51 protein-coding genes and 1 riboswitch (2 of these 52 only partly in view) are annotated in these 57,671 nt (G+C 66.8%); of the genes, 37 read left to right on the forward strand and 14 right to left on the reverse strand.

Features of this window, described 5'->3' with window-relative positions; all coding sequences use genetic code 11:
• The 4 genes from paaE to EV191_RS18430 form a co-directional block, all read left to right on the forward strand.
• Positions 1-820, forward strand: the 3' portion of a protein-coding gene (paaE, locus tag EV191_RS18415; RefSeq protein WP_132878340.1) for a 1,2-phenylacetyl-CoA epoxidase subunit PaaE. The gene continues 257 nt to the left of window position 1, outside the view; only the last 820 of its 1,077 coding nucleotides appear in the window; the start codon falls outside the window, past its left edge; the stop codon is at positions 818-820.
• 77 nt (positions 821-897) lie between these two features.
• Positions 898-1,611: a GntR family transcriptional regulator gene (locus EV191_RS18420; protein WP_132878341.1), complete on the forward strand. Its 714-nt coding sequence runs from the start codon at positions 898-900 to the stop codon at positions 1,609-1,611.
• A gap of 25 nt (positions 1,612-1,636) precedes the next feature.
• The gene (locus tag EV191_RS18425) at positions 1,637-2,527 is read left to right on the forward strand and encodes a fumarylacetoacetate hydrolase family protein (protein WP_132878342.1); all 891 of its coding nucleotides are present in this window, start codon (positions 1,637-1,639) and stop codon (positions 2,525-2,527) included.
• On the forward strand, positions 2,524-3,606 hold the full coding sequence (locus tag EV191_RS18430; protein ID WP_165913002.1) for an Ldh family oxidoreductase: 1,083 nt from the start codon (positions 2,524-2,526) through the stop codon (positions 3,604-3,606). Before EV191_RS18425 ends, EV191_RS18430 begins: the two co-directional genes overlap by 4 nt.
• A 53-nt stretch (positions 3,607-3,659) precedes the next feature.
• On the opposite strand, the gene EV191_RS18435 is transcribed toward EV191_RS18430, so the two are convergent.
• Positions 3,660-4,433 carry an SDR family oxidoreductase gene (locus EV191_RS18435; protein ID WP_132878344.1) on the reverse strand — a complete coding sequence of 258 codons (774 nt, stop codon included), beginning with the start codon at positions 4,431-4,433 and terminating at the stop codon, positions 3,660-3,662.
• Positions 4,434-4,601: 168 nt separating this feature from the next.
• Between EV191_RS18435 and EV191_RS18440 the strand changes: the two genes are divergently transcribed.
• Positions 4,602-5,285 (forward strand): GntR family transcriptional regulator, encoded by a 684-nt coding sequence (locus EV191_RS18440; protein ID WP_132878345.1) that lies wholly within the window; start codon positions 4,602-4,604, stop codon positions 5,283-5,285.
• Here the strand turns inward: EV191_RS18440 and EV191_RS18445 are convergent.
• Positions 5,282-6,127 carry an IclR family transcriptional regulator gene (locus tag EV191_RS18445; protein ID WP_132878346.1) on the reverse strand — a complete coding sequence of 282 codons (846 nt, stop codon included), beginning with the start codon at positions 6,125-6,127 and terminating at the stop codon, positions 5,282-5,284. The two genes, EV191_RS18440 and EV191_RS18445, sit on opposite strands and share 4 nt — an antisense overlap.
• Positions 6,128-6,258: 131 nt before the next feature.
• Between EV191_RS18445 and EV191_RS18450 the strand changes: the two genes are divergently transcribed.
• The 5 genes from EV191_RS18450 to EV191_RS18470 all read left to right on the forward strand — a co-directional run bounded on the left by EV191_RS18450 (position 6,259) and on the right by EV191_RS18470 (position 11,463).
• Positions 6,259-7,491 carry a CaiB/BaiF CoA transferase family protein gene (locus EV191_RS18450; protein ID WP_132878347.1) on the forward strand — a complete coding sequence of 411 codons (1,233 nt, stop codon included), beginning with the start codon at positions 6,259-6,261 and terminating at the stop codon, positions 7,489-7,491.
• 3 nt (positions 7,492-7,494) lie between these two features.
• A complete protein-coding gene (locus EV191_RS18455) occupies positions 7,495-8,277 on the forward strand; it encodes an enoyl-CoA hydratase/isomerase family protein (protein WP_132878348.1) in 783 nt (260 codons plus the stop codon).
• Positions 8,278-8,289: 12 nt separating this feature from the next.
• Positions 8,290-9,267, forward strand: coding sequence for a Bug family tripartite tricarboxylate transporter substrate binding protein (locus tag EV191_RS18460; RefSeq protein WP_207894575.1), 978 nt, complete (start codon positions 8,290-8,292; stop codon positions 9,265-9,267).
• A complete protein-coding gene (locus EV191_RS18465; protein WP_132878349.1) occupies positions 9,267-9,845 on the forward strand; it encodes a tripartite tricarboxylate transporter TctB family protein in 579 nt (192 codons plus the stop codon). Before EV191_RS18460 ends, EV191_RS18465 begins: the two co-directional genes overlap by 1 nt.
• A 73-nt stretch (positions 9,846-9,918) precedes the next feature.
• On the forward strand, positions 9,919-11,463 hold the full coding sequence (locus EV191_RS18470; RefSeq protein WP_132878350.1) for a tripartite tricarboxylate transporter permease: 1,545 nt from the start codon (positions 9,919-9,921) through the stop codon (positions 11,461-11,463).
• On the opposite strand, the gene EV191_RS18475 is transcribed toward EV191_RS18470, so the two are convergent.
• Positions 11,460-12,239 carry a VOC family protein gene (locus tag EV191_RS18475; RefSeq protein ID WP_132878351.1) on the reverse strand — a complete coding sequence of 260 codons (780 nt, stop codon included), beginning with the start codon at positions 12,237-12,239 and terminating at the stop codon, positions 11,460-11,462. The two genes, EV191_RS18470 and EV191_RS18475, sit on opposite strands and share 4 nt — an antisense overlap.
• A 228-nt stretch (positions 12,240-12,467) precedes the next feature.
• On the opposite strand from EV191_RS18475, the gene EV191_RS18480 reads away from it, so the two are divergent.
• From EV191_RS18480 to EV191_RS18490, 3 genes are all read left to right on the forward strand, one after another.
• Positions 12,468-13,703 (forward strand): amidohydrolase, encoded by a 1,236-nt coding sequence (locus EV191_RS18480; RefSeq protein ID WP_132878352.1) that lies wholly within the window; start codon positions 12,468-12,470, stop codon positions 13,701-13,703.
• 93 nt (positions 13,704-13,796) lie between these two features.
• A complete protein-coding gene (locus EV191_RS18485; RefSeq protein ID WP_132878353.1) occupies positions 13,797-15,089 on the forward strand; it encodes a M24 family metallopeptidase in 1,293 nt (430 codons plus the stop codon).
• A 59-nt stretch (positions 15,090-15,148) separates the two neighbouring features.
• Positions 15,149-15,709 (forward strand): hypothetical protein, encoded by a 561-nt coding sequence (locus EV191_RS18490; RefSeq protein WP_132878354.1) that lies wholly within the window; start codon positions 15,149-15,151, stop codon positions 15,707-15,709.
• On the opposite strand, the gene EV191_RS18495 is transcribed toward EV191_RS18490, so the two are convergent.
• Both EV191_RS18495 and EV191_RS18500 read right to left on the reverse strand, forming a co-directional pair.
• Positions 15,706-17,676, reverse strand: coding sequence for a hydantoinase B/oxoprolinase family protein (locus tag EV191_RS18495; RefSeq protein WP_132878355.1), 1,971 nt, complete (start codon positions 17,674-17,676; stop codon positions 15,706-15,708). The two genes, EV191_RS18490 and EV191_RS18495, sit on opposite strands and share 4 nt — an antisense overlap.
• A gap of 145 nt (positions 17,677-17,821) precedes the next feature.
• The gene (locus EV191_RS18500) at positions 17,822-19,867 is read right to left on the reverse strand and encodes a hydantoinase/oxoprolinase family protein (protein ID WP_132878356.1); all 2,046 of its coding nucleotides are present in this window, start codon (positions 19,865-19,867) and stop codon (positions 17,822-17,824) included.
• Positions 19,868-19,991: 124 nt separating this feature from the next.
• On the opposite strand from EV191_RS18500, the gene EV191_RS18505 reads away from it, so the two are divergent.
• Positions 19,992-21,653, forward strand: coding sequence for a PucR family transcriptional regulator (locus EV191_RS18505; RefSeq protein ID WP_132878357.1), 1,662 nt, complete (start codon positions 19,992-19,994; stop codon positions 21,651-21,653).
• On the opposite strand, the gene EV191_RS18510 is transcribed toward EV191_RS18505, so the two are convergent.
• A complete protein-coding gene (locus tag EV191_RS18510) occupies positions 21,584-22,171 on the reverse strand; it encodes a hypothetical protein (RefSeq protein ID WP_132878358.1) in 588 nt (195 codons plus the stop codon). The two genes, EV191_RS18505 and EV191_RS18510, sit on opposite strands and share 70 nt — an antisense overlap.
• 214 nt (positions 22,172-22,385) lie before the next feature.
• Between EV191_RS18510 and EV191_RS18515 the strand changes: the two genes are divergently transcribed.
• From EV191_RS18515 to EV191_RS18545, 8 genes are all read left to right on the forward strand, one after another.
• A complete protein-coding gene (locus EV191_RS18515) occupies positions 22,386-23,126 on the forward strand; it encodes a VOC family protein (protein ID WP_132878359.1) in 741 nt (246 codons plus the stop codon).
• Positions 23,123-23,278, forward strand: coding sequence for a hypothetical protein (locus EV191_RS30130; protein WP_165913003.1), 156 nt, complete (start codon positions 23,123-23,125; stop codon positions 23,276-23,278). Before EV191_RS18515 ends, EV191_RS30130 begins: the two co-directional genes overlap by 4 nt.
• On the forward strand, positions 23,275-24,012 hold the full coding sequence (locus EV191_RS18520) for a response regulator transcription factor (protein ID WP_132878360.1): 738 nt from the start codon (positions 23,275-23,277) through the stop codon (positions 24,010-24,012). Before EV191_RS30130 ends, EV191_RS18520 begins: the two co-directional genes overlap by 4 nt.
• 16 nt (positions 24,013-24,028) lie before the next feature.
• Entirely contained in the window at positions 24,029-25,468 is a 1,440-nt protein-coding gene (locus tag EV191_RS18525) for a sensor histidine kinase (RefSeq protein ID WP_424565481.1), read from the forward strand.
• Between the two features lie 70 nt (positions 25,469-25,538).
• Positions 25,539-27,395, forward strand: coding sequence for a glycosyltransferase family 39 protein (locus tag EV191_RS18530; RefSeq protein WP_132878362.1), 1,857 nt, complete (start codon positions 25,539-25,541; stop codon positions 27,393-27,395).
• Between the two features lie 71 nt (positions 27,396-27,466).
• Positions 27,467-28,738 (forward strand): bifunctional glycosyltransferase family 2/GtrA family protein, encoded by a 1,272-nt coding sequence (locus tag EV191_RS18535; RefSeq protein ID WP_132878363.1) that lies wholly within the window; start codon positions 27,467-27,469, stop codon positions 28,736-28,738.
• Between the two features lie 11 nt (positions 28,739-28,749).
• Complete coding sequence (locus tag EV191_RS18540; protein WP_132878474.1) at positions 28,750-30,576, forward strand: ArnT family glycosyltransferase; 1,827 nt, start codon at positions 28,750-28,752, stop codon at positions 30,574-30,576.
• A 33-nt stretch (positions 30,577-30,609) separates the two neighbouring features.
• Positions 30,610-31,077, forward strand: a complete 468-nt coding sequence (locus tag EV191_RS18545) for an NUDIX hydrolase (protein WP_132878364.1) — start codon at positions 30,610-30,612, stop codon at positions 31,075-31,077.
• On the opposite strand, the gene recQ is transcribed toward EV191_RS18545, so the two are convergent.
• The 5 genes from recQ to EV191_RS18570 all read right to left on the reverse strand — a co-directional run bounded on the left by recQ (position 31,074) and on the right by EV191_RS18570 (position 37,603).
• Positions 31,074-32,912, reverse strand: coding sequence for a DNA helicase RecQ (gene recQ / locus EV191_RS18550; protein ID WP_132878365.1), 1,839 nt, complete (start codon positions 32,910-32,912; stop codon positions 31,074-31,076). The genes EV191_RS18545 and recQ overlap by 4 nt on opposite strands.
• Before the next feature lie 83 nt (positions 32,913-32,995).
• Positions 32,996-34,270, reverse strand: a complete 1,275-nt coding sequence (gene glyA / locus EV191_RS18555; RefSeq protein WP_132878366.1) for a serine hydroxymethyltransferase — start codon at positions 34,268-34,270, stop codon at positions 32,996-32,998.
• A 2-nt stretch (positions 34,271-34,272) separates the two neighbouring features.
• Positions 34,273-34,644 (reverse strand): glycine cleavage system protein GcvH, encoded by a 372-nt coding sequence (gcvH, locus tag EV191_RS18560; RefSeq protein WP_132878367.1) that lies wholly within the window; start codon positions 34,642-34,644, stop codon positions 34,273-34,275.
• Positions 34,645-34,655: 11 nt separating this feature from the next.
• Positions 34,656-35,756 (reverse strand): glycine cleavage system aminomethyltransferase GcvT, encoded by a 1,101-nt coding sequence (gene gcvT / locus EV191_RS18565; protein ID WP_132878368.1) that lies wholly within the window; start codon positions 35,754-35,756, stop codon positions 34,656-34,658.
• 332 nt (positions 35,757-36,088) lie between these two features.
• Positions 36,089-36,182: riboswitch (glycine riboswitch) on the reverse strand.
• Positions 36,183-36,325: 143 nt separating this feature from the next.
• On the reverse strand, positions 36,326-37,603 hold the full coding sequence (locus tag EV191_RS18570) for an ArgE/DapE family deacylase (RefSeq protein WP_132878369.1): 1,278 nt from the start codon (positions 37,601-37,603) through the stop codon (positions 36,326-36,328).
• A 150-nt stretch (positions 37,604-37,753) separates the two neighbouring features.
• On the opposite strand from EV191_RS18570, the gene EV191_RS18575 reads away from it, so the two are divergent.
• Complete coding sequence (locus tag EV191_RS18575; protein ID WP_207894576.1) at positions 37,754-38,521, forward strand: crotonase/enoyl-CoA hydratase family protein; 768 nt, start codon at positions 37,754-37,756, stop codon at positions 38,519-38,521.
• A complete protein-coding gene (locus tag EV191_RS18580; protein ID WP_132878370.1) occupies positions 38,518-39,213 on the forward strand; it encodes a PaaI family thioesterase in 696 nt (231 codons plus the stop codon). Before EV191_RS18575 ends, EV191_RS18580 begins: the two co-directional genes overlap by 4 nt.
• A 7-nt stretch (positions 39,214-39,220) precedes the next feature.
• Here the strand turns inward: EV191_RS18580 and EV191_RS18585 are convergent, their stop codons facing one another.
• A complete protein-coding gene (locus EV191_RS18585; protein ID WP_165913005.1) occupies positions 39,221-40,816 on the reverse strand; it encodes a long-chain-fatty-acid--CoA ligase in 1,596 nt (531 codons plus the stop codon).
• 214 nt (positions 40,817-41,030) lie between these two features.
• Here EV191_RS18585 and EV191_RS18590 point away from each other — a divergent pair, with 214 nt between their 5' ends.
• Entirely contained in the window at positions 41,031-42,119 is a 1,089-nt protein-coding gene (locus EV191_RS18590; RefSeq protein ID WP_132878477.1) for a CaiB/BaiF CoA transferase family protein, read from the forward strand.
• Between the two features lie 74 nt (positions 42,120-42,193).
• Positions 42,194-42,955, forward strand: coding sequence for a 3-hydroxyacyl-CoA dehydrogenase (locus EV191_RS18595; RefSeq protein WP_132878371.1), 762 nt, complete (start codon positions 42,194-42,196; stop codon positions 42,953-42,955).
• Positions 42,956-43,087: 132 nt separating this feature from the next.
• On the opposite strand, the gene EV191_RS18600 is transcribed toward EV191_RS18595, so the two are convergent.
• Complete coding sequence (locus tag EV191_RS18600; protein ID WP_132878372.1) at positions 43,088-43,717, reverse strand: TetR/AcrR family transcriptional regulator; 630 nt, start codon at positions 43,715-43,717, stop codon at positions 43,088-43,090.
• Positions 43,718-43,835: 118 nt separating this feature from the next.
• Here EV191_RS18600 and EV191_RS18605 point away from each other — a divergent pair, with 118 nt between their 5' ends.
• Genes EV191_RS18605 through EV191_RS18615 form a run of 3 tightly spaced genes read left to right on the forward strand, consistent with a single transcriptional unit; the run spans position 43,836 to position 47,539 of the window.
• On the forward strand, positions 43,836-45,383 hold the full coding sequence (locus EV191_RS18605) for an acyl-CoA synthetase (RefSeq protein ID WP_132878373.1): 1,548 nt from the start codon (positions 43,836-43,838) through the stop codon (positions 45,381-45,383).
• Positions 45,384-45,434: 51 nt separating this feature from the next.
• Positions 45,435-46,580 (forward strand): thiolase family protein, encoded by a 1,146-nt coding sequence (locus EV191_RS18610; RefSeq protein WP_132878374.1) that lies wholly within the window; start codon positions 45,435-45,437, stop codon positions 46,578-46,580.
• Positions 46,577-47,539 carry an LLM class F420-dependent oxidoreductase gene (locus EV191_RS18615; RefSeq protein ID WP_132878375.1) on the forward strand — a complete coding sequence of 321 codons (963 nt, stop codon included), beginning with the start codon at positions 46,577-46,579 and terminating at the stop codon, positions 47,537-47,539. Before EV191_RS18610 ends, EV191_RS18615 begins: the two co-directional genes overlap by 4 nt.
• Positions 47,540-47,541: 2 nt before the next feature.
• Here the strand turns inward: EV191_RS18615 and EV191_RS18620 are convergent, their stop codons facing one another.
• Entirely contained in the window at positions 47,542-49,113 is a 1,572-nt protein-coding gene (locus EV191_RS18620) for an ABC transporter substrate-binding protein (protein ID WP_132878376.1), read from the reverse strand.
• Between the two features lie 377 nt (positions 49,114-49,490).
• Here EV191_RS18620 and EV191_RS18625 point away from each other — a divergent pair, with 377 nt between their 5' ends.
• From EV191_RS18625 to EV191_RS18660, 8 genes are all read left to right on the forward strand, one after another.
• Positions 49,491-50,435: an ABC transporter permease gene (locus EV191_RS18625; protein ID WP_132878377.1), complete on the forward strand. Its 945-nt coding sequence runs from the start codon at positions 49,491-49,493 to the stop codon at positions 50,433-50,435.
• Complete coding sequence (locus EV191_RS18630; RefSeq protein ID WP_132878378.1) at positions 50,432-51,349, forward strand: ABC transporter permease; 918 nt, start codon at positions 50,432-50,434, stop codon at positions 51,347-51,349. Before EV191_RS18625 ends, EV191_RS18630 begins: the two co-directional genes overlap by 4 nt.
• A complete protein-coding gene (locus EV191_RS18635) occupies positions 51,346-52,383 on the forward strand; it encodes an ABC transporter ATP-binding protein (RefSeq protein WP_243659047.1) in 1,038 nt (345 codons plus the stop codon). Before EV191_RS18630 ends, EV191_RS18635 begins: the two co-directional genes overlap by 4 nt.
• Positions 52,380-53,414 (forward strand): ABC transporter ATP-binding protein, encoded by a 1,035-nt coding sequence (locus tag EV191_RS18640; RefSeq protein WP_132878379.1) that lies wholly within the window; start codon positions 52,380-52,382, stop codon positions 53,412-53,414. The genes EV191_RS18635 and EV191_RS18640 overlap by 4 nt, the downstream gene beginning before the upstream one ends.
• 94 nt (positions 53,415-53,508) lie before the next feature.
• Positions 53,509-54,717: an acyl-CoA dehydrogenase family protein gene (locus tag EV191_RS18645; RefSeq protein WP_132878380.1), complete on the forward strand. Its 1,209-nt coding sequence runs from the start codon at positions 53,509-53,511 to the stop codon at positions 54,715-54,717.
• Between the two features lie 51 nt (positions 54,718-54,768).
• A complete protein-coding gene (locus EV191_RS18650) occupies positions 54,769-55,893 on the forward strand; it encodes an acyl-CoA dehydrogenase family protein (RefSeq protein WP_132878381.1) in 1,125 nt (374 codons plus the stop codon).
• Positions 55,894-56,007: 114 nt separating this feature from the next.
• Positions 56,008-56,802: an enoyl-CoA hydratase/isomerase family protein gene (locus tag EV191_RS18655; protein ID WP_132878382.1), complete on the forward strand. Its 795-nt coding sequence runs from the start codon at positions 56,008-56,010 to the stop codon at positions 56,800-56,802.
• Positions 56,799-57,671, forward strand: the 5' portion of a protein-coding gene (locus EV191_RS18660) for an enoyl-CoA hydratase-related protein (protein ID WP_132878383.1). Its footprint extends 33 nt past the window's final position; only the first 873 of its 906 coding nucleotides appear in the window; its start codon is at positions 56,799-56,801; its stop codon lies off the right edge, out of view. Before EV191_RS18655 ends, EV191_RS18660 begins: the two co-directional genes overlap by 4 nt.

The following is a 57,671-nucleotide window of genomic DNA, read 5'->3' on the forward strand; positions in this document are numbered from 1 at the left end:
CTCCTCGTGGTTGGTCAACGAGGTAGCGCCAGGGGAGCTGATCGAGGTCGGCACGCCAACCGGAACGTTCACGCCGGAGGCGGCCACGCGCGCGCGGCATGTGCTGGTAGCAGCCGGCTCCGGTATCACGCCGATTCTCTCGATCGCCGCCACCGTGCTGCGCGAGCCGGCCAATACCGTGACGTTGATCTACGGCAATCGCCGCAGCGACACGGTGATGTTCGTCGACGAGCTGGCCGACCTGAAGGATCGGTATCCCACCCGGCTGGAGCTCATGCATGTGCTCTCCCGCGAGCCACGCGAAGCCGAGCTGTTCTCCGGCAGGTTGGATGCCGCCCGGCTGCGCAACGTGCTCGGGGTTTTGCCGGAACCGGCAACGGTCGATCACTGGTGGTTGTGCGGACCGTACGGCCTGGTTGAGGATGCGCGGCGGCTGCTCACCGAGCTCGGGGTGCCGGCCGAGCGGGTACACCGCGAACTGTTCTATGTGGATGACCTGCCGCCGGAACCGGTGCGACACGCAGAACCAGCGGTGGACGGGGCGGCCACCGAGGTGACTGTCCTGCTGGACGGGCGGTCGAGCACGGTGCGCCTGCCCGCCGATCAGCCGGTTCTGGACGGAGCCCAGCGCTTCCGGCCGGATCTGCCCTTCGCCTGTAAGGGGGGCGTATGCGGTACCTGCCGAGCAAAGGTCACCAACGGCGCGGTCCGGATGCGACGCAACTTCGCCCTCGAGGAACCCGAGGTGGCCGAGGGATTCGTGCTGACCTGCCAATCGTTGCCTGATTCGGATGCGCTGACCCTCGACTACGACGCCTAGCGGCTCGAGTCAGCCCGCCCGCCACGCTCGTGGCCAAGCATGGAATATGGAATGTGGCATGTGGTATACCAGGTACCATGCCAGCATCGGATCCGCTCGCGTCGCTATCCCCGATAGCGACGCACACCCGAGGGGAGCGGGCGCGTGCTGAGCTGCTGAGTGCCATCGTGCGTGGTCAGCTGCCGCCCGGAACCGTGCTCAGTGACCGGCAGCTTTCCGAGGTTCTCGGCGTCAGCCGGACACCGATCCGCGAGGCGATGCACACCCTGGAAGCCGACGGGTTGGTCGAGCGCAGCGGCGGCCGGCTGGTCGTCGCTGGCTTCTCGGTTCGGGACACCCGCGAGCTGTTCGAACTGCGCAGGCTGCTCGAACCGGCCGGGCTGGACCGCCTCGCGCAAACCTGGGACGAGCAGGGCGTGTACGAGCTGGCCACATTCTTCGACGAGTTCCCAGGAGACCTACCCGCCGGTCCCTACGACGAGTACCTCCAGCGGGACCACCAGTTTCACCAGCTCATCGTCGCGTGGAGTGGCAACTCCCGGCTTATCCGCTGCTACGACGTGGTGGAAACCCAGATCAACCGAATCCGACACCATCTCGCCCCCGGCTATCGCGGCCGAATGGCCGAGGTCGTCCAGGAGCACCGCGACGTATGCGCGGCGATAGCCCGCAAGGACCTTGCCGGGGCCCGCGCGGCACTGGTGCGCCACTTGGAAAACGGCGAACGGGCGATGGTCGAGTTCCTTGCCGCGCGGGAAACCGGCGCCCCGGAAACCACACCGACACACTGACGACCGGGAAAGGAAGGTGGCGGCCATGCGGTTGGCCACGATACGCACATCCGGTACCGAGACCGCCGCGCTCGTCTGCCCTTCGGGGGTAGTGCCGATCGCCGCGATCAACGCGGCTTATCGCACGTCGTGGCCGGTTGACCTGTTCACCCTGCTCGCCGAGGGCCAGTTCGCCGAATTCGATATCTGGTTGGCACGGCAAGGCGATATCCACACTCGACTCGCGGAGCGCCTCCTCGATCCGTCCGAAGTAGATTTCGCGCCGCCGTACCGCTCGCCGCGCAAGATCTGGGGAATCGGGCTCAACTACGTCGATCACGCGGCCGATCTGTCCGAGGCCGCGCCCGCTACGGAGCCAGCGAGTTTCCTGAAGCCAGCTACGACGATCATTGGCACCGGTGAGTCCATCCGGTTGCCTGCCCAGTCCGAGCGGGTCACCGCCGAGGCCGAGCTCGGCATCGTCATCGGGTCAACGGCGCGGGATGTCCCTGAGTCCGCTGCACTGTCCTATGTGGCGGGATTTACCACCATCATCGATATGACCGCCGAGGACATCCTGCAACGCAACCCCCGATATCTGACCCGTGCCAAAAGTTTCGACACCTTCTTCAGCTTCGGGCCGGAAATCATCACGCTGGACGAGTTTCTCGCTACTCCGGCAGAGCTGCCGGGCCTCACCGTAGGCACCTGGCACAACGATCGGCTGCACCGGGACAACGTGGTCGGCAATATGACGTTCACCCCGGAGTTCCTGGTTTCCTTCCATTCGGCGGTGATGACCTTGCTGCCGGGGGACATCATCTCGACCGGCACCCCGGGAGCGGTGGTGATCACCGACGGCGACGTCGTATCGTGCCGGATTCCCGGCTTCCGGGAGCTGGCCAACCCGGTGCACGGCGCACGGGCCACGGCGTGAGCGGGGACCACGGCGCGCTGACCACGTCCCTTGTTGCCAGCACGGAGCTGACCGCCCTGGTCGAGGGGATCTTCCTTGGCCATGGAGTGCCGGCGGCCGACGCGGCGGTGATCGCCGACCATCTGGTGACCGCCAATCTGCGTGGCGTCGATTCGCATGGCGTGAGCAGGGTTCCGGTGTATATCGAGCGGCTCGCGGGTGGCCTGGTTCGGCGGGATGCCAGCGTCACGACCGTGCGGGAGACGCCGGTGAGCGCGCTACTGGACGGGAACAACGGTAGCGGCATCAGCGTGGCCAACCACGCCATGCATCGCGCCATCGACAAGGCGCGCGCCGCGGGTATCGGCATGGTCAGTGTGCGCGGGTCGAATCACTGCGGGATGCTCGCCTACTACACGGCGCTGGCCGCAAGGGCGGGATTGCTCGGGTTCGCGACCACCAGCGCGCCGGCGACCATGGCGCCGTGGGGAGCCACCCGCGCGTTTTTCGGTACGAATCCGCTGTCCTATGCGATACCGATGCCCGAGTCGCATGCGGACATCGTGTTCGATATGGCAACCAGCCAGGTAGCGCGCGGCAAGATCATCCTGGCCGCGCGGGAAGGCAGGCGTATACCGCTTGGTTGGGCGCTCGGACCGGACGGTCAACCGACCGACGATCCGGACGCGGGTTTCGCCGGGGTAATGCTGCCGCTCGGCGGGCCGAAGGGCTCCGGTCTCGCGTTACTGGTGGAAACCCTGTCCTCGGTGCTTTCAGGTGCACTGTACGGGCCGTGGATCCCGCCGCTGTACGACAATGACACCGAGCCGCAGGCGATCGGACATTTCTTCCTGGCCGTTCGCCCCGATCTCTTCCGGCCAGCAGCGGAGTTCACCGCCGCGATGGCGCGGCTGGCCACCGAGATCACCGAGCTTCCGGCGCTCGCCCAGCAGGATCGGGTATATCTGCCTGGCGAGCTGGAAGCCGAAACCGCGCGACACCGGCGTGCCCAAGGCATCCCACTGTCCGAAGAGGTCCGAGCGGATCTGGCCCTGCTCGATAACCGCGCTAACCTTGAAGAACGCGAATACGGAAGGTAACCAAACCCGCCGCGCACCCAACCGGAAGATCCCTGAAGAACGCGGTTCTCGCTTTAGAACGAACCGACGAGCCCGCCGTCCACCCGAAGCTGGACCCCGTTGATGTATGCCGCGCCGGTTCCGCAAAGGAAGACGGTGGCCGCGGCGAACTCCGCTGGCGTGCCGTACCGCTTGGCGGGAATAGCGGCTTCACTGCTTTGCCGGACCGATGTGGCATCGGTGTTCGCCGCGGACGCTTTCGCTTCGTCCAGCTGCGCGGTCCGGTCCGTCTCGACCCTGCCTGGCAACACCATGTTCACCGTGACGCCGTCCGCGGCGACTTCGCCGGCCAGGGTCTTGAGGTAGCCGGCGAGTCCAGCGCGGGCCAGATTGGAGCGTACGAGCCCGGCGATCGGCTGCCGCACCCCGCTCGACCCGATTGCCACGATCCGGCCCCAGCCGGCCTCGCGCATCGGCGGCAGCAGCTGATGCACCAGCTCGATCTGCGCGAGCAGGAGCGTTTCCACCGCGGCGGCCGCATCCTGTCTGGTCAACTCGGCCGCGGTCCCCGGTGGTGGCCCGCCGGAGTTGAGTACCAGGATGTCGATGCGACCGAGCCGCTCGGTGATCGACGCGATGGCTTCGCCAGTGCCGTCCGGATCGGTGAGGTCGATGCCAACCCCCAGCGCGCCCGGGTGGTCCGCCGCCCGCTGGCGAGCGAGCTCCGCCCGCCGGCCGGTGAAGGCGACGCGGGCGCCTTCGGCGGCCAGGCCGCTGGCTGTGGCGTACCCGAGCCCCGAGGTGGAACCAAGTACGAGCGCGGTGCGCGAGGTCAGACCGAGATCCATGATCGCTCCGTCAAGCTGCTGCGGTAATCAGTACCACCTGACCGTATTCCATATATCAATCTAGTCAAGCGAGTCGAACGAATCCGCAGGACAGCACTGATCGACCGATTCGATGCGACCAAGAATCGGGGGTCTCAGTATACGGAATATCGTTGCTAGGATGCTGTCATGTCCGCTCCGCAGTTGCCACCGTTGCCGGCCAGACCCGGCAACCTCACCGATCTGGTGCTTGCCGCCTTGCAGCGGGCGATCATCGAGCAGCAGCTGCCCCCTGGACAGCAGGTCAGCGAGGCGAGCCTGGCCGATTCGCTACAGGTAAGCAAAACCCCCGTGCGGGAGGCCCTGTTGCGGCTGCGCCACATCGGCCTGGTCGAGACGGCGGATCGCGGTTTGCGGGTAACGATGCCCTCCGCGAGCAGGACGCGCTATGCCTATGAGCTGCGCGCTGGCCTCGAGCGCTCAGCGGCGACACTGGCCGCCGAACGTTGCTCGGACGCCGAGCTTGTCACGGTCGCCGAGGCGGCCCAGAACTCGCTCGAGCACGCCCTACATGGCGATGCGGACGGATTCCGCGCCTGCGATTTGGCCTTCCACCAGTCCGTTTGCGAAGCGGCGCGTAATCCGCTGCTCGAGCAAGCCGTGCGGGATGCCCTGCTGCTCACCGGCGCGCTGCGCGCGCGGGACGTGCCAATCTCCGGCGATTCGGTGGGCTGCGCGCGCGAGCACCTCGCGGTTTCCGATGCGCTCGCCGAACGGGACGGGCATGCCGCGGGCCGTGCGATGTACGCGCATGTCCAGCACGTCATGCGGATCGTGCTGGACGCGCTCGGTGAGCCGGACGCGGACGGCTAACTGAGCGTAGGCTGCTCGCTGGCCGCGGCTTCCGCGCAGGCGCGAACCCCGGCATCGGTGGCGCCAAGGGCCTCCGAGATCGCCCAAGCGGCGGCACGCACGAGTGGAGCAAGCTCGGTCAGCCGATCCTCGGGAAGTCGAACCGTGGGGCCGCTGAGGCTGAGGCAGCCGATCGCGCTCTGGGTGTGATCGAACAGTGGCGCGGCGACCGTATGGATTCCCGGCGTGCGTTCCGAAAGCGACAGTGCCCAGTGGCTCGCGCGGATCTCCGGAAGCTGCGCGCGCAGCACGTCCGGATCCTGGATCGAACCGGGTGCCAATGCTTCCAGCGGCCTGGCCAGCACGGCTTCCCGCTCGGCGGGGGACAGGAAGGCGAGTAGTACCTTGCCCTGCGCGCCGTATGGCAGCGGCAGCGGTACGCCAATCTCGGTGTAGGTGCGCCGCAACGGCTGATGACTCTCCACCTGTTCGATCACCGCGCGCTCAGTGGGCGAGACCAACTCGTGCAGGCCGACGGTCTCGTCGGTGGCGTCCCGAAGCGCGTGCATCTCCGGCAGGGCGGCCTCGCGGAGGGTCGCGGGGAGCGCGCCGCTGCGGGCGACCTGCACCAGTAGCGGCCCCAACGCGTAACGCCGGTCCGCGGTATGCCTGATCAGCCGGTTGGACTGCATCGCGGCGAGTAGCCGGTGCGCCGTGCTGGTGGACAGGCCGGTACTGCGCGCGATCTCGCTGATCCCGAGTACCGGTGTTCGGGCGGAGAAACACCGGAGTATCGCCACGGCGCGGTCGATTGACTGGACCGAGTTGCCCGCGGGCCGCTCGCCCCCTGCTGTCCTGCTCATGTCTCCAGTTTCCCTTGCGGTACGGCGTGTTTCGCGGGCGCCTACCCGCGTGCCCTTGACCCCTATGCGGCACGTCACTTACTGTTTTCCTTATAACGGGACTGTTTCCCATAATACAGGAAGGAGTGTTCGTGGCGCCGCTCAGTGGTTTCCGGGTTCTGGATCTCACCCGCTTCCTGTCTGGTCCGTACTGCACGATGGTGCTGGCCGAACTCGGCGCGGATGTGGTCAAGATCGAGAACCCCGTGCAGGGCGACGATTCGCGCCGCCTCGCACCGAAGGTGAATGGGGAGAGCTACCCGTTCGCGATGCCGAACCGCAGTAAACGCAGCGTGGCGCTGGATCTCAAGCAGGATGCCGGGCGGGATGCCTTCCTGCGGCTCGCCGCGAGCGCCGATCTGGTTGTGGAGAACTTCCGGCCCGGCGTGGTCGCCCGCCTTGGCATCGACTACCCGGCGGTACGGGCGGTTCGCTCGGATGTGTTGTACTGCTCGATCAGCGGGTTCGGCCAGACCGGACCCTATCGAGACCGGCCGGGCTTCGACATCATGGCCCAGGGATACAACGGGTTTCTCCGGATGACCGGCCACCCGGACGGTCGACCGGCCAAAGTGGGCATTGCGATCAATGACATCGCGGCTGGTGCGACCGCACTGTACTCGATTCTGGCCGCCGAACTGCACCGGCGTGCTACCGGGGAAGGCCAGTACCTGGATATCTCGCTTGTCGATGCCGGACTCGCCTGGACGGTATGGGAATCCGGTGCCTTCTTCGGTGCTGGTGAAGTTCCCGAGCCGACCGGAACCCGGCACCGGCGCTCCGCGCCGTATCAGGCGTATCGCACGGCGGACGGCTACGTGACCATCGGCGCGAACACCGAACGGTTATGGCAGCGGCTCGTCCACGACGTCTTCGCCGATCCAAGCCTGGCCGACGATCCGCGATTCCGGACCCTTGCCGACCGGATGGCCAATCTGGACGAACTGCAGGGTCGCATCGAGGCCGTCACCAGTAGCGAGCCGACGGCGCACTGGATCGAGTTGCTTGATCATGCCGGAGTGCCGGGCGGGCCGGTGCTCACCTACGACCAGGCGTTGACCGATGAACACGTACTAGCCAGAGATATGGTCGTCGAACTCGACCACCCGATCATCGGTCCAATGCGGACCATCGGGCCGCCGACGAAGTTCTCTGGCCTCCCTTACCACGTGCGTTCTCCCGCACCGTGGCTCGGTCAGCACACCACCGACGTGCTTGGTGAGGCCGGATTCGGCGCCGAGGAGATCGCTGGACTACTTGCCAGCGGGGTGGCACACAACGAACACCCAGAACGGGAAAACCCGAAACAGGAGATGGGGAGCTGACCGATGGCTGACCAACTCGTGGTGGAGCGGGCCGGTGCGATCGCGACGATCGTGCTCAACCGGCCGGAGTCACATAACGCGATAACCCTTGGCATGTACCAGGAGATCCCCTCGATCGTGTCCGATCTCGACTCGGACACCAGCGTCAAGGTCGTCGTCGTACGCGGTGCGGGGGAGCGGTCCTTCGCTTCCGGGGCGGATATTACCGAGTTCGAAGCGGTTCGCGGGAACGCGCGGGATGCTCGCCAGTACAACGAGTATGTCGCCCGTGCGGAGCAGGCACTGACAACCTTGCGTAAACCCTCGCTGGCAATGGTGCATGGCTACTGCATTGGCGGTGGCTGTGGGCTCGCGCTGGCCTGCGATATCCGCCTGGCGGACGAGCGGGCGCGGTTCGCCATTACCCCAGCAAAACTCGGGCTGGTGTACAGCCTTGATTCGACGAAACGACTCGTGGACCTGGTTGGTCCGGCGCGTGCCAAATGGGTGCTGATGTCCGGCAAGCAGCTCACGGCCGACGACGCCAGGTCGTGGGGGCTGGTCGAGTACGTGCTGCCGGCCGAGGAACTGGCCGGTACGACATACGAGCTGGCCGCCGAGATCGGTACCCGAGCCCAGTTCAGCGTGCGTGCCAGCAAGGAGATCGTGACCCGGATCGGCGCCGGACAGCACGCCGACGACGAGTACACCACGAACCTGCGGAATTCCTCCTTCGACACCGAGGACTACGCGGAGGGCGTGCGCGCTTTCCTTGGTAAACGAGCACCCAATTTCACCTGGTCGTGAGGAGATTGTGTCGTGCGCAAGAACAAAGGTGTTCTGGCGGCCACGCTCGCACTGTCCATGGTGCTTACCGCATGCGGAAGCGGCGAGTACGTGGGCGATGCCGCCGACTATCCAGAACAGGATCTCGAGTGGACAATCGCGTTCGGCCCAGGCGGCGGCAACGACATCATGGCCAGGGTGCTCGTCGACATCCTGCAACAGGAAAACCTGTATCCACACAATATCGCGGTGGAAAACCGGCAGGGTGGATCCGGTGCCATCGGGTGGGGATACCTGCTCTCGAACAGCGGCGATCCCTACCACGCGTCCACCACCTCTGGATCCTTCCTGACGACACCACTACAGGCGGACACCGGTTGGACCTACGCGGACTTCACGCTCGTCGGCCAGCTGGCTACCGATGACTCGGTGTTCGCCGTGCAGTCGGGCAACGGGATCGACAGCTGGCGGGAGTGGACCGAGTTTGCCAAGAAACAAGGCACCGTAACGGTCGGCGGGATCGGCACGGTGAACGTCGATTTCATCGTGCACGCGTTGCTCGCCGACCAGGTCGGGTACGAAGTGGACTACGTACCGTTCGATGAGGAGGGGCAGCTCCAGACCGCGCTGACCTCGGGCGCACTGCAGGCGATCACCTCGAATCCCGCCGAGATCGCCGGGCAGATCGACGCCGGCAGAATGACCGGTTTGCTGTTCACCGGCAGCGAGCCACTCAATCGGTTCCCGGAGATCCCCACCGCCGAATCGCAGGGTTTCACCAATATGGTGTCCATGCCGCGTGGCCTGATCCTGCCGCCCAATGTGCCGCCAGAGATCAGGGACTGGTGGGTCAGGACGATGCGGAAGGCCGTGCGCGATCCCCGCTGGCAGGATTACCTGGACAAGAACGACCTCACCCGGAACGAGGTGTGGGGCGAGCAGTTCCGTAAGGAACTCGGTCAGACCGCCGAACGCTTCCAGGCGATCCTGCGCAAGCACGGAGCTATCTGATGTCGACGCGATCGGCGCAAGCGAGCCAACCAGGCAGGCGGCTGGCGCGGATCGACGGTGAGCTGGCGTTCCTGGTGAGTTTGCTCGCGCTGTTCACCGCGTACACGGCGATTGCCACGAGCATGGAATGGCGCACCGAAGCCGGCCGGATCGGGCCGGGGTTCTTCCCCACGCTGATTGGCGGAGCCGGACTGCTACTCGGGCTGATCGCGCTGGCCCGCGCCATCCGCCGACGGCGTGCCGCGCCGAACCGTACCGCCGGCGCGCCCGACACGGTCCCGGTAACCACGGAAGCCCAAGGCTCCGAAGCGGCCGTAGCCGCTGAGGGCATCGAGCAGCGCCGGTACCCCGGTGTGGTCGTGCTGATCGCCGCGGCGCTCGGTGGGGTGCTGTTCACATTCATCCCGCTCGGGGCGTTGCTCACCAGCATGCTGCTGCTGTTCGGCTGCCTGTCGTTGCTCAACCGTGGCCGCCATGCGGTCAACGCGCTGCTCGGGCTACTCGTGCCGCTCGGGCTGTACCTCTTGTTCGAAGTCGCGCTGAACGCGGGCCTGCCGACCGGTTTGCTGCCGTTCTGAGCCCGCGGGCCAGCGCGGCGCGACGGCCCGGTCGCGGCCGGAGCTGACCAGTCGCGGACCGTTGGAGTCCACAATGGAACTTTTTGGTAACTTGCTCGACGGTATTGGCGGAGTGGTCACGCCGATCAATCTGATGCTGCTTGCCTCCGGGGTTCTGCTCGGCATGGTCGTGGGCGTGATGCCGGGTCTCGGTCCATCTGCCGGGCTAGCCATCCTGCTGCCACTGACCTTCGGGCTTGATCCAACCGGCGCGATCGTGATGCTCGCCGCGGTGTACTACGGGGCCATGTATGGCGGCACGATCACCTCGGTGCTGATCAACACACCTGGCGAGTCCGCCACGGTCGCGAGTACCTTCGACGGCTATCCGCTCGCACGGCAGGGGCGTGCCGCCCCTGCGTTGGTGATGGCCGCGATCGCGTCGTTCGTCGCGGGCACCGTAGGCGCCATTCTGATCAGCGTGGCAGCACCTCCGACAGCGGCGCTGGCCGCGAACTTCGGCCCGCCGGAACTGTTCCTTGTCGTGGTACTCGGCCTGCTCACGCTGATCGTGGTCGTCGGCAAGAACCGGTTGCTTGGCGCCGTTTCGGTGCTACTTGGCTTCCTGCTCGCCACGGTCGGCATCGATATCGGCGGTGGCGAGCAGCGCTACACGTTTGGTTCCACCCAACTGATCAACGGGATCGACTTCATTCCGGTGGCGATCGGCCTGTTCGGGATCGGCGAGATCCTGCTGACGCTGTATCGGGGCGGGCACCTGGAACGGTTGCGATACTTCAAGGTCGGCGCGCGATCACGGCGCTTCTGGCCGACACGCAAGGACTTCGGCGAATCACGTGGTGCGATCGCGCGTGGCTCGGTGCTGGGCTTCTTCGTCGGTGCGACCCCTGGCGCGGGCGCGACCGTTGCCTCACTGATGTCCTACAGCGTGGAGAAATCGGTATCGCGTACCCCGGAAAAGTTCGGGAAGGGGGCGATGCCCGGCCTGGCCGGACCGGAGGCGGCGAACAACGCGGCGAGTTCCGGTGCCATGGTCCCATTGCTGACACTGGGGATACCTGGCTCGGCCTCCACCGCGGTGCTGCTCGCCGCCTTCCTCATGTGGGGTCTGCAACCCGGCCCACTGCTGATGGACCAGGAACCCGAACTCGCCTGGGGCCTGATCGGCAGCATGTACCTGGGCAACATCATGTTGGTGGTGCTGAACATTTTCTGCATCCCGCTGTTCGCGAGCATGGCGAAGGTACCGTTCCGCATCCTCGGCCCGATCGTCATCGTGCTGTGCACCCTGGGTACGTTCAGCGTGCACGGGAGCATCGTCGAGGTCGGGATCATGTTCGCCTGCGGCGTGCTTGGCTTCGTGATGCGGTTGTACGGGCTTTCCCCCGCTGCGCTGGTGATCGCGCTGGTGCTTGGCCCGCTCGCGGAGCAGACCCTGCGACAGTCGATGATCATCTCCGGCGGCAGTTTCGACGTGTTCCTTTCCCGGCCGGTCTCGCTGGTACTGCTCTGCGTGATTCCGCTGATCGCGATGCTGCCAATGATCAGCAAACTGACGCGGAACCGGTTGGCGCGCAAGCGCGCCACCGAGTCACCGACTCCAACGGGCCGCCACTAGCCGGTGCCCACATTCGGTCCGTTGAGTTTGAAGCGCGCGCCGGTTGGATCGGCGGCCGTCGCGAGCCTGCCGTACGGGGTGTCCATCGCTACGTCCACGACCGTGCCGCCGAGTTCGACGATCCGGGTCAGGGCGGCGTCGGTGTCCTCCGTACCGAAGTAGACCGACCAGTGCGCGGGGACACCCTCGGGCAGCACAGCCTCCGCGGCCATCACCCCAGCAAGCCAGTTGCCGTTGTCGTCCAGCACGGTGTACCGGAAGTCCGGAGTATCACTGACGGTATGCGTCCGCCAACCGAACACGGTCCGGTAGAACTCGAGCGCGGACTGGTAGTCGCGGGTGTGTAGTTCGAACCAGGCTGGCGCACCCGGCTCGGTGATAATGCCGAAACCCTGGTGTTCCTGTGGCTGCCAGCCGCCGATCGTGGCACCGCCGGGATCGGTAACCACGGTCATCGCGCCGAAGTCCCCAACGGGCATTGCCGGCACCACCACCTGCCCGCCGTTCGTACCGGCCGTCTCGGCGGCCTTCGCGGCGTCTGGGACCGCGAGGTAGACCGACCAGACGTCCGGATGATCAGCTTCCTGAGACCGCATACAGCCGGCAATCCGGATACCGTCCTTGCGGAAGTTGAAGTAGCCGCCGAACTCTTCGTTGGGTGGCTCCGCGGTCCAGCCAAACAGGCTGCCATAGAAATCCGCGCTGCGCTGTGGATCAGCGGTCATCAGATCGATCCAGCAGGGCGCGCCCTGCGGCGCGCTTTCTCGAATGGGCATGACGTCCCCTTCCTGTGTTTCGCCTACCGGCGGGAAACGAACGGGCCGGTGTCTACGGGTAGACGCACGGGCGCGGCGAAACTCAGCTGCCCGTCGACGGGTATGTCGCTGCGTCGAACGCGGGCGTAACGCTTCGCGAGGGTGAGTTCCACGGCGTGCGCCGTGCTTGTGGTGCTCGACCGTGCCGTCGTGGTAAAGCTAGCCCCAAAGCGGACGAAAGGACGGGTTATGACGTCGATTCGGGCAGGGCGCCAGCTGGCTGACGAGCTCACCACGGAACTGCACGCGCTGTATCGGCGGTTGCACGCCGAGCCCGAGCTGTCCATGCGGGAATACCGGACCGCCGAGCTGATCCAGCAACGGATGACCGAGTTGGGCTTCGAGACGTTCAGCTGCGGGGGTACCGGCGTGGTCGCGGTACTGCGCAATGGCACCGGTCCGGTGGTCGGCTTCCGCGCGGACACCGACGCGCTTCCCGTCCAGGAAGACACCGGGCTCGATTACGCCAGTGTGGCGCGGGGAAACCTGCCGGACGGCACCGAGGTGCCGGTGATGCACGCATGCGGACACGACACACATATCACGTGTGCCATTGGAGCCGCGCGGCTGCTCAGCGAGGACCGCGACGGCTGGGCGGGCACCGTGGTGTTCCTGTTCCAACCGGGAGAGGAGACCGCGCAGGGTGCCAAGGCGATGGTGGACGACGGGCTGTGGGATCGTGCGCCGCTGCCGGAGGTGATCTTCGGGCAGCATGTGTGGCCCGGCCGTGCCGGCACCATCGACATCTCCACGGGTCCCGCGATGGCCATGGCGGACAGCTGGCGGGTCACCGTACGCGGCCGCGGCGGGCACGGTTCCCGCCCGGAGGACACCATCGACCCGGTGGTGCTCGCCGCGCATATGGTGGTGCGCATCCAGTCGGTGGTGGCAAGGGAAGTACCCGCGCAGCAGGCGGCAGTGGTGACGATCGGCAGTTTCCACGCGGGGTTGAAGGAGAACATCATCCCCGCCGACGCGGAATTCACCATCAACGTGCGCAGCCTGGACGCCGCGGTGCGGGAACGGGTGCTCACCGCGCTGCGCAGGGTGATCTCGGCGGAGGCACAGGCCTCTGGCGCGCCCGAGCCCGAGGTGGCCGAGCTCTACACGTTCCCGCTGTTGTACAACGCGCCGGCACAGACCGCCGAGGTCCGCGCGACGCTCGGCGAAGCGATCGGCGCGGACAACGTGCTCGACGCGCAGCCCCGGATGGGTAGCGAGGACTTCGGTCATCTACCGGACGCCGCCGGTGTGCCCGGGGTGTACTGGTTCTTCGGCGGGATGCCGGACGAGGTGATGGACGGGCCGGATCCGGTGCCGTCCAACCATTCGCCGCAGTTCGCCCCGGTGCTCGAACCGACCCTGTCCACCGGGGTTACGGCCGCGCACGCGGTGCTGATGTCCCGGCTCGGCACCGGCGGCTGAGTGCACGGGCCGCGCAGCGGCGGAGTGATCGTCTCAGCCTTCGGAGATCGCGGGGATTCCCAGTTGTAGCCCGCTTTCCGATACGGCACGATCATGCTCGAAGATGGCGGATCGGGTGCCGAGGAGGCGAGAGCAACGACTACCGAGCAGCGGGTGGATGCCCACCCAGAGGTCACCGCGCTGGGCGCGGGCGCGCAGCGGAGCTGGTTGACCACGACGGCGATCGCCGACGTGGTCGCGGCGGAACAACGTCCGTTCCCTGCGGAGGAGTACGAACGGCGACTCAGCGCGGTCCGCGCCAGGATGGCCGAGGCCGGCCTGGCCGCGATGATCGTGTTCCGGCCGTCGAGCGTGGAGTATCTCTGCGGGTACCACACGGCGGAGACCGCCCCGCAACCCTTGCTGGTCACCGAAACGGACACCTACCTCTACGTGCCGGACCTGGAACTCGGCCGGTCATTGGCCAGCTCCCGGGTGGGCAACCTGCTCTACTGCGGTTACGCGGACGCGCTGCGCAGCCTCGACGTGTTCTTCGACCACGCGATCGGCGAGCTGCCCAAGGCCGCCAGGGTGGGCATCGAACTGGACCACACCTCCACGCCGCCGCGCGCGCTCGAACTGTTGCGGGAGAAGGGAATCGAGGTCGTCGCGGGCGAGCATCTGGTCGAACGGGTTCGCCTGGTGCTCTCCGCAGCCGAGATCGACTGCATGGAACGAGCCGCGGAACACACCGAAGCCGGTGTACGGGCGGGCTTCGCCGCGGCGAGCGAGCCGGGCGCCACCGATTCCAGCGTTGCCGCGGCGATCGCGGCCGCGCTGTACCGGGAGGCGAACTCGCCGTCGGTGTGGGGCCCGGTGGTGGCCACCGGTCAACGTGGCGGGATTCCGCATTCCAGCTGGCAGCATGGCCCGCTAGGGCAGGGGCTGACCTTCGTGGAGTTCGCCGGTACGCACCACCGTTATCACGCGCCGGTGATGCGTACGTTCACCCGCGCCGCGCTGGACGCGCCGGATCGGCGGCTGGTTGAGATGTCGAAGGCCGCGCTGACCGGGGTGCTGGAGACCGCGAAAGCGGGTATCTCGGCCGCCGAGGTCGCCCGCGCCGGTCGGGCCGCGATCGGCGTGATCCCCGATGACGTGGTGTTTCACCAGTTGTTCGGCTATCCGGTCGGCTTGGCGCACAAACCACACTGGATGGACGGCGCGCCGTTCTACCTGACGGTGGACAACGAGCAGCCACTCGAAGCGGGCATGGCGTTTCACGTGCCAGCCTCGTTTCGCATCTTCGGGCGGTCCGTGGTGGGACTCAGTCACACCTTCCTGGTCACCGAATCGGGCACCCGGGTACTGACCAAGGGTGACGCGGAGCTGGTCGAGCTGCCCTGAGGCCGCGCACCGCCAGACCCGTGGTGCGCCGCCGTTCGGCCCGTGCGATGCTGGCAACGGTGCGCGCCCGGCCGACTACCGGATGGCGTACCGGGTCAGCCGAGGCGACGATGTGGTCGCCGGTGTCCAAGAAGGGGTTTGGTGCGGTCATGGCGGCGGTCTGGCGGCTAGTCGTGATGCAGCCCGACGGCGATGATCCGCTCGCGGTCGTCGCCGTCTGGCCTGGTTCGGCACGGCTGCGCGCGCCATTGCTGGAACATGCCGAGTTCACCCCGGCGAGTGCGGGCCCGTGGCCGATGGCGCGCAACTGTGTGGTGTACGTGGCACAGCATGCGATCACCGGGTTGCGCAACGGGCGCACCTGCGTGTACGCGACCCCGCCGGCCACCGCACCAGGACGCTGGTGGGATGTGGCCGGCCGGCGGGGTCAGGTGCTGGTCACGCTGGGCGCGGAGCCGGCAGCTGGTCTGGTCACGGCGACAACCAGCAACACCGAACCGATCACCGACCTCGCCGAGCTCGGCACGGATCTGCGAGTCGGGCTCGCCAGGTTGGCGCCGGATCGCGGACCGCTGATCACACCTCGTCCCATCGTGTACAACTCGATGTCGCCGAGCTAGGTCCAGTGCTGGGCCGAGCGGCGCCAGACCAGTTCCCGGAACTGTCGGGTGGTTTCCGGGTAGAGCTCACCGGTACCCCAGTCGACGATCACCGCGTACTTCCGGATGAGGTCGAACATGTCCAGTTCACCCGCGCGGAAGCGCTCCGCGACCTCGTCCGGATCGGCGGACAACCAGCCCTTGCGCTCAGCGCGAATCCGATCCCTGGCCACCGTCGTGGCTGAGGTGTCGAGCTCGTAGGCGTCCACTTCGGGATCGATCGCGGTGATCACCACGCCGTAATCGCGTTCCGCGCCCCTGATCGAGACATAGCCGTCGATCACGTCCTCGAGTACCTGCTCGGGGCTGCGCTCCAGCGGGTCCCCATAACCACCGCCGCCCGCTGATGGCCGGACGAAACTGTCCCCGGACTGCACCGGAACCCCCGCGAAGACCGAACCGAGGAACCGCTCGTCCGGAGTGTCCTTGTTCAACCAGACACCGTGCGGAATGGACGGTAGCCCACCCTCGATGCCCCAGGTGATCGAGCGCGCGCGGTCACAGCAATAGGACATCACGGTTTTCGCGCAGTCGGTGAGCGTGCCACCCTTGTGTACTCCGCAGCCGCCCCGGTTACGGCCGGGCCCGCCGGAATCGGTGATCAGCTGATGGGTGCTGGTAAGTACCGGGGTGAGCCGTTCCTGGCCTTCCAACGGCTGCACCGCAAGGCCCACGCCGAATACCGGGGACGTGGCGTTCGAACCGTCCTTGCTGCCGCGGCCACCCCAGCCGCCGGCCATCCAGTCGTACCACATGAAATACGGATGTTGCGGCGCGCGGGCGTCATGCCCACCAATCAGTAGGTATTCCAGATTGAACGAACAGGCGATGGCCCGTTCGGGCATGATCTCCGACCACAGTTCAAAGATCGAGTTCATGATCTTCTCGTACGGTCCGGAGCAGAACCCGGTTACCGCATGCGGCCAGCCGGCGTTCACCACGGTGCCTTCCGGACCGAGGTCGGTGTTGATCGCGTTGTACAGACCGGAGTTGAGTGGTACGTCCGGGAAGAACGTCTTGGTGCCAGCCACGATCCCGGAAAAGGCGGTGCCGTAGCCCGCGTTCAGGAAACTGGCGACCGCGGGCGCGCAGCCACTGAGGTCGTAGCTGGCCTGATCGCCCGAGATGGTCAGCCGGACCTGTACCGGTACCAGGCCTTCGCCATGTGCCGGGTCGAAATCGATGTAGTCCCTGGTTGTCCAGGTGCCGTCCGGTAGACCAGCCACCCTGCTGCGCACGATGCGTTCCACATAGTCCTGTACGCCCTGCATCGCCTCCACCACGGAGGCCTTGCCGTACCTGCCAACCAGCCGGTGGATCTCCCGCTCGCAGACACTGGTGGCCTCGGCCTGGGCGTGCAGATCCCCCAAGCTGATATCCGGCGACCTGGTGTTGGCGACGAGTAGCTTGGCCACATCCCGCAGGAACTCGCCGCCGCGCCAGACCCGCAGCGGGGTGATCCGCAGGCCCTCGCTGAAATGCGCCGTGGCGTTCACATCGAACGATCCCGGTACGTTCCCGCCGATATCGGCCCAGTGGCCCTTGTTCTGCGCGAAGGCGATGAGCTCGCCATCGGCGAAGATCGGTTTGATGAAACTGACGTCGTTGAGGTGGGTGCCGCCGAGGTAGGGGCAGTTGATCGCGAATACGTCACCGGGATTGATATCCGAACCGAACTCCTCGAGCACCGCCTTACACTGGAAATGCAGCGTTCCCACGTGCACCGCGATGTCCTGGCTGCCCTGCATCACCGTGTTGCCGTTGGCGTCGCAGAGTGCCGAGGAGAAATCGCGCGCGTAGATCACGAACGAGTAGCAGGTTCGCAGGATCTGCTCGGACATCAGATCCACCGAGGTGGCGAAGGCGTTCTTGAGTACCTCGAAGGTCACCGGGTCCAGCGAGGTTCGGGATTCGGTGCTCTGGTTCATCGGGACTCCTCCTGTGTTTTGCCGGCACCCGCACCCGGTCGGATCAATGAGCTGGTTCGGGATTGTGTGCTCATTGGTCCTCCTCCTGTGTTGTGCGGGGCACCCGCACCCGGTCGGGCCAATGAGCTGGTTCGGGATTGTGTGCTCATTGGTCCTCCTCGAAGACGTGAATGCGGATGTTCTGCCATTCGTCGATGACCGCGGGGGTGTTGGGTGGGATGACCGTCGTGGAGTCGAGCTGTTCCAGGATGGCCGGGCCGAGAATGCGGGTGCCGGCCGCCAGCGTGGCGCGGTCGTATACCGGGGTGTCCACCCTGGCGCCGAGCTCGTCGAAGTAGGTACGCCGGTGCCCGGTTGGCTCTGGCGGGTCCTGTTCGCGTAGTTCCTGCCGGGGAAACTGGGGCTTTGGCGTCGCACCGGTTGCCCGCAGGGCGAGCTGGTACAGCTCAACCGGGGTGTCATCACGGCGGAACGAGTACTCGCGTTCGTGTTCCTCGTGGAAGTGCTCGACCGCGGCGCTCAACGCGTCCGGTCCCGGTGAGATCGGCACGCTCAGCGAGCGCCACTGTCCGGCGTAGCGCATGCTGATCGAACGTTCCAGCACCATATCGGCATCCGCCACACCTTCGCGGCGCAACCTGTGCGTGGCCTCGGTTTCCAGCTTGCCGAACTCGGCGGTCAACCGGTCGGTGTCCGCGACCGACGCCTCGGTCTGGTACATGGCGGTCAGGTCGTGCCGGATATCCACCAGCAGGCAGCCCTGCGCGGAGGTGATACCCGGATGCGGCGGGACCACGACGACGGGGATCGACAGCTCCTTCGCCAACGCCGCACCGTGCAGGCCGCCGGCGCCGCCGAAGACGACGAGGGCGAAATCGCGCGGATCGTATCCCCGGCGGATCGAGATGAGCCGGACCGCGTCGGCCATGTTCGCGTTCGCGACCTGCAGGATATCGCTGGCCGCCTCGTCCACGTCCAGCCCGAGTGGGGTGCCTACGCGATCGCTGATGGCGTGCTCGGCCGCCGTGCGATCCAGGGTCATCGCACCGCCGACGAGCTCGGTGCCCAACCGGTCGAGTACCAGGCTCGCATCGGTGTTCGTGGGTTCCTTACCGCCCAGCCGGTAGCAGGCCGGCCCAGGGTCGGCTCCGGCGGATGCTGGGCCATTGCGCAGCGAGCCGGCCTCGTCCAGCCAGGCCAGTGAACCACCGCCGGCGCCGATGGTGAGCACCTCGATGCTCGGAAAGCAGATCGGGAAGCCGTACTCCACGTGCCATTCCTTGGTCACCCGGATCTCGTTGTTGTGCACCAGCGAGATATCCGTGCTCGTGCCACCCATGTCCAGGCCGATCGCGTTGCCGTAGCCGCAGCGCTGGGCGAGATCGCGGACGGCGATGGCGCCGGCGGCGATCCCCGAGGCGGCCAGCCGCACGGGGTAGCGCTCGGCCATCCGGGGTGTCATGGATCCGCCGCCGGAATGCAGCAACAGCAAGTCACCGTCGTAGCCGCCATCGGAAAGCTCGTTTTCCAGCCGGTTCACGTAATCGCTAACCAGCGGTCCGAGCACGGTGTTGGCGACGGTGGTGGAGAACCGGTCGTACTCGAAGATCTCCGGCAGCACCTCGCTCGAGGTCGAGATGCGCACACCGGGTAGCTCTTCGGTGAGGATCTCCTGCATCCGGCGCTCGTGCGCGTCGTTCGCGTAGGAGTTGATGAACCCGATGGCGACCGTGCGCACACCCTTGCGGCGGAGCACCCCAGCCAGTCGTCGTGCTTCGTCCTCGTCCAGCGGGGTGACCACGTCACCGGTGTAGTTGACGCGCTCGGTCACCTCGTACCGATCCCGCCGGCGGATGTACGGACGGCCAACGTCCTGATAGGCGTCCCAGAGGTCGTCCTTGGTGCCGTTGCGGATCTCCAGCACGTCTCGGAAGCCTCGGGTGGTGACCATCGCCGCGGGTGGGAACCGGCGTGTGATCAGCGCGTTGGTGGCCACCGTTGTGCCGTGGGAGAACAGAGCGACATCAGTGAGCCGGATTCCCGCGGCGCGCACCCCGTCGAGCACGGCCCGCATTGGATCCTCGGGAGTCGAGGCGACCTTGGCCACGCTGGTGGTCGCGGTCTCGGTATTGAACACGCATACATCGGTAAACGTTCCGCCAACGTCCACCGCTACCCGGAGTTCTCGCACGTCAGCACCTCTTGGTCGGGTTCGATTTCCTGACACTATGAGGCGCCCGTCACATGGCGACAATTGTGTGAAGTGAGAGCATGCGAGCCACGGCTTGTTCGATCAGACAAGAATCCGAGGTTTCATGGGCACCGACCACGGGCTGCGCCTGGTGGATCTACTCGCCGCCAGGGAACTCGGCCTACGCATGCTCACCGACGCCGACCCGGATACGCCGATCGCTGGCGCGCACGCGATCGAGATCGAGCGGCCGCAGCGCTGGCTCGAGCCCGGCTGGCTGATGTTGACCACCGGATCGCGATTCAGCGGGCCGGGTTCGGCCGATGAGTCGTTGCGCGCCCTGGTGCGGCAACTGCACGAGGCGGGTATCGCCGGGCTCGCGTTCGGCGTGGGTGTCTGCCTGCCCGCCGTACCGCGTGCATTGGTGGATGAGGCTCGCCGTCGTGGCTTCCCGGTGCTGTCCGTGCCGCTCGAAGTGCCCTTCCTGCGGATCGAGAGCTTCGTGCACGAGGCCACCCGCACCTCGGACGTGCGAGCGCTCAAACGCACCGTCAGCTTCCAGGACTATCTGCTTGAGTCGCTCGCCGCCGAACACGCGGAAGGCGCGCTGGTCGGCAGGCTGGCCGAACTGCTACGCGGCACCGTCGTGCTGTACGACGACGCCGGCACCGTGTTGGCTTCCTCCGGTGTTGGTCCACTGCGGCTGATCCGCGACGAGATCATCAGCCACCCGGCCACCGGCCGACGGTTCACCGTCGGCAGGTGGCATGTGCGAACAGATCCGGTGCGGACCGGATATCTGCGGCATTGGCTCGCGATCGCCGCGCGCCGCAAGGAGATCTCGGACGAGCTGGCCGATCCAGCGCTGGAGGCCGCCCGCCGACTGGTCGCGATGATCGTGCGATCCAGGGAAGCGATCAGGGCCGAGGACCGGCTCCGGCGTACCGAACTGGTTCGCATGCTGATCGGCGCGGCGAGCGCGGAGGCCAACTACCTGTGGGACCGGCTCGCCGCGCACCGATTCCGGCCACACGGGGAAATCCGGCTACTGCTGCTCGCCACGCCCGATATGGCTGAACAGTCAGATCCGCGGCAGGCTGAACCGCCAGCCACACCCGAGAAACCGGCAAGCGGGGCGCCGCTGGAGCCAGCGGCCCAGTTGGCCAAGGCGGCCGCCGAACTCGACCTACCTCTGGTGGTCGCGGTGCACGAGGGACGGCTCGTGGCCGTGGTCGAAGCCGGCTGGACACCGCTTTCCCGCTGGCTCGAACGTCTGCCACCCGGAATGTGTTGCGGGGCAAGTGAGGCCTATACCGATCTGAGCCAGGGCGCCGCGCGGTTCCGGGAGGCCACGCTTGCCTGCACGGCGGCGCTACGCGGTGGCGAGCCCGTGCGACGCTTCGAGGACGTCGGCCTGGTCGACTGGCTGGTCGCCGGCCGGACCACCAGCCAATCCCGCGACAAGGCCGATCAGGTGCTCGAACCGGTGCTGGACAACCCGATGCTCGCCGAGGCGCTGGCCGAGTATTTCCGGAGTGCCTGCGATATCCGGCGGACCGCGCGCCGGCTGGCCCTGCATCCGAACTCGGTGCGCTACCGGCTGCGCCGAGTCGGCGAGCTGCTCGGCCGGGATCTGCGCGAGCCGGCCACCGTCGCGGAGCTGTACCTTGCCCTGCGGTTGAGTTCGGCCCGCGATCCCGGCTCGGCTGGCGAGCCTCAGCGGTCTCCGGGGCGGCCATCCGGCCCGGTACCACCAGGCCCGCCGCGGCCCGGTCCAGACCGCTGATCGCCGTCTGCGCCGTCGTCGGTCACCGTGCGGGCGGTCGCGGTCTCGCCGTCGACGTCCGCGACGACCATCACCGAGTCGCCCGTGGACACGTGGGTCGGATCGAACCCGGCCTCGCCCGATTCATCGATCTGGTAGGTCCGCTGGAAGCCGTCGGCGCTGCGGACCGTGAACTCGGTTGCGGTCAATTCGGTGATCTCCCCGCGTTGCAGCTGCTCGGTGCGGTACCCGTCAGCATCCGGCACGGTGTATTCCCCGTGTACGGCCGCATCCAACGTCGGGTCGACGTGCTGGGCACCAAGCCGACCACCGACCCGTTGTTGCTCAGCTGACGCCGACTCATCCGAGCTGAGGTAGATGATCGTCCCACCGGCGACGGCAATGCCGGCGGCGATGGCGATCGCGGTCAGCGTTCGGCGGGGCGACCATGGTGGCGGAGCGGTCTCGGTCGGCGCACCCCACGGGCGCGGTTGGTCGGCCCCTGGTTCCTGATCGGTTTGTCCTCGGTTGTCGGTCATCACGCCTCCGCTAGCCCAGTCATGGTCGGTATCGAGCGTTCGCGGTGCTGCTGTGTTCCGGCTGTGCCCGTGATGGGCATTGGCTGTGCGTGCTAACCGGGTGCCGTTCCAGGCGGATCGCGACGAGATGTCACGCGGAGTCAGCCGGCCTCTATGAACACGGCGGGTGGCGAGTTAGGTTAGCCTAAGTATAGCTGTGTCGCTGGGAGGATCGATGTCAGAGCATTCCGCCGCGTTCGATCATCTGATCCACTGGGTCGACGATCTCGAAGCCGCGAGATCGGCCTACGACGAGGCTGGCTTCCCGATTCAGGCCACGCTCACGATGCCGGGGTTCCGCAACGCCGCCTGGGGCGTCGATGACGAACGGTATGTGGAGCTTGCCACGGTCGATGACTGGGAGGCCGTGGCCAGCTCGAAGTACGCCGCGGGCCTTCAGGTGCTGAGGCCCGCGATCGAGTCGCGCCCCGCCTCGGGCCTGGTGACCTTCGCCGTCGACGTACCCGACGTGCGGGCCACCGCGGCGAGGCTCCGCGAGGCCGGGCACGACGTGGCCGAGGTCGAGGTGCGCTTCGAGGAACGCAACGCCGGGTTCGTGGAGGTCTTCGTCCTGGACCTCCCGTCGTACTTTCCCTTCTTCATTAGCTACGACCCGCCGCGCGCCGAGATCGGCCGGATGCGCGCCGAGTACCGGGCCGCTGAGGGCATCACGTTCGACGGCCGCCCCGAGTTGACCGCGCTCCTGGTGCGCAGCAACGCTCCCGAGGCCGACGCGCGCCGCCTGGCCGAACTGACCGGCTGCGATGTTCACGGCTTGACTGTCGCGCTGCCCGGCGCCGAGGTCCGCTTCCAGAAGGGGACACCGGCCGGTCTGTACGGGATCGCGGTACACGGGCTCGACCCGGCCACCGCGCCCGGTGAGGTAGCCGGAATGACCGTGCACGCTGAGGCGTGACCGAGCGCGTCCGCAGCCGGCGGCATCCGGCCGACCTGTCACGACGTCGGCCAGCCCGCGAACGGCTCGTGCTGGCGCCTTCGTTATCCACAGTGAACGCACAGGATCAGCACAGCGTGGACATATCCGGTCAGGTCATGATCACCGCATGACATGGGGCAAAGCCGAGCGAGCCGCAGCGCTGCGCCGGCCAGATGGTCAGCCGGTGCGGGTGCTTGTCGTGGACGACGAGCTCACGTTGACCGAACTGCTGGCCATGGCGCTGCGAATGGAGTCATGGGAGGTCCGCTCCGCCGGCGACGGGGTGAGCGCCGTGCGGATCGCCCGAACATTCCGGCCGGACGCGGTGGTGCTTGACGTGATGTTGCCCGACCAGTCCGGGCTCGAACTGCTGCGCGCATTGCGCGCCGAGCTTCCCGATTTACCAGTGTTGCTGCTGACCGCGAAGGACTCCGTGGAGGATCGGATCGCCGGGCTGACCGCTGGCGGCGATGACTATGTGACCAAGCCGTTCAGCCTGGAAGAGGTGGTGCTTCGGCTGCGGGCGCTGATGCGCCGGACCGGGATCACCGCCGCCGATGCCGGCGCGTTGCTGGTCGTCGGTGACCTGACGCTCGATGAGGACACCCGCGAGGTACATCGGGCCGGCTCTGCGATCCAACTCACCGCGACCGAGTTCGAGCTGTTGCGGTTTCTCATGCGCAACCCCCGGCGCGTGCTCAGCAAAGCACAGATCCTCGATCGCGTGTGGCGCTACGACTTCGGCGGCCAGGCGAATATCGTCGAGCTCTATATTTCCTACCTGCGCAAGAAGATCGAAGCCGACTGGGCGCCGATGATCCACACCAAGCGCGGCGCCGGATATGTGCTCAAGCCGGCGGATTAGGCCACACGCATGGCCATTGCGTACCAAGTTGATCGCCTTGCTGACCAGCCTGCTCGCCGCGGTCTGCGTGGTGATCGGGGTACTCACCGAAGTGTCCCTACACACCTTTCTGATGCGCCAGCTTGACGAGCAGGTAGCCGGCGCGAGTGAACGGGCGGCGCGGTTCGCCGGGCCGCACCGGGAATCGCGGACGGCCACGAGCCCGGGAGCGGCCGACCCACTGAACGCGCCAGGGCAGGCAGCCGGAACCCTCACCGCGCGGATCATCGAAGACGAAGTGGTAGTGGGCGGACGGTTGTCGGTGGCCGCCGGCGACCGGGAACCGCTCAATTCGGCGCAGCGCGCCGCGGTGCGCGCGATACCCGCGGATGGCTCGCCACGCACCATTGACCTCGACGAGTTCGGCTCCTACCGGTTGGTGGCCAGGTCCACCGAGCCCGATGAGGTCGTGGTTACCGGGCTGCCACTGAGTTCGGTCAACGACACGATGATCAATATCGGACTGTTGGTCGCCGGCGTGACCCTTGCCGGTCTGGTAGCGGCGGGCGCCACCGGTGCCGTCCTGGTCCGGCGTACGCTTCGGCCGCTGGACCGGGTTGCCGCGACGGCAAGCGAAGTGACCCAGCTGCCGCTGGACCGGGGTGAGGTGACGCTTCCGGTGCGGGTGCCGGATCTAGGCGCCGCACCGAACACCGAAGTGGGCAAGGTGCGCGCGGCGTTGAATCACATGCTCGGACATGTGGCTGGAGCCCTGGCCGCGCGGCACGCCAGCGAGACCAGGGTCCGGCAGTTCGTCGCGGATGCCAGCCACGAACTGCGCACCCCGCTCGCCGCGATTCGCGGGTACGCCGAGCTGACCAGGCGAACCCGAACCGAACTGCCGGCGGATGTCGCCTATGCGATGTGCCGGGTGGAATCCGAGGCCGCGCGGATGACCGAGCTGGTGGAGGATCTGCTGCTGCTGGCCAGATTGGACTCCGGTCGGCCGCTGGCTTCGGCCGAAGTCGAGTTGAGCCGGTTGGTGGCCGACGCGGTCAACGACGCGCATATCGCCGGGGGCGAGCATCGCTGGCTGCTCGAGCTTCCGCCGGAGCCGGTGACGATGCGCGGTGACTCCGCCCGGCTGCATCAGGTGCTCGCGAACCTGCTTGGCAACGCGCGAACGCATACCCCGCCTGGCACCACGGTATGTACCACTGTGGACAGATTGGCGGACGAGGTGCTGATCTCGGTTGTCGACAACGGCGGCGGGATCGCGGCGGAGTTGCTGCCGAACGTGTTCGAGCGATTCGCGCGCGGCACCTCGTCGCGATCGCGCGGGCAGGGCAGCACCGGGCTCGGGCTGGCGATCGTGGCGGCGGTGGTCGCCGCGCACCGCGGTTCGGTCGAGGTGGACAGTGCCGAAGGACGCACCGCGTTCCGAGTTCGGCTGCCTACCGGCGACACGGGGCGGTAGGCAGCGTCGACACAGCCAACGCACAGCGTGGGCACATCGGATACCAAGCCAGACTGGCCAGGCTCGCGGTATGACGACTACCCGGCTTCTGCCGCGCGGCGCCCAGCCGGTCGCCGCGACCGCTCAGCTCATCGGGCGGGCCACCACGCGCGCCCGGTTGGCCCTGATCGTACTGCTGGCCGCCACCGCGCTGCTGTACCTGGTCGGGCTGGACGCCTCCGGCTGGGCGAATGCCTACTACTCGGCGGCCGCCCAAGCGGCGAGCGAAAGCTGGCTGGCGCTGCTGTTCGGATCCACCGACGCGGCCAATGCGATCACGGTGGACAAGCCGCCGGCCGCGTTGTGGCTGATGGGATTGGCGACCCGACTGTTCGGCGTGAGCTCGTTCGTGATCCTGCTGCCGCAGGCGCTCCTCGGGGTCGCCTCGGTCGGGATGCTGTACGTGACGGTCGCCAGGTACGTGGGCCGGCGCGCCGGACTGCTCGCCGGAGTGGTACTCGCGCTGACCCCGGTCGCCACGCTGATCTTCCGGTTCAACAACCCGGACGCGCTGCTGGTGCTGCTGCTGATCATCGCGGCTTATTGCGTGTCGCGCGCCGTGGAAACCGCCAGCGTGCGCTGGCTGGTACTCGCCGGCGTGCTGCTCGGTACCGCGTTTCTGACCAAGATGCTGCAAGCTTTCCTTGTCGTACCCGGCTTCGCGCTGGTGTATCTGCTCGCCGCGCCAACCACCGTGGCTCGCCGGATAGGGCAGCTACTCGCCGCAGGTGCTGCCGTCATCGCCGCGGCAGGCTGGTATGTGCTGCTCGTTGAGCTGTGGCCAGCCGAGCAGCGGCCGTACATCGGTGGCTCGCAGACGAACAGCTTCATCGAGTTGATCGTTGGCTACAACGGTTTCGGTCGGATCACCGGCGACGAGGTCGGCAGCCTCGGTGGCGGGGGGTTCGGGAGCGATCCTGGACCGCTGCGATTGTTCGGTACCGAGTTTGGCGGCCAGATTGCCTGGCTGCTACCTGCCGCGCTGCTCGCCTTCGGTATCGGACTGTGGCTGACCCGAGGCGCGCCGCGCACCGATCGGACGAGGGCGAGCCTGCTGCTCTGGGGCGGCTGGTTGGTGAGCACCGCGCTGGTGTTCAGCGTGATGAACGGGATCATGCATGCCTATTACATGGTCGCCCTGGCGCCGGCGATCGCGGCGCTGACGGGTATCGGTGGGGCGTTGTGCTGGCCTCGCCGCGACGATCCCGTGGTTTCCGGAGTACTCGCCGGCGTCGTGGCCTGGACCGGGGTAACCGGCTACGTACTGCTGGAACGTGCCGGCACGGCGCTTGCCTGGCTCGGCCCGATCGTGCTGTTTGGCTGCCTGTGCACCGCCACGCTGCTACTGGTGGCACCCCGGCGAACGCGTGGCATCGCGGTACTGACCAGCACCGCGCTGTTGCTTGCCCCGCTTGGCTTCTCGGTCGCTACCGCGGCGAGCCCACAGAGCGGGGCGCTGCCATCGGCCGGGCCGGGCAGGGCTCAGGGCGATGCTGGAGCCGGAAACCGAGCGCGGGGTGGCGGCGCGGCTGGCATGCTGCATGCCCCCGAACCGGGCGAACGGCTGGTATCGATGTTGCGCGCGGCCGAGGCTACGAGTACCTGGGTAGCCGCCACGGTCGGCTCGAACAGCGCGGCGGGTTACCAGCTCGCCACCGGCGCGCCGGTGCTCGCGCTCGGTGGTTTCAACGGCACTGATCCTGCCCCCACGCTTGCCGAGTTCCAACGCTATGTGGCCGAAGGGCAGGTACGGTACTTCATTGGCTCCGGTGTGGACCTGACCCCGAACGGGGGGAGTGACGCGGCGAACCAGATCGCCGGGTGGGTTGCTGACAACTTCGCGTCGACCACAGTGGACGGAGTCGACGTTTACGAGTTGCCGCGATGAACGGCGTACCCACAGCTGGCGCACAGCTCAGGCACACGAGCAACCCAGCCAGTGCCGCGAACGTGGTGTCCATGACCGCAATCCAGCCCACGGAGGATATCAGCGCGCCGCTCGGCGCGAGCCCGATCGACACCGATACGGCGAGTCCAGTCCTGGATGTCGTTGTTCCGGTATACAACGAGCAGGAGGACCTGGCGCCCTGCGTGCGCAGGCTGCACGCGCACCTGACGAGCCAGTTCCATTTCCCGTTCCGGATCACCCTCGCGGACAACGCGAGTACCGATGGCACGCTGGCGATCGCCAAGGCACTCGCCATGGAGTTCGACGAGGTCACGGTACGGCACCTCGAGCGTAAGGGGCGAGGCCATGCGCTGCGCTCCGTGTGGTCTACATCGGACGCTCAAGTAATGGCCTATATGGACGTGGACCTGTCCACGGATCTGGCCGCGTTGCTGCCGCTCGTCGCGCCACTGCTTTCCGGGCACTCGGATCTGGCCATTGGCAGCCGACTTTCCCGTGGCGCTCGGGTGGTGCGCGGCGCCAAGCGAGAAGTGATCTCGCGCTGCTACAACCTGCTGCTCCGGTCCACACTGGCCGCTCGGTTCTCCGACGCGCAGTGTGGCTTCAAAGCGATTCGGGCCGATGTCGCGGCCAAGCTGCTACCGCATATCAGTGATCCGGAGTGGTTCTTCGATACCGAGTTGCTGGTCGTGGCGCAGCGTTGTGGGCTACGCATCCATGAGGTCCCGGTCGACTGGGTGGATGATCCGGACAGCCGGGTGGATATCGTGGCGACCGCGATCGCGGATCTGAAGGGGATCGCCCGGTTGGCAAGGGCGTTCACCACCGGGCAGGTGCCGGTCCGCTCGCTGCGTGCCCAGCTTGGCCGTGCGCCCATCGGGGTGCAGGCGCCCGGTGTGCCGACCAGCCTGCCGCGGCAGCTCGTCCGGTTCGCCGCGATCGGGGTGTGCAGCACCTTGGCCTACGTGCTGCTTTTCCTGCTACTGAGACAAGGTCTGGGCGCCCAGGCGGCCAACTTCACCGCATTGGCCGGTACCGCGATAGCCAACACCGCGGCCAACCGGCGGCTCACCTTCGGCGTACGCGGTTGGCGGCATGCCGGGCGGCACCAGTTCGAGGGTTTGCTGATCTTCGGGCTCGGCCTGGTGCTCACCAGCGGCGCGCTGACCGTGCTGCACGCGCTGGCCGATCCGGATCGAGTGTGGGAGGTGGCCGTACTGGTGTTGGCCAACCTGGTCGCCACGATCCTGCGGTTCGTGCTGTTGCGCGGCTGGGTATTCAACCCGCGCCGGCTACCGGACTCGGCTGGAAAGGCGCGGTGAACGTGGCAACGATGATCGTGGACAGTGCGCGCGATCGAGCCGAGGTGCGGCAGCCACACTGGTCGAGCCGGCTCGGGCTGCCGCTGCTGCTGTTCGGTACCGCGCTACTCTACCTGTGGAACTTGGGTTCGGCCGGTTACGCGAACGGGTTCTACGCGGCCGCCGCGCAGGCCGGCAGCCAGGACTGGACGGCGTGGCTGTTCGGCTCGTTGGATCCGGAAAACACCATCACCGTGGACAAACCGCCGGCCTCGCTCTGGTTGATGGGATTGTCCGGCAGGGTGTTCGGATTTTCCCCACTGAGCATGTTGCTGCCCCAGGCGCTCGCTGGGGTCGCGGCCGTCTGGTTGCTACACGCCGCGGTGCGCCGGACTTCCGGTACGGCCGCCGCGCTGATCGCCGGTGCCGCGCTGGCGTTGACCCCGGTCGCCGCGCTGATGTTCCGGTACAACAACCCGGACGCGCTACTGGTGCTGCTGCTGGTCGCCGCCGCGTACTGCCTGGTCCGGGCGATCGAGCAGGCCGGGACGCGATGGCTGGTGCTGGCCGGCACACTCGTCGGATTCGCGTTCCTCGCCAAGATGTCTCAGGCCCTCCTTGTGGTCCCCGCGCTGGTGCTGACCTACCTGCTGGCCGCGCCGGTGGGACTGGCCAGGCGCATCGGGCAACTACTTGCCGCCGGGGTCGCGCTGGTCTGTTCGGCTGGTTGGTACGTGCTACTCGTGGAACTCTGGCCGGCGGGGCAGCGCCCGTACATCGGCGGTTCGACCGGCGACAGCATCGTGGAACTCGCGCTCGGGCACAACGGTGGCAGCCGCATCCTCGGCGGCGGCAGCGGGCCGGGCGCCGGCCAGTCATTCAGCGGAGACACCGGGATGACCCGGTTGTTCGGGGCGGAGTTCGGCACCGAGGTTGCCTGGCTACTGCCGGCGGCACTGATCGGTCTTGCCGGCGGGCTGTGGTTCACCCGATCGGCATCGCGTACCGACCGGGGCCGGGCCGCGCTGGTGCTGTGGGGGACCTGGCTGCTCGGTGGTGGTGCGGTGCTGAGCTTCATGGCCGGTTCCACGCACTCCTACTATGTGCTGGTGATCGCGCCGCCGCTGGCCGCGCTCGTGGGTATCGGCGGGTACGAACTCTGGTGCGGCAGGCGATATCTGCCGAGCCGGCTGTTACTCGCCGCGGTCGTTGCCAGCACGGGTGTCACCGCGTTCGTGCTGCTGGCCAGGACTCCCGACTGGCTGCCGGCGCTGCGGTGGGCGGTGCTGATCGCGAGCGTGCTGCTGGCGAGTGGAATCGCGCTCGGCGCCCATCGATTCCGGCGAACGAGTCTGGTGATCGCGGTGGCTACGCTGCTGACCGGGTTCGCCGCTACCGGCGCCTATGCCGTGGCTACCGTGGCCACGCCCAAGGCCGGCACGCTGCCCGTTTCCGGTGCCGCGTCGCAGAACAGTGGGCGAGCGGTGGTTCGCGATGACCCCGAGTTGATCGCCGCCTTGCGTGCCACGACCGAGCGGTGGGCTGCCGCGACCGTCGGCGTCGACCTCGGCGCGGGAATGCAGCTGACCAGCGAGCGGGCGGTCATGCCGATCGGTGGCTTCTTCGGTAAGGATCCCGCGCCCACTCTCGAGCGGTTCCAGGAGTACGTGGCAGCCGGTGAGATCGGCTATTTCGTGCTCGATCCGGCCGGTTCGAGCACGCGCGGTAGTGGTGCCGGTGGAGGCCAGCGTGCCCAGCTCGGCGAGGCCGCGCGGATCAGCGAATGGGTAGCGGCGAACTTCACCAGCGACACCATCGGCGGGTACACCGTGTACGACTTGCAACCGCATTACTCTTGACGATTGCGGTGACAGAGAGTTGGTGAACTGAGGATGGTAGCCCGGCGCAGCGCTGGCGTGCTGGTCTTTCGTGAGCGATCCGGGGAGACCCAGGTACTACTCGGACATATGGGTGGCCCGTTCTGGGCACACCAGGATGACGGTGCCTGGTCGATCCCGAAAGGTGAGTACGAGGACGACGAATCGGCATGGGACGCGGCCCGGCGAGAGTTCACCGAGGAGCTTGGTTTGCCCGTACCGGTGGGTGAATTTCTCGAGTTGGGCACCATCCGGCAACCAGGTGGCAAACTCGTCACGATCTGGGCGGTGCGCGGTGACCTCGATCCAGCGACCGTGGAGCCGGGGACCTTCGAACTCGAATGGCCACCCCGATCGGGGCGGTTCGAGGAGTTCCCCGAGTTGGACAGGGTCGAGTGGTTCTCGCTCGACGCGGCGCGGCCGAAGCTGGTACGCGGCCAGCCGGAATTCCTGGCGCGGCTGGCCGAGCGGCTGGCCGCCTAGTCCTCGGCGAGGGCGGTGAGGATGTCCTCGCCGTACTTGGCGAGCTTGTTCTCGCCGACGCCGCCGATCGAGCCAAGCTCGGGTAGCGAACGTGGCCGGTCGGTGGCGATCTGCCGGAGGGTCGCGTCGTGGAAGATCACGTAGGCGGGAACACCCTGCTCCCGTGCCGCCGATGCCCGCCATGCGCGGAGTCGTTCGAACACCGGAGCGGCCTCGGCGGAGAGCTCGACCTGGTTGGCGCGCCGGTTCCCGCGCGAGCTTGGCGTGCTCGATTCGCGTTTGGGCTCATGCCGCAGCCGCACCGTGCGCCGCTGACCTAGTACCTCGCCGCTTGACTCGGTGAGCACCAGCGTGCCGTGCACCCCTTCCACGCTGAGCAGCCCCTGTGCGAGCAGCTGGCGGATCACCCCACGCCATTCGGCTTCGGCCAGCTCGGTGCCCACGCCGAACACGGTCAGTGAGTCGTGTCCGAACTGACTGACCTTGCTCGTGGTCTTGCCGAGCAAGATATCCACGATATGCCCGACACCGAAACGTTGATTCCGCTCCCGGTCCAATCGGTACACTGTGGACAGGGCTTTCTGTGCGGCGACGGTGCCATCCCAGGACTGGGGCGGTTTCAGGCAGGTGTCACAGTTGCCACATGCTTCGCCGGGTTGCCCGAAGTAGCCGAGTAGCTGGATACGCCGGCATTCCACGGTTTCGCACAGCGCGAGCATCGCGTCGAGGTGATTGCCGAGTTTGCGCCGATGCGCCTCATCGCCCTCCGAGGTCGCGATCATCTTGCGATGCTGGACGACATCGGAGAGTCCATAAGCGAGCCATGCGGTGGACGGTTGACCGTCTCGCCCGGCTCTTCCGGTTTCCTGGTAGTAGCCTTCCACCGATTTCGGCAGGTCCAGATGCGCGACGAAGCGAACGTCCGGCTTGTCGATGCCCATCCCGAACGCGATCGTGGCCACCACGACCAGGCCGTCTTCCCGGAGAAAGCGAGCCTGGTTCGCCGCGCGGGTCTGGTTGTCCAGCCCGGCGTGGTAGGGCACCGCTTCGATGCCGTTCTCGGTCAGCATCCGCGCGGTCTTTTCCACTGAAGCACGGGACAGGCAGTAGACGATGCCGGCCTCGCCATGGTGCTCGGCCCTGAGCAAGTCGAGCAGTTGTTGTTCCGGCCGGTTCTTCTGCGCGATCCGGTATTGGATGTTGGGCCGGTCGAAGCTCGCCACGAAATGCTTGGCTTCGGTGAGGTTCAGCCGGTTGGCGATCTCGGCCCTGGTCGCCTCGGTGGCCGTCGCGGTGAGCGCGATCCGTGGTACCGATGGCCAGCGCTGGTGTAGCACGGAAAGGGTCAGATAGTCGGGGCGGAAGTCGTGCCCCCACTGCGCGACGCAGTGTGCCTCATCGATCGCGAACAGCGCGATGTCGGCGCGGTCGAGCAGCCGCAGGGTGCCCTCCATCTGCAGCCGTTCCGGCGCGAGGTAGAGCAAGTCCAACTCGCCGTCCAGGAGTGCCTGCTCGACCCGCGCGCGCTCCGCCGACTGCTGGGTGGAGTTCAGGAAGCCGGCGCGCACGCCGAGGGTGTGCAACGCGTCCACCTGGTCCTGCATCAGCGCGATCAACGGTGAGATCACGATCCCGGTGCCAGGGCGTACCAGGGCGGGCGTCTGATAGCAGAGCGATTTGCCGCCACCCGTTGGCATCAGCACCAGCGCGTCGCCGCCGGTCACCACGTGATCGACGATGTCGCGTTGGCCAGGCCGAAACGAGTCATAGCCGAAGACCCGGCGTAGTACGTCCAGCGCCGGGTCGGTCTCCGCAGTGTCTCCGGGGCAAGTCACCTGGCGATTCTATGGTGCCGAGCCGGGGTAGCCGTGCACCGGTCGTGACCACGCGTGCCACGACCGGTGCCGGCACAGGAGACTCAGCCCAGGTTGGGGTACAGCGGTCGGTTGCTGGCCAGCCGTTCCACCCTGGTGCGCAGTTCCCGCTCGGCGGCCTCGTCGAACTCGGGGCGAAGCGCGGCGGCCAGGATCTCGGCCACTTCGGTGAAGTCTTCCGCGGTGAAGCCGCGGGTGGCCAGTGCCGGGGTGCCGATCCGCAGCCCGGAGGTGACCATGGGCGGGCGTGGATCGAACGGAACCGCGTTGCGGTTCACGGTGATGCCCACCGAGTGCAGCCGATCCTCCGCCTGCTTGCCGTCGATTGTGGACTCAACGAGATCGACGAGGATGAGGTGCACATCGGTACCGCCGGTGAGCACTCGCACGCCAGCCGCGGTGCAGTCCGGCTGGGACAACCGATCCGCGAGGATTCGCGCGCCGTCCAGGGTGCGCTGCTGGCGCTCCCGGAAGTCGTCGCCGGCGGCGATCTTCAGCGCCACCGCCTTGGCGGCGATGACGTGCTCGAGCGGGCCGCCCTGCTGGCCGGGGAACACCGCGGAGTTGATCTTCTTGGCCAGTTCCTGCTTGCACAGGATGATCCCACCGCGCGGCCCGCCAAGCGTTTTGTGCGTGGTGGTGGTGACGATATCCGCGTACGGCACCGGGCTCGGATGCAAACCGGCGGCGACCAGCCCGGCGAAGTGGGCCATGTCCACCATCAGCTTGGCGCCGCTGGCGTCGGCGATCCGGCGGAATTCGGCGAAGTCCAGCTGCCGGGCGTGCGCCGACCAGCCAGCGATGATCAGTTTCGGCTGGTTCTCGATGGCAAGGCGCTCGACCTCGGCCATATCGACGAGCCCGGTTTCCTTGTCCACGTGGTAGGCGGCCACGTTGTAGAGACGGCCGGAGAAGTTGATCCGCATGCCGTGCGTCAGGTGTCCGCCGTGTGCGAGGTCGAGGCCGAGGATCGTGTCGCCTGGCTCGAGTACGGCGGTCATCGCCGCGGCGTTGGCCTGCGCGCCGGAATGCGGCTGGACGTTGGCGTGCTCGGCACCGAACAGCTCCTTGGCGCGGTCGATCGCCAGCTGCTCGATCACGTCGACGTGTTCGCAACCACCGTAGTACCGACGGCCCGGGTAGCCCTCGGCGTACTTGTTGGTCAGCACCGATCCCTGTGCCTCGAGAACGCTTACTGGCGCGAAGTTCTCCGAGGCGATCATTTCCAATGTGGACTGCTGGCGGGCCAGCTCCGAGTTGATCGCGCCGGCGACCTCGGGATCGAGAGTGGACAGTTCCGCGGTGAACGCGTTCGACACGGTTACTCCTTGATTAGTTCGGCGTAGGCGGTGGCGGTTAGCAGTTCTGGCTGTCCGGTCACCCGGATCTTCAGCAGCCAACCCTGTCCGTAGGGGTCGGTGTTCACCAGTTCGGGCTCGCTCAGTACTCGTTCGTTGACCTCGACGACCTCGCCGCTGGCCGCGGCGTAGAGCTCACTGACCGATTTCGTGGACTCGATCTCGCCGCAGGACTGGCCCTCGGTGAGCTGGCTACCGGTTTCCGGCAGCTCCACGAAGACGACCTCGCCGAGGGAATCCTGGGCGAAGTCGGTCAAGCCCATCGTGGCGATTTCCTCCGTCACGTCGAGCCATTCGTGTTCCTTGGTGTAGGAGAGATGTTCCGGAACTCGCACGGGGCACCTTTTCAGTTGGGACGGCGGTAGAAGGGAGTTGGCACGACGGTGTATGGCTCGTGGCGACCGCGGATATCGGCAACTAGCTCGGTCCCCGGGGTTGCCGAGGACGCGGCCACGTACGCAAGGGCAACGGGATGGCCGAGCGTGGGGGACAGCGCGCCGCTGGTGATCTCGCCGAGCTGGGTGCCATCGGACGCGCAGACCGGATAGCCGTGTCTGGCCGCCCTGCGGCCGGAGCCGGTCAGCCCGACGAGGGTCCGCTCTGGTTCAACTCGGGCACGTTCGGCGAGCGCGGCCTTGCCGACGAACTCGCCCGGTTTGTCGAGTTTGACGACCCTGCCGAGCCCGGCCTCGAACGGCGTTCGGTCCGCGGTGAGCTCGTTGCCGTACAACGGCATCGCCGCTTCGAGCCGCAGCGTGTCGCGACAGGCGAGCCCGGCCGCGTGCAGTTCGTGCTCCGCGCCGGCCGTGCTGAGCAGGTTCCACAAGTGTGGGGCGAAATCCGCCGCGCAGTACAGTTCGAAGCCGTCTTCACCGGTGTAGCCGGTGCGGGCGAGTAGCACATCGGTGCCGTCGATCTGGGTGGGCGTGCTGGCGTAATACCGCAGCGCGGACAGCTCCGCGTCGGTGAGCTTTCCGACGATCGCGGCCGAGCGCGGTCCCTGCACGGCGATCAGCGCGTACTCCGCGGAACGGTCCGTGACCGTGGCTTCCGGGAAGCCTTCCGCACGCGCGGTCAGCGCGGCCAGGACCGTCGCGGCGTTGGCGGCGTTGGCCACGACAAGAAAGCGGCGCTCGGCCAGCCGGTACACGACGAGATCGTCGAGTACGCCGCCGTCTTCCTGGCAGAGCATCGTGTACCGAGCTCTGCCGATCTTCACCGCGGACAGGTTGCCGACCAGCGCGTAGTCGAGCGCGGCCGCCGCCTGTTCGCCAGTGATGTCGATCTCAGCCATATGCGAGAGGTCGAAGAGGCCGGCTGTTCGCCGGACCGCGTGGTGTTCGGCGAGTTCGCTGGTGTACTTGACCGGCATCCGCCAGCCGGCGAAGTCGGTGAACTGCGCGCCAAGTTGCTCGTGCACGGCGTGCAGTGGTGATGGTGTGCTCAACGATCACTCCTCGATACTCGACCTTGCCGTGTCGGCGCCTGTTCGGCTGGCGGCGATAAGCCAATGGTGCGCGAGTGCCTGCCGGGGCGCGCGGGTGGGTGTGGCCGCCGAGCCCGCTGCTGGGTGGGGCACGGCTGGCGGGCTCGCGTCGGCGAGCGTGGCGGAGTGTCGGCGGTGCGGCGTGCGGGCATCGGAGCTCCTTCGGTCGGCGCGTGGGACGTGTCCCATCGCGTCAGGAACTCCCCCTCTGTCATCGCACCTGAGAGCTTCACCGCGATTTCGCGGCTTGCACCGTGGGTGAGGCGCTGGCGCGCCTGCTTTCCAGAGTGGCCTGACCACTGGCGGTATGGGTACCTGAGAGTTTCTGGGGAGTTTGCTCCTTCGGTGCCCCGTGTGTCCGCACGGAGACTCTCCCGCCAAGGTTTCCACGGCCAAGTATTCGGTTGTTCGGGTCGTTGTGTCGCCGTACCAGGTTCGTACGGTGCGTGACCGTGCCGGCCGCGCCCAGGCAGCCTAGCAAGCTGGCGCCACTCGGGGCCAGGGTCGACAGCCGTACGCGATCAACCGCGTCACTGGGTGGTGCAATAGTCGAGCGCGAGCACCGCGAGCGCGCGGGCGGTGGTGAGTACCTCGGCTACCGGGACGAACTCGTCCGGACCGTGCGCCACTCCGGCATCGCCGGGGCCGTAGTGCAGCGTGGGTATCCCGCCGATCCCGGTGAGCAGTCGGAGGTCACTGCCATAGGGCGCGCCCCAGGTCTGTTGCGGCGCGCCACCAGTGACCGCGGCGTGCGCGGCGCTCACTCGATCCGGTAGATCACTGTGCTCGGCGAGCTTGCCGGCGGCGAACTGGCCGCCCCACCATTCGACGGTGACCGGGTGCTCGCGTAGCCACGGATCCTCGGCATTGACGGCGGCGATGGCGTTCTCGAGTTGCGCGCGGGCTTGCGCCACCGGTTCGTCCAGTGCGACGCCGAGCCGGCCCTCGGCGACCAGCAGATCGGGTACCGAGGAAGCCCAGTCGCCCGCCTGCACGGTGCCGATGGCCAACGGATAGGCGATATCCCAGCGGGACATCAGCGGGTCGACCGCGGCGTTGCGGGCGCGCTCCAACTCGCCAAGCGCACGCCATACCGGCCAGAACTTCTCGATCGCGCTGACTCCGGAGGTGCGACGGGAAGCGTGCGTGGCGTGGCCGCGCACCCGAAGCCGGAACGTCAGCGCGCCACCGTTCGCGGGCACCAGATCCAGACTGGTTGGTTCGGGGATCACGCAGGCATCCGCGCGCCATCCCCGTGCCAGCATCGCGTAGCTACCCAGCCCGCCGTCCTCCTCACCCTGCACGCTGGCCAGCAGCAGATCACCGCGCAATGGCACCGCGCAGCGACGCAGGGCGCGTACCGCCCATACGGCGGCGAGCAGCCCCGCCTTCATGTCGCAGGAACCCCGGCCATGCACGGTTTCCCCGTCGAGTTGGCCGGAGAAGGGCTCGCCGCGGACCCAGGAGGCGCGGTCACCGGGTGGCACCACATCGATATGCCCGTTCAACAGCAGAGTCGGACCACCGCCGGTACCCGGTAGTCGCCCGACGAGCCCCCATGCCTCGTCGCGGTCGACCTCGACGCCGGGAAAGTCCGGCGCGGCGAGTGTTTCGGCCAACGGGATCCGCCAGTGATCGGTGTCCAGGCCGATCGTGCCGAACGTATCGGCGAGTTGCTGTTGTGCCTCGTGCTCCGCCGCGCTGCCGCCAACGCTCGGTACGCGCACCAGTGCGCTCAGGGAGCTGAGCAGTTCGTCCGCTGTCGCATCGATCTCCCGCAGTACGCGTGCTCGCCAGTCGATCCCCATCCGGGCACCTTAACGGTGCTCCGCGGATGATCGCCGTGCCGGCAACCAGTCGGCCTTGACCGTTTTTCGTTGGCAGCACAAACTGTTCCCGCGCGGGCAACCGCTCGCCGACCAACGCCGAGTGTCGCGTGGCGACTGGAGGAGAGCAGCGTGAGTGACGAGAGTGTGCTGACCGAGTTCGGCGACGGCATCGCGGTTATCACGATCAATCGACCGCACGCGCGCAACGCGGTGAACAAGGCCGTCGCCGAGGGCCTGGCCGCCGCGATCAACGAGTTCGACAGCCGAGCCGACCTGGTGATCGGCATTCTGACTGGAGCGGGCGGCACGTTCTGTTCCGGTATGGACTTGAAGGCCTTCACCAAGGGGGAGTCGCCCGTCGTGGACGGGCGTGGCTTCGGTGGGCTGGCCCAGGCACCGCCAGGCAAACCGCTGATCGCCGCCGTCGAGGGCTGGGCGCTCGCCGGCGGATGTGAACTCGCGCTCAGCGCGGATCTGATCGTCGCCGCGAACGACGCCAAGTTCGGTATCCCGGAAGTCAAACGCGGACTGGTCGCCGCCGCGGGCGGGCTGCTGCGACTGCCAAAGGCCCTGCCGTATCAACTTGCCATGGAGGTGGCACTTACTGGTGATCCGCTGACCGCCACCGTCGCCCATCAGCACGGACTGGTGAACACCGTGACCGAACCGGGTGAGGCGCTGACCGGTGCCAAGGAACTGGCCGGCCGGATCGCCAGGAACGGGCCGCTCGCGGTACGGGCGAGCAAGGAAATCCTGTCCGGTGCGGTCAACTGGACCGACGCCGAAGCGTTCGAACGGCAAGGGCCGATCGTCGGCAAGGTGATGACGTCGGCGGACGCGCTGGAAGGCGCGCGGGCTTTCGCCGAGAAGCGTGACCCGGTCTGGCGCGGCGAGTGACTCAGCAAGAGGATCAGCAGGAGGAGCTGGCCGAGCGGCGCGCCGCGGTTGCCGAGCTGGGAGCCGCGGTGCGCGCGCTGACCGATGCGGCGGTGGTCAGCGAGGTGGACGATGCGACGCTGCGCTCGGTCGCGGCCGCGGTTGCCGAGCTGGTTCCGTCCCTGACCGCGGCCAGGCGGGAGCGGCATGAGCGACCGGCAACCGACCCGCCTGGCTCTGGGCACCGGTGGTACAACCCGGTGATCGGGGCCGGTAACCCGATGGCCCCACCGGTGCACGTCGAGCTGGTGGACGGCCGGGCGGTGGGCACCTGCGTGCTCGGCCTCGCCTACGAGGGTCCGCGCGGCTACGTGCACGGTGGGATCAGCGCCTTGCTGCTCGATCAGATTCTTGGGCACGCGCATGGCGCGAGCGGGCGGCCAGGGATGACGATCTCGTTGTCCCTGCGTTATCGCGGTCCGGTCCCGCTGAACACACCGCTGCGGATCACCGGATGGTTGGGTGAATCCGATCCCGGTCGTCCCAGTGATGCCGATGATCATGGCGATGACAGACAGCCGTCGCATGCTATTGGCACGATCAGCACCGCGGATGAACCCGATTCGGTGCTCGTGGAGGCCCGAGGTAAGTTCATCGTGCCCAACCGCAAGCAGGTACAGCGGATCTTCGGGGGTGAGGACTTCGCGCGGTAGGTGCGGCTCAGCCGGTTGACTCCGATGGCAGCCGGCCTGCCGCACGTTCGGCACGCAGTTCGGTCTTGAGCACCTTGCCGCTGGGATTGCGCGGTAGTGCCGACACGATGGCGAGTTCCCGGGGCCGCTTGTAACCGGCGAGCCGGTCCGCGCACCATTCGCGCAACTCGGTGATTTCCGGCGGATCGGCCGGATCGCGCGGCGTGACCACCGCAAGCGGAGTCTCGCCCCAGGTGTCGTGCGGTACCCCGATCAGCGATACCTCGGCGATCTTGTCGTGTCCGGCGAGCACGTCCTCAACTTCGGCACAGTAGATGTTCTCCCCGCCGGAGATGATCATGTCCTTCTTTCTGTCCACAACATACAGATAGCCGTCCTCGTCTTCCCTGACCAGGTCGCCGGAATGGAACCAGCCGCCGGCAAAGGCCTCGGCGGTCTCCCGCGGTTTGCCCCAGTACTCCTTCATCACCATGGGCCCGCGGTAGACGATCTCGCCGACCTGTCCGCGTGGTACGTCCCGCATCTGGTCGTCCACGACCCGTACTTCGACGTTGAGCATGGGCGTACCCACCGAACCGATCTTGCGGACCGCGTCCTCGCCGCGCAGCAGCGTCGTGACCGGACTGCACTCGGTCTGCCCGAATGCCGTGTTCACTTCGGCCTGCGGGAAGGTATCGATCATCGTGCGCAGCAGTGTGGTGGACGCGGGTGCGGCGCCCCAGGAAATGCGGCGCAGCGCGGAAAGGTCGCGGTTGGCGATGTCCGGAACCGCGCAGACCGCTTGCCACTGCGCGGGTACCAGGAAACAGGCCGATACCTGTTCGCGTTCCAGTATGTCCACTGTGGTCACCGGGTCGAACTGGCCGGAGGGCAGCAACACGGTACGTCCGCCGGTGAGCAGCGTGGGCAGTAGGCCGGAGAGCCCGGCGATGTGGAACAGCGGCGCCGCCGCGAGCCATACCCGGTCATCCTCCGAGGTGCCGAGATGCACCAGGTTGCTGAAGGCATGCAGCAGCAGGTTCTGGTGGGTGAGCACCGCGCCCTTCGGGCGGCCCGTGGTGCCCGAGGTGTACATGATGAAGGCTGGTTCGTGTTCGTCCACGGTCAGTTCGTCGAACGAGGCGTCCGCGGAGGCGAGTGCTCGCGCGTAGTCCTCGCCGGCCGGACTGTCCGGCGGTCGCTCGCCGTTCACGATCAGGCAGTCGCGGACCTCGGGCGCCTGGGCGAGCGCTTTCGCCAGTACCTCGGCATGTGCCGCGTCCACGACGACGACGCGGCTGCCGCTGTCGGTCAACGCGTAGGCGATCTCGTCGGCAACCAGCCGGAAGTTGATCGGTACGCCGATCGCGCCGAGCCGCGTGACGGCCAGGAAGCTTTCGATGACCTCGAGGCAGTTGAAGCCGAGTACGGCAACCCGGTCGCCGCGGCCGACCCCGCGATCCCGCAGGGCGTTCGCCAGACGACTGACGCGTTCGTCGCAGTCCCGGTAGCTCAGGGTCGTGTCACCGAACCGGAAGGCGATCTCGTCGGGAATCTTCCTGGCGTGCCGCGCGAGCTGATCGCTCATCGTCATCCCACGGCCAGTCATATGTGCTGTGCTCATCGGCATCCTTGGCGATGGAGGGGACACTGGTTGATACGGGCGGGTTGGTACTACCAACAAGTGGGGGAGATATGTCACATCCTCGGCGAGTCATGCGGCACGGTCAACCCTGACTGTTCCGCGCACTTGCGGGGGAGTGTGCCGGTGTCGTAGAAACGGTCATTATTGACTGTTGACTGTGGCCGAGGTTCTGCTCGGTCGGAAATGGGGCGCGGTGCCGGGACCATTGGCGGGCCTACGAGTGATTGAGCTGGCCGGAATCGGCCCCGGGCCGCATGCCGCGATGCAGTTCGCCGATCTGGGCGCGGATGTTGTGCGCATCGAACGGCCCAGCAAGGGCGACGCGTCACCGGGAGACGCGACGCTGCGTGGCCGCCGGCGCGCCGGAGTGAACCTCCGCGACGAGGAAGGCAAGCGGCTCGTGCTCGATCTCGTCGAACGGGCCGACGTGCTACTGGAAGGTTTCCGGCCCGGCGTCACCGAACGACTCGGGCTCGGCCCTGATGACTGTTTCGCGCGCAATCCGCGGTTGATCTATGGCCGGATGACCGGCTGGGGCCAGCACGGTCCGCTCGCCGAGCGTGCCGGCCACGACATCAACTACATCGCGATGACCGGGATCCTGCACGCGATCGGTCGGGCCGACCAGCGGCCAGTACCACCACTGAACATGGTCGGTGACTTCGGCGGAGGTTCGATGTTCCTCCTGACCGGGGTACTTGCCGCGTTGTGGGAGCGGGAGCGTTCTGGCAAGGGTCAGGTGGTCGACGCCGCCATGGTGGACGGTGCCGGGGTGCTCAGCCAGATGGTCTGGGCGTTTCGCGGCCAGGGTGGCTGGTCGGACGAGCGCGGGGTCAACCTGCTCGACGGCGCCGCACCGTTCTACGACACCTACGAATGCGCGGACGGCCGCTATATGGCGGTTGGCTCGCTGGAGCCGCAGTTCTACGCGGCGCTGCTCGATGGTCTCGGGCTTGCCGACGCGGAGTTGCCGGCGCAGGGCGATCGGGACGGATGGCCCATTCTGCGCAAGCGGTTTACTGAGGTTTTCGCCAGTCGTACCAGGGACGAATGGACGGCGGTGTTCGAGGGCACGGACGCCTGTGTGGCCCCGGTGTTGACTTTCGCCGAGGCGCCCACGCATCCGCATGCCGCCGAGCGCGCCGGTTTTCTGGAGATCGACGGAGTTACCCAACCCGCACCGGCGCCACGTTTCTCCCGGACCGTGCCCGCCGAACCCGTCGCGCCGGCCGCGCTGGACACCGAAGCCAGTGCGGTGCTCGCGGAGTGGTCGACGGACTGATCGTTCCGGCGTTGGCCGGCAAGGGACCCGAAGTGCCGCGAGCGCGCCGCGCGCCGCGTGAGTGAGGAGGACGTATGGATGTCGCAGGCGGCGTTGCCCTGATCACCGGTGGCGCCTCAGGACTTGGCCTGGCTACCGCCAAGCGGTTACTTGCGGCCGGCGCCAAGGTCACGATCCTGGATCTGCCGACCTCGGCGGGCGCGGAGGTAGCGGCCGAGCTCGGCGCGGATGTGGCGTTCGCGCCCGGGGACGTGACCGACGAGCAGCAGGTCGCCGCCGCGCTGGATGTCGCGGCGGGGCAGGGCCCATTGCGGGTCGTGGTGAACTGCGCCGGTACGGGCAACGCGATGCGGGTGGTGGGTAAGAAGGGACCGTTCCCGCTGGACGCGTTCAACAAGATCGTGCAGATCAACCTGATCGGCACGTTCAACGTGATCCGGCTGGGCGCCGAACGGATGCTGGCGCACGATCCGGTCGGTGAGGAACGCGGCGTCATCGTGAACACCGCCTCGGCGGCCGCCTTTGACGGCCAGATCGGTCAGGCGGCCTACTCGGCGTCGAAGGGCGGCGTAGTCGGGATGACGCTGCCGATCGCGCGGGACCTCGCCAGCCACGCGATTCGCGTGGTGACCATCGCGCCGGGACTGTTCGACACCCCACTGCTGGCGGGGGCCTCGGAGGAGGTGAAGGCTTCGCTCGGCCAGCAGGTGCCTCATCCCGCGCGGCTCGGCGTGCCGGACGAGTTCGGCGCGCTCGCCGCGCATATCGTGGCGAATCCGATGCTCAATGGCGAAGTGATCCGGCTCGACGGCGCGATCCGGATGGCACCGCGCTAGCGGCGATCAGCCAACCCGTCGCCTCGCTCCCAGTGACCGCGAGATCCCTCAAGATTGCGGTTCAGCGGAGCCCGGCTACCGCACCCTCACCCACGTTTCTCTTCAGAACGCGGTCACTGAGGGTGCGGTTGGTTACTCGTCGAACAACATCCGGCGTGCGGTTGCCTTCCACAGCTCGACGTGTGGGTCGGTGCTCGGTGGACGGTCTTCGAAGGTGTACGGCATCGCCGCCCCACGCATACTGGTGAACAACAGCTTGCGCATCTCGTCATAGCGTGCGTTGGCGCGGATCTCCGGCCCCCAGATCCGGTCGGTGACCGAACGGATCGCGGCGTGCAGGCCGCGTTCCTCCGGGCGTAGTGCCGACGCGAGCGCAGGATTGGTCCGTGCGGCGGTCCACAATTCCATCGCCGCCCAGAAATGTGGTTCGTGGAAGGTGGTCCAGAGCAACTCGATGCACCGGTCGACGCGCTCCGGGCCTTCCGGGGCGTCCTCCAGCCGGGCGGCCGCCCGTTCCTCGGTCTGCTTGAGGCGATTGGTCGCCAGATGGTTGGCCGCGGCCACGAGCAGGCCGTCCCTGGAAGGAAAGTGATGCAGCAGCCTTCCTCGAGAGACTCCGGCCTTGGCTTGGATGACCAGGGTCGACGCACCCGAATAGCCGTGCTCGACAAGGCAGTCCACCGCCGCGTCCAGGATCAACGCCCGGCTGTCGGCAGTGCGTTCTTGTCGGGTGCGCGGGGCATGCGAGTAAGTCCGAACCACCCGGACAGCGTACTTGGCCGGCCTTGTTCGGAGCTAGAAACAGTCGGGATTGACCGCTAAGACCGAGAATGCGAGGCTCGACGTAGGCGCGCCGCGCACAGGGTTCGAGGAGGAGCCGATGTATCCGGGTACTCATGCCGCCGTCACTCCCGAGCGCCCCGCGGTGATTATCGCGGGTTCCGGCGACCGGCTCAGCTACGGCGAACTGGACGAACGTTCCGCGCGCCTCGCCGATGTGTTCCGCCAGGCGGGTTTACGCCGAGGGGACACGGTGGCTCTGCTTTCGGACAACTCGATCCACGCCTACGAGGTGTACTGGGCCGGATTGCGTTCTGGGCTGTACGTCAGCGCGGTGAACAGTCACCTCAGCGCCGAGGAGATCGCCTACATCATCGATGACTCCCAGGCAAGTGCCCTGGTGGTATCGGCGGCCGTGGCAGACGTCGCCGAGCAACTGACCGACCGGCTCCCCGAGGTCCGGCTGCGGCTCGCCTACGGCGGTTCGGTGGCCGGCTTCGCGGATTACCTGAGCACGCTCGCCACCGGCTCGCCGGAGCCGCCCGCGGATCAGCCCTGTGGCGCGGATCTGCTGTATTCCTCGGGCACCACCGGGCGGCCGAAGGGGATCCGGATTGAGCTTCCTGATCGGCAGGTGGATGAACCGGGCGATCAGCTCAGCGTACTGATGTCGCATCTGTACGGGTTCGACGCGGACAGTGTCTACCTCTCGCCCGCGCCGGTCTATCACGCCGCGCCACTACGGTTCGGCGCTTCGGTACACCGCATCGGTGGCACCGTGGTGATGATGGAGCGCTTCACCGCTGAGGATGCGCTCGCCGCGATCGAACGATACGGCGTGACACACAGCCAGTGGGTGCCCACGATGTTCGTGCGCATGCTCAAACTGCCGGAATCGGTGCGAAACAGTTACGACCTGTCCAGCCACCAGGTCGCGGTGCACGCCGCCGCCCCGTGCCCGACGGAGGTCAAGCACGCGATGATCGACTGGTGGGGGCCGATCCTGCGGGAGTACTACTCGTCCACCGAGGGGATCGGGATGACGTTCATCTCCGCGGAACAGTGGTTGGTCAAGCCGGGTTCGGTGGGGCTGCCGGTGCTCGGCACACTGCGGATCTGCGCGGATGACGGCACCGAGCTACCTGCCGGGGAGATCGGCACCATCTACTTCGAACGCGATGAGCTGCCCTTTCAGTATCACGGTGATCCGGCGAAGACAAAGTCCGCGCAACACCCAGACAATCCACTGTGGACTACGACAGGCGATGTCGGGTATGTCGACGAGGACGGCTATCTGTTCCTCACCGACCGCAAGGCTTTCATGATTATCTCGGGCGGAGTGAACATCTACCCGCAGGAGACCGAGGACGTACTTGCGTTGCATCCGGCGGTACTGGACGTCGCGGTCATCGGCGTGCCGGACGAGGAGATGGGCGAGTCGGTCAAGGCCGTGGTGCAGTGCCCGCCGGGTGTGGTTGGCGGAGCCGAACTGGAAGCCGAACTGCTCGACTACGTCCGGGAGCGCATCGCACACTACAAGGCGCCGCGCAGTATCGACTTCGTTGCCGAACTACCGAGGACACCAACCGGAAAGCTGATCAAGGGCGAACTGAAGAAGCGTTACGCCGCACCGACGGTATCGGCCTAGGCATTCCGGTGACGCGGTCGTGCCAGCGACCGCCCGAACTGAGGAGGACACGTGCGAGACGCGGTGATCGTAGCGGCCATGCGTAGCCCGGTAGGTAAGCGCGACGGAGCACTATCCGGGATACATCCGGCGGAACTGTCGGCGCAAGTACTGAACGGGCTCGCGAAGCGCGCGGGCATCGACCCCGCGGAGATCGAAGACGTGATCTGGGGCTGTGTCAGCCAGGTTGGCGAGCAGACGATGGATATCGGCCGCACCGCCGCGCTTTCCGCCGGCTGGCCGGAGTCGGTAACCGGTGTGACGGTGGATCGACAGTGTGGCTCGTCCCAGCAGTCGGTGCATTTCGCGGCGGCAGGGCTGATCGCCGGCCACTACGATGTCGTGGTCGCCGGTGGAGTTGAATCGATGAGCAGGGTACCGATGGGTAGCTCGTCGAAAGGCGCGAGCCCGCTTGGTTCCAGCCTGCTCGAACGCTATGGCGGGGTGCGGCCGAACCAGGGGATCGGCGCGGAGATGGTCGTTGACCGGTGGGGGTTCAGCCGGACACAGGTGGACGAGTTCAGCCTTGCTTCGCATGAGAAAGCCGCCGCGGCGATCGATGGCGGAGCTTTCGTGGACGAGATCGTACCGATCACACTGGACGACGGCACGGTTGTCACGACTGATGAAGGCGTTCGGCGTGGTGGCACGGTGGAGAAGCTGGCCGGCCTCAAGCCCGCGTTCCGGGAGAACGGCACGATCACCGCGGGCAACAGCTCGCAGATCAGCGACGGATCCGCGGCACTGCTGATGACGACCAGCGCGACCGCAACGCGACTTGGCCTGACTCCGCTTGCTCGGGTACACACCGCGGTGCTCGCCGGCGACGATCCGATCATCATGTTGACCGCGCCGATTCCGGCCACTCGCAAGGCGTTGGACCGGGCGGGTCTTGCCCTGGACGATATCGGCGTGTTCGAGGTCAACGAAGCCTTCGCGTCGGTGCCGCTCGCCTGGCTCGCCGAGCTTGGCGCGGATCCGAAATTGCTGAACCCGAACGGCGGTGCCGTGGCGCTCGGCCATCCGCTCGGCGCGAGCGGGGCGCGGCTGATGACCACGATGGTGCACCAGATGCGCGCAGCCAATCTTCGCTATGGGCTACAGACGATGTGTGAGGGTGGAGGGCAGGCGAACGCGACGATCCTGGAGTTGCTGTGACCGCGCGCTGGGGTCTCACCGTCCCGCTCGATGGGCTCGATCCCGCCGAGCGGCGTGCCCTGATCGAGGAGCTGCCGGATCTCGGCTACACCGACGTATGGTCTGCCGAGGCAAACGGTGCGGACGCGTTTACCCCGCTGGCACTGGCCAGCCAGTGGGCGCCGGCGTTGCGGCTGGGCACCGCGATCGTGCCGGTGTACACGCGTGGGCCGGCGACGCTGGCGATGTCTGCCGCCACCCTGGCCGAGGCGGCGCCCGGCCGCTTCGCCCTGGGAATCGGCACGTCTTCGGATGTCATCGTGCGGCGGTGGAACGGGATCCCGTTCACCGAGCCATACCGGCGCGTTCGCGACACGATCAGCTTCCTGCGTGCGGCGCTCGCCGGGGAGAAGGTCAGCGCGGACTACGACACCTTCCAGGTACACGGGTTCACTCCCGGGGTGGTTCCAGAGTTCGCCCCGCCGATTCTGGTCGCCGCGCTGCGCCCGGGTATGTTGCGCCTGGCCGGTCGGCGCGCGGATGGCGCGATCATCAACTGGCTGTCGGCCGAGGATGTCCGGTCGGTCGTTCCGTACGTGCACGAGGGCGGTGCGGGCAAGGAGATCGTGGCCCGGATCTTCGTGCTTCCGGACACCGACGAGGTCACCGCGCGAGCCATCGGTCGTCGAGCGATCGCCGCCTATCTCAACGTGCCGGTGTACCGCGCTTTCCACGAGTGGCTTGGTCGCGCTGAACTTCTTGGTCCAATGTGGAAGGCATGGGACGAGGGCGACCGCAAGGCCGCGGTCGCCGCGATTCCGGATCCGGTCGTCGACGACCTGGTGCTGCATGGGCCAGCGGAGTACTGCCGCGAACAGGTACAGCGGTATGTCGATGCCGGGGTGAGCACGCCGGCGATCGCACTGCTCGGCGCCGCGGACCCGGTCGCCGCGGTGCGCGCGCTGGCACCGCGGCGATAACGTCAGCCAGATTTACCCAGGGTGCGGAAATCCGGCTGACCGGTGATCAGGCTCTGAAAGCCGACCACGTCGGTAGTCGTCGCGTAGGTTGTTTGATCGCTCGCGACGGGTACCTGGAACGCCTGCTCGACGATCTCGCCGACGTTGCGGCGCAGCACTTCGGTGCGGGCGTCCTCGTCGATAGTGTTCAGCGCCGTAGTGTGTAGTTCGGTCATTTCCGGAGTGGTGTGCCCGCCCGGATTGGAGAAACCGTTCGCGGTGAACTGCAGTTCAATCGTCATGGACGGGTCCGGCCGGCCGCCCCACTGGGCGAGTAGCGCGTCGCCCTGTTCCTGCGCGTAGTACACATCCGCGGTCTGTGCGGCCTCGACCGCGCGGATCCGGGCATCGATGCCGACCTCGCCCAGCATGTTCTGCACCGCCTCGCCGACCTGGGTGTACGGCGGCAGCGCGGCGACCAGCATCTCGAAAGAGAAGCCGTTCGGTACACCAGCCTGGCGAAGTAGCTGACGGGCTAATCGTGGGTTGTACTCGTAATAGTCGCCTGGATAGTCCGGGTTGTGCGCGAAGTACCCTTCCGGGAAGGGTTGCACCGACGGCTCGGAAGCACCGAAGGTGATTCCGTTGGCGATGGCCTCGCGATCGATCGCGTGATTCAGCGCGCGCCGCACCAGTAACTTGTCGAACTCCGCGCGAGCCCTGTTGAGGTACAGCACCAGATAGGTCAGCGAGCGGTCCTGCTGGATCACCAGTCCGGCCTGCTCCGCTTCGGCGATCTGCCTGCCGCCGATCAGCGCGATATCCACTTCACCGGTGCGGATCGCGTTGAGCCGAGTCACGTCGTCGGACAGGATGTCCAGTTCGATCTGCCTGGCACCGACAACGGACTCGTCCCAGTAGTCCTCGTTGCGTTCGTAGACGATCACATCGTCCTTGTGATACTGGGTGACTCGATACATGCCCGCGCCCACCGGGGCGGAGTCGAGATTGGGCTTGTCGAAGGCCGCCGGGCTGACGATCGCCCCCGCGCGATGCGAAAGCAGGCCGGGCAACATACTGCTGCGTTTGGACAGATGTAGCCGGACGGTGGCATCGTCAACCACGTCGACGCGGTCGATCACTTCGAGATCGGCGCTGACCGAGGAACCGGTCAGGGTCTGGCCGCGGTGAATATTCGCCCGTACCGCCTCGGCATTGAACGCGGTGCCGTCGTGGAAACGGACTCCTTCGCGCAACCACATCGTGAGCACCGTTCCGCTGTCGTCCCACTCCCAGTCGCGTGCGAGACCACCGGTGAGCTCGCCGTCTGGTCTGATGTGCACCAACCGGTCGTACACCGGGGCGAGGAACCGGATGTCCTGTCCCACGGTCGATCGGTGCGGATCGAACCGGCTCGGTCCGGTCGCGTCGGCATACCGGATCGTCGCGTTCGGATCGGCATCCGCCGGGTCCGCGGCCTGGGCGGAATCCTGCTCGGTCGAGTCGACTTCGATTGGTGCACAACCGGTTGCCACCGCGAGCGCGATACACATGGTGATCGCGCCACACAGCCGGTGCAGAACGCGGTGTTGCATGGAATCACCTTCCGGCTCCGCGACATTGCGGGCGTGACCACGCCCTATCACGGCGTGGCGGTTTCCTTGCGACGGTGCTTCCCGGCGAACTCGGTTTATCGCCGGCTGATGGCTTGTCAGTTGACCTGACCTTGTTGCCGAGATACTTTACAATCGATCGTTAAGTTTCGGAAGGCAGCAACCGACACCACGTTTTCAGTTCGCGATTCGGGTTTCCCGGCGCGAAGCGATCTCACGCCACATCAACAGGTTCTCGCGCGGCAAACGGCCATTCGGTGGTATGCGGCGTCATTCGATCATGACGGGTAGCCGCGATCCGGCTCAAGGTCATTCTTTCGCGGTTACGGGCAGGCGAGCTCGGGAGGCGAGGCGATTCGATGATTACCTACGCGCTCCGCCGAATCGCAATGATCATTCCACTGATCATTATGGTCTCGTTTGGGGTCTACGCCCTGGTACTGATGATCCCGGGAGATCCGGCGATCACCATCGCCGGAGAGAACGCGACCGAAGAACAGATCCAGGCGACCAGGGAACGGCTTGGCTTGACCGATTCGTTCTTCGTGCAGTACTGGAATTGGATCTCCGGTGCGGTGCGTGGGGACTTGGGACAATCGCTGTTCAGCAGTCAGACGGTCACCGGCGCGATTCTGGATCGGTTTCCGGTGACCCTTGCGCTCACCGCGGCAGCGGTCACCGTTGCGTTGCTGATCGCCGTACCCGCCGGGATTATCGCGGCACTGCACCGTGGACGCTGGCCGGACCGCGCGGTAACGCTGCTGACCTCGATCGGTATTTCGATGCCCAGCTTCTGGTTGGGCATCCTGCTGGTGATGGTGCTCGCGCTGGCAACGCCGATCTTCCCCGCTGTCGGGTATACGCCGCTGTCGGAAAGCGTGCTTGGCTGGGCACATAATCTCGTGTTGCCCGCTTTCACCCTCGGTCTGGCGGTGTGCGCGGAAATCACTCGGCAGTTGCGCGGCTCGCTGTCCGATGTGCTGCATCAGGATTACATCCGTACGGCGCGCGCGGCCGGGCTGCGTGGTCGGATCGTCGTTGTCAAGCACGGGATGAAAAATGCCGCCGTTCCAGTGGTGACCGTGCTTGGTTTCCAGGTCGGTTTCCTGCTCGGCGGTTCGGTCGTGGTTGAACGTGTCTTCGGCATACCCGGCCTCGGTGACCTCGCGATTCGCGCGGTGCTTGAACGAGATATTCCGATGATCCAGGGGATCGTGGTCGTCAGCGCGGCGATCGTGATGCTGGTGAACCTGGTCGTGGACCTCAGCTATGGCTACCTCAACCCGAAGGTGCGGCAGTCATGACGACACAACACACGGGCAGCGAGCCGGGCTCGGCGGCTGGTGGAACCGAGGAGATCAGCGGGCCGGCACTGAGCGGGCGGGCCCGATTCTGGCGTCGATTCCGCCGGCAGTGGCCGGCGCAGATCGCGCTGGGCTATCTCATCGTCATCGTGGCGGTCGCGGTATGCGCGCCATTGCTGGCGACGTATTCGCCCTTTGACCAGAACCTGAACGGGGTACTGGCACGCCCGTCCGGCGAGCACTGGCTGGGCACCGACGATCTCGGCAGGGATGTCTACAGCAGATTGCTATACGCGGCGCGAATCTCGCTGCTGGCTGCCGCCCAGGCTGTCGCGGTGAGCCTGGTGCTCGGGGTGCTTCCCGGTCTTCTTGCCGGATACGCTGGCAAGAAGACCGATGCGGTGATCATGCGTATCACCGACGCGGTGATGAGTTTCCCACCGCTGATCCTGGCGATCGCGGTGGTTGGCGTGCTTGGTCCGAGTCTGACCAACGCGATGTTCGTGATCGGCATTATTTTCGCGCCGCGGTTCCTGCGGTTGGTGCGCGGCAGTGTGCTCAGCCTGCGCGCGGAAACGTTCATCGAGGCTTCGCGGTCGATCGGCACGCCGCGCTGGCGCATCATCCAACGGCATGTCCTGCCGAACGTGCTTTCCCCGCTGGTCGTCCAGATCTCACTGGCCTCGGCGCTTGCCATGCTGGCGGAAGCCAGCCTGAGCTTCCTCGGTCTGGGCGTGCAACCACCCGAGGCCAGTTGGGGCGCGATGATCGAGCGCGGCTTCCGCTACACCGCGGCCGCTCCGTGGATGACGGTGTTCCCCGGTCTGCTGATCGCGTTGACCGTACTGGCTTTCAACGTGCTCGGTGACGGCCTGCGCGATTCCCTTGGTCGGGAGGTGAGGAAGGCGTCATGACGGCCATGTCAGTGGCACCAGGGACAGAGGCCCCGGTACTCGAGGTGACCGACCTGCGGGTGCAGTTCGCCACGGATCGTGGCTGGGCGACGGTGGTGGACGGAGTGTCCTTTTCGGTGGGGCGGGCGGAAACCGTCGGAGTCGTGGGGGAGTCGGGTTCGGGCAAGACCGTGACGAGCCTGGCCGTACTCGGCTTGCTGCCCAGCCCGCCAGCGCGGGTGGTCGGCGGCAGTATCCGGCTCGGCGATACCGAACTGCTCGGGCTGCGCCGCAGGGAGCTGGAGGAGATTCGTGGGGATGAGGTGGCGATGATCTTCCAGGAACCGATGACCAGCCTCAATCCCGCGTTTCCCGTCGGGGATCAGATCGCCGAGGTATTCCGCCGCCATCGGCGCTGTTCGCGGTCCCGCGCGCGGGCAAGGGCGGTGGAAATGTTGGGCAAAGTCGGTATTCCCGACGCCGCGCGCCGGGCGCGGGCCTACCCGCACGAGTTCTCCGGAGGTATGCGCCAACGCGCGATGATCGCGCTGGCGATGTGCTGCGACCCGCGGGTACTGCTCGCCGATGAGCCAACTACGGCGCTGGACGGCACTATCCAGGCGCAGATTCTGGATCTGATGCGGTCGATGCGCGACGAGTTCGACACCGCGATCGTCTTCGTCACCCATGATCTCGGTGTGGTCGCGGATATCTGCGATCGGGCGGTCGTGATGTATGCCGGACAGGTCGTGGAGAAAGCACCTATCGACGATCTGTACTACCACCCGAGGCATCCGTACACCGAGGCATTGCTTGGTGCCCTGCCGCAGTTGGATGGCGGCACCGAGGTGCTTGCCACGATTCCGGGGACCGCGCCGACCCCCGGTGCCCTTCCCGCCGGATGTCGGTTCCATCCACGGTGCGCGCACGCGCGGCCGGAATGCGCGCACCCAACGGAATCCGCCGCGGACGGGGTGGCACTGCGCTGGCTGTCCGATTCGGTGGCAAGTCGTTGTGTCCGGGTGGACGAACTGCGTCTGCGAGGTGCGCGATGACCACCGAGCAGTCACCCGTGCTCGAAGCCCGGGGTCTGGACGTGACGTTTCGGGTGCGGCGGGGGTTGGTCCGCCGGGTGCCATTGCGCGCCGTGCGATCCGTCGACCTCAGTATCGGCGCTGGCGAAACCCTTGGACTGGTCGGTGAATCCGGCTCCGGCAAATCCACCACGGGTAGGGCGTTGCTGCGCCTGATCGAGCCGGAACGCGGCACGATCCGATTGGACGGGGTGGACATCACCAACGCGTCCGGAGCCGAACTGCGTGCCGTGCGCCGCCGGATGCAGATGGTCTTCCAGGATCCGTACTCGTCGCTCGACCCGTCCATGGTGATCGGGGAAAGCATCGGTGAACCGCTTGACGTCCACGAACGGTTACCGGCGGCACGGCGACAGCAGCGGATCATCGAACTACTCGAACACGTACGGCTGTCCGGCCGGCATCTGGACCGCTACCCCTACGAGTTCTCCGGCGGGCAGCGCCAGCGAATCGCTATCGCCAGGGCGATCGCGCTGAACCCGCGGCTGGTGGTGTGCGACGAGGCGGTCAGCGCGCTTGACGTGTCGACGCAGAACCAGGTGATCAATCTGCTCGAGCGGATCCAGCGGGAGTTCGGTATCTCCTATCTGTTCATCGCGCACGATCTCGCGGTTGTCAGGCATATCGCCGATCGGGTCGCCGTGATGTATCTCGGCGAGCTGGTGGAGACCGGACCGAAGGACCGGCTGTTCGATCGGCCGGCGCACCCCTATACCGAGGCCCTGCTTTCCGCGGTGCCGATTCCGGACCCACAACGCCAGCGGGCCCGCGAGCGGATCGTGCTGCAGGGCGACGTTCCCGATGCGCTGAACCCGCCGTCCGGTTGCACCTTCCATACCCGCTGCCCGTACGCCATGCCGGTGTGCCGCGAGGTAGTGCCGGAGCCGACGGAGGTAACCGGCGGCGGCATGGTGCGCTGCCATTTGCAAACCGAGGGACCAACGCTGGCCGGTGGGCCGGTCACCGAGATTTCCGGCAGGGTCAGCGGATGACTGACCTTTCTCCACGGGTCCGTCGGGTGCTATTTTAACGATCGATCAGTTTCGCTGGTCGCGGCCGAGCGCCGCTTGGCGAAGGGAGACGGGGATGGCTGCAGCCGGGGAATCCGCGGAACAGTTCCGGGCGCGAGTTCGCGCCTGGCTGGCGGCACAGGCGACTGGGCTGACCGGAAGCGGTAGTGACGACGTGGTGGAGCAGGCGAAGCGGTTTCAGGCCGCGCTCTATGACGCGGGCTTCGCGGGGATCAGCTGGCCAGCGGAGTACGGCGGACAGGGCAAGGACGCGACGCTGCAGCAGGTGTTCAACGAAGAGGCCAGTGGCTACGAACTGCCTACCTCGCCGTTCATGATCGGTATGGGTATGTGTGGCCCGACGCTGGTGGATCTGGGCACGCCTGAGCAGAAAACCCGGCACCTGCGGCCATTGCTACGCGGCGAGGAAATCTGGTGTCAGCTGTTCTCCGAACCGGGAGCCGGCTCCGATGTAGCCAGTTTGCAAACCAAGGCCGTGGCGGACGGCGACGGCTGGCTGCTCAACGGGCAGAAGGTGTGGACGTCCAACGCGCAGTGGGCGGATTTTGGCGCGGTCCTCGCCAGGACGAATACCGATGTGCCGAAACACAAGGGCATCACGATGTTCATCGTGGACATGCGCGCGCCCGGTGTCGAGGTACGCCCGCTGCGTGATATGACGGGCAAATCGCCGTTCAACGAAGTGTACTTCGACGATGTCCGGCTTCCCGGCAACGCGGTGATCGGCGCGGTGGACGCCGGATGGCAGGCGGCGGTCACCATGCTCGGCCATGAGCGAGTGTCCATCGGCTCCTCGGCGCGTCGCCGGTACGACCCGCTGGCCAGCCAGAATCTGGTGGAGCTTGCCGCCGAGTTGGATACGGGTACCGAACCGGACGTACGAGCCGGGCTGGTCGATCTCTATGCCGCCGAGCGGGTGCTCTCGTTGTTTAACACGCGCCTGCAGCAGGAAGCCGATGCCGGTAAAGCGCCTGGCGCGCGGGGTTCGGTCAGCAAGCTGGCTGGCGCGTTGTTGTTGTGGCGTGCGGTGGAGGTCGCCGGATCGGTGGCCGGCCCGAGGGCCATCGCCTGGGACCCGGAGGACGAAGGGGACCAGCTCGCGGTGGCGATCAACGGCACCCCGGCTTCGAGTATCGCCGGCGGTACCAACCAGATTCAGCGCGGCATCATCGGCGAGCGGATTCTCGGGCTGCCGAAGGAGCCGCAGGTCGATCGGGATGTGCCGTTCCGCGAGTTGCGGGTCGGCACGCAAACATCCGGTTAGCGGCGGCGATCCGTACCGCCACTGTCCACCGCCACCGCTAAGGAGCGCACCATGCGGCTCATCCTCGATGACGAGCAACAGCAGCTTTCCGCCACCGTGCACAAGGTCCTCGCGGATCACGCGCCCGCGACGAGGGTTCGGGAGGTGATGACGAGTGACGTGGGCGAGGACACCGACCTCTGGCGACGGTTGAGCAGTGAGCTCGGGGTGGCTGGATTGGTCGTGCCAGAACGGTTCGGCGGTTCGGGCGCGGGTCATGTGGAGCGGTGTGTGGTCGCCGAGGAGCTTGGTGCGGCACTGACGCCAGTGCCGTTCTTCGCCTCCGCGGTACTTGCCGTGGACACGCTACTCGGGCTGGGAGACGACGAGGCCTGCGCCGAATTTCTGCCCACGGTGGTCAGTGGCGAGTCGGTCGCCGCGGTCGCCATGGCAACCGCGGACGGGATGTGGGGCGCGAAACCCCTGCCGGTGCAAGCCGAATCGACCGGGGATGGCTGGCAGCTCACCGGCACGGCTCCATACGTCCTTTCCGGCATGCTGGCCGATGTGCTACTGGTCTATGCCCGAACGCCGGACGGCACCGGCGTTTTCGCCGTGCGGCCCGATGCCAGTGGGATGACGCGGGTCGCGGCGCGGACCCTGGATCCCACCCGGCGGATCGCACGGCTGGACTTTGCCGCTGCGCCCGCCCGCAGACTCGGTACCGGTGATGCCGGCGAGCTGCGTCGTTCTGTCGGCGAGCTGGCCGCGATCGCGCTGGCCGCCGAACAGGTTGGTGGGATGCGCAGGGTACTGGATATGACCGTGGACTACGCCAAGGTTCGAGTGCAGTTCGGCAGGGCGATCGGTTCATACCAAGCCGTCAAGCACACCTGCGCGGATATGTACAGCGACACCGAGCAGGCGATTTCCGCACTGCGTTACGCGGCGTGGGCGGCTGATCATGACCGGGACGCGCTGCCCGGCGCCGCCGCGTTGGCTCAGCTCTACATTGGTCCCAGTTACTTCCGGGCCGCGGCGAACGCCGTACAGCTACACGGGGGTATCGGGTACACCTGGGAACACGACGCGCACCTCTACTACAAGCGGGCCAAATCCAGTGAGCTGCTCTTCGGTGGGGCGCGGCAGGCGCGGGAGCGTCTTGCCGGGCTGCTTGACCTACCCGGCGGTTCCTGATCATCTAGCCTGTGCGCCGCGTCGAGCGGCAACGGTAACAACGGCGCCGGGACCACAAGATGGGACGACCTGTATGAACTGGTTACCTGGCGCGACGATGGAAGGACTTCCACGATGACCGGGGAACCAGCGTCGACCGTACTACTGAGCGTCGAGGACCACGTCGCGACGATCACCATCAACCGCCCGAGCGTGAAGAACGCGATCGACGTCGCGACCTGGGAGGCACTGCACGACGCGCTGAGTACGGTGGCGACCGACGACGCCGTCCGAACCGTGGTGGTGACCGGAGCCGGTGGGGACTTCTGCGCTGGCGCCGATCTCAGTGGCAGCCGCCGCGACATCCATCCGCTGGAGCGGATGAAGCGCGTCAACCAGGTCGCCATCCGGCTGCACGAGCTGGACAAGCCGACGATTGCCAAGGTGGACGGCGTCGCGGTGGGCGCCGGCTGGAATCTCGCGCTCGGTTGCGATCTGGTCGCCGCATCCACCCGAGCCCGGTTCAGCCAGATCTTCGCGCGGCGTGGCCTTTCGCTGGACTTCGGCGGCTCCTGGCTACTGCCCAAACTGGTTGGCCTGCAACAGGCGAAGCGGATCGCCCTGCTCGCGGACTTCCTCGACGTGACCGAGGCGAAGGAGCTGGGGCTGGTCACCTGGGTGGCCGAGCCGGATGAGCTGGACGGCGTCGTCACGGAGATCGCCAAGCAGCTCGCCGCTGGACCGCCGGTGGCGCTCGCGCAGTCGAAGGCACTACTCAATGCCGGGGCGGACAGCACCTTGCGGGAGGCGTTGACCGGCGAGGCACGGGCGCAGGCGGTCAACTTCGCCACCGCGGACGCGCCAGCCGCATTCGCGGCTTTCCGTGACAAGACCGAGCCCGAGTTCACCGGACGCTGGATGGTGCCATGAGTGAGAGCACATTGGACGGACCACCGTACACCGAGATCGACTACACCAGCGCGGATGGCATCGCTACGATTACCCTGCGGCGACCTGATCGGCTGAACGCGTTCACCACCACGATGGCAACCGAACTGATCGACGCGTTCAACGTGGCCGATGCGGACGATGCGGTGCGTGTGGTGCTGGTGACCGGTGCAGGGCGTGGGTTCTGCGCCGGAGCCGATCTTGGTGGAGGTGCCGCGACGTTCGACGCGGAGGAAAACGGGCGAGCCAGCCAAACCCCGCTCGGCACGGTAGACGGAGTGCCTCGGGACGGCGGGGGCACGGTGTCGCTGCGTATCGCCGAGATGCGCAAACCGGTGATCGGCGCGATCAACGGTCCCGCGGTCGGAGTCGGCGTGACGATGACGCTGCCGATGGATATCCGGATCGCCGCCGAGGAAGCCAGGTTCGGCTTCGTCTTCGCCCGGCGCGGTATCATCCCGGAAGCGGCGTCCAGCTGGTTTCTGCCCCGAGTCGTGGGTATCTCGCAAGCGATGGAATGGGTGGCAACGGGGCGGGTGTTCGACGCGGCCGAGGCATTGGCAGGTGGCCTCGTCTCCAGAGTTGTCCCTGCCGACGAGTTGCTGCCGGTGGCACGGGAGATCGCCGGCGAGATCGTGACCAACACCTCGGCGATCTCGGTTGGCGTGGCGCGGCAGTTGCTCTGGAGCATGCTCGGATCGCCGACACCCTGGGACGCGCATCGCTACGACTCGAAGGCGATGGTCGAACTGGGAGCCGGGGCGGACGCCGCGGAAGGGGTCACGGCGTTCCTGGAGAAGCGTGCCGCGCGGTTTCCAATGCGACTCAGCGCCGACTACCCGGCCGCCATC

The organism is Tamaricihabitans halophyticus (assembly GCF_004340875.1).
Lineage (GTDB): Bacteria > Actinomycetota > Actinomycetes > Mycobacteriales > Pseudonocardiaceae > Tamaricihabitans > Tamaricihabitans halophyticus.

What these genes read in the sequence shown, in the direction of transcription:
- EV191_RS18630 (WP_132878378.1), top strand. Translation starts at nt 50,432, where the DNA reads ATGACGACACAACACACGGGCAGCGAGCCGGGCTCGGCGGCTGGTGGA.
- EV191_RS18440 (WP_132878345.1), top strand. Translation starts at nt 4,602, where the DNA reads ATGTCCGCTCCGCAGTTGCCACCGTTGCCGGCCAGACCCGGCAACCTC.
- EV191_RS18435 (WP_132878344.1), bottom strand. Translation starts at nt 4,433, where the DNA reads ATGGATCTCGGTCTGACCTCGCGCACCGCGCTCGTACTTGGTTCCACC.
- EV191_RS18620 (WP_132878376.1), bottom strand. Translation starts at nt 49,113, where the DNA reads ATGCAACACCGCGTTCTGCACCGGCTGTGTGGCGCGATCACCATGTGT.
- EV191_RS18455 (WP_132878348.1), top strand. Translation starts at nt 7,495, where the DNA reads ATGGCTGACCAACTCGTGGTGGAGCGGGCCGGTGCGATCGCGACGATC.
- EV191_RS18640 (WP_132878379.1), top strand. Translation starts at nt 52,380, where the DNA reads ATGACCACCGAGCAGTCACCCGTGCTCGAAGCCCGGGGTCTGGACGTG.
- EV191_RS18595 (WP_132878371.1), top strand. Translation starts at nt 42,194, where the DNA reads ATGGATGTCGCAGGCGGCGTTGCCCTGATCACCGGTGGCGCCTCAGGA.
- EV191_RS18535 (WP_132878363.1), top strand. Translation starts at nt 27,467, where the DNA reads ATGACCGCAATCCAGCCCACGGAGGATATCAGCGCGCCGCTCGGCGCG.
- EV191_RS18540 (WP_132878474.1), top strand. Translation starts at nt 28,750, where the DNA reads ATGATCGTGGACAGTGCGCGCGATCGAGCCGAGGTGCGGCAGCCACAC.
- EV191_RS18505 (WP_132878357.1), top strand. Translation starts at nt 19,992, where the DNA reads ATGGGCACCGACCACGGGCTGCGCCTGGTGGATCTACTCGCCGCCAGG.
- EV191_RS18520 (WP_132878360.1), top strand. Translation starts at nt 23,275, where the DNA reads ATGACATGGGGCAAAGCCGAGCGAGCCGCAGCGCTGCGCCGGCCAGAT.
- EV191_RS18470 (WP_132878350.1), top strand. Translation starts at nt 9,919, where the DNA reads ATGGAACTTTTTGGTAACTTGCTCGACGGTATTGGCGGAGTGGTCACG.
- EV191_RS18530 (WP_132878362.1), top strand. Translation starts at nt 25,539, where the DNA reads ATGACGACTACCCGGCTTCTGCCGCGCGGCGCCCAGCCGGTCGCCGCG.
- EV191_RS18510 (WP_132878358.1), bottom strand. Translation starts at nt 22,171, where the DNA reads ATGACCGACAACCGAGGACAAACCGATCAGGAACCAGGGGCCGACCAA.
- EV191_RS18515 (WP_132878359.1), top strand. Translation starts at nt 22,386, where the DNA reads ATGTCAGAGCATTCCGCCGCGTTCGATCATCTGATCCACTGGGTCGAC.
- EV191_RS18465 (WP_132878349.1), top strand. Translation starts at nt 9,267, where the DNA reads ATGTCGACGCGATCGGCGCAAGCGAGCCAACCAGGCAGGCGGCTGGCG.
- EV191_RS18645 (WP_132878380.1), top strand. Translation starts at nt 53,509, where the DNA reads ATGGCTGCAGCCGGGGAATCCGCGGAACAGTTCCGGGCGCGAGTTCGC.
- EV191_RS18475 (WP_132878351.1), bottom strand. Translation starts at nt 12,239, where the DNA reads ATGCCCATTCGAGAAAGCGCGCCGCAGGGCGCGCCCTGCTGGATCGAT.
- EV191_RS18635 (WP_243659047.1), top strand. Translation starts at nt 51,346, where the DNA reads ATGACGGCCATGTCAGTGGCACCAGGGACAGAGGCCCCGGTACTCGAG.
- EV191_RS18570 (WP_132878369.1), bottom strand. Translation starts at nt 37,603, where the DNA reads ATGGGGATCGACTGGCGAGCACGCGTACTGCGGGAGATCGATGCGACA.
- EV191_RS18625 (WP_132878377.1), top strand. Translation starts at nt 49,491, where the DNA reads ATGATTACCTACGCGCTCCGCCGAATCGCAATGATCATTCCACTGATC.
- EV191_RS18420 (WP_132878341.1), top strand. Translation starts at nt 898, where the DNA reads ATGCCAGCATCGGATCCGCTCGCGTCGCTATCCCCGATAGCGACGCAC.
- EV191_RS18445 (WP_132878346.1), bottom strand. Translation starts at nt 6,127, where the DNA reads ATGAGCAGGACAGCAGGGGGCGAGCGGCCCGCGGGCAACTCGGTCCAG.
- EV191_RS18485 (WP_132878353.1), top strand. Translation starts at nt 13,797, where the DNA reads ATGCTCGAAGATGGCGGATCGGGTGCCGAGGAGGCGAGAGCAACGACT.
- EV191_RS18585 (WP_165913005.1), bottom strand. Translation starts at nt 40,816, where the DNA reads ATGAGCACAGCACATATGACTGGCCGTGGGATGACGATGAGCGATCAG.
- EV191_RS18425 (WP_132878342.1), top strand. Translation starts at nt 1,637, where the DNA reads ATGCGGTTGGCCACGATACGCACATCCGGTACCGAGACCGCCGCGCTC.
- EV191_RS18545 (WP_132878364.1), top strand. Translation starts at nt 30,610, where the DNA reads ATGGTAGCCCGGCGCAGCGCTGGCGTGCTGGTCTTTCGTGAGCGATCC.
- EV191_RS18655 (WP_132878382.1), top strand. Translation starts at nt 56,008, where the DNA reads ATGACCGGGGAACCAGCGTCGACCGTACTACTGAGCGTCGAGGACCAC.
- EV191_RS18650 (WP_132878381.1), top strand. Translation starts at nt 54,769, where the DNA reads ATGCGGCTCATCCTCGATGACGAGCAACAGCAGCTTTCCGCCACCGTG.
- EV191_RS18480 (WP_132878352.1), top strand. Translation starts at nt 12,468, where the DNA reads ATGACGTCGATTCGGGCAGGGCGCCAGCTGGCTGACGAGCTCACCACG.
- EV191_RS18605 (WP_132878373.1), top strand. Translation starts at nt 43,836, where the DNA reads ATGTATCCGGGTACTCATGCCGCCGTCACTCCCGAGCGCCCCGCGGTG.
- EV191_RS18495 (WP_132878355.1), bottom strand. Translation starts at nt 17,676, where the DNA reads ATGAACCAGAGCACCGAATCCCGAACCTCGCTGGACCCGGTGACCTTC.